Below are 56,126 nucleotides of genomic sequence, written 5' to 3'. Positions count from 1 at the left end.
CCGCACCGTTCGCGGAGGCGACCCGGTCGGTGGCCGGTGCGCTGGCTCGGGTGGTGCCCTACTCCGGGCGCCGTACGCCGCGGGTGCTCAACGCGATGCCGGCCACGACCACCGGCGAGCTGCTCGGCACGCTCGGCCCGCACCTGGACGAGGCCGTCCTGGACCGCCGGCAGCTGATCACCGATCTCTCCGACGACCCCACGATGGCGATGCAGGTCGTCCGCGACGTCTAACGGCTCATCTCGAGCCATTCGCTGGGCGACATCCCGTACGTGGCCCGAAATCGTCGCCCGAAATGGGAGAGGCTCTTGAAACCCCAGCGATGCGCGACGCCGGCGACCGAGACACCCGTGATGGAGGCGCGGGCAAGCTCTTCGTGCGCCCTGCCGAGCCGTTGACGGATGATCCACTGCTCGAGGTGCATACCGGAACGCGCGCACACCTTGTAGAGCTGCCGGACGGAGACGTGGTGGTCCGCCGCGATGCGCGAGGCATCGAGGTCGGCCTCCCCCAGATGCTGGGAGACGTACGCCTTCACGCTCATCAACAACGCGTCCTCGTGCTCCTCACGACCCAGCTCGTCGCCGACCGCACTGGCCAGCAGGGCCCGCGTGAGAGCGACCGTCGATGTCCCCAAGGAGGTCGCGGCGGCGGCGTTGAGATCGTCCGCCACGCGGCGTACACCGGAGAGATGGTGCCAGAACAGCGGCGCCAACGGACTGGTGCCGATGAGCCTGAGGGCGGGCGCGACCATGCCCTCAGGCATACCGAGCAGACGCAGCGGGACCTTGACCGTCAACGTACGGGTGTCGGTCACATGGTGGAGATACGGCTCGGTGACGAGCGTGGCCCAGATACCAGCGGGCGCGACCGAGATGTCGTGACCGAGATGCTGATGCATGCCGCGACCCTCCAGACCGCACGTCACGAGCACCGCGTCCTCCTCGGGGGCCGGGCTCCGTCGTGAACGACGCAGCGTGTGGGCCGAGCAGCGGGTGTCGAAGACGGTCACCCCGCCTACGTCCCACACGTCCATGGCCATGTGGAGGCGCTCGCCGGCGCGGTCGGGAGTCATGAACGTCGCGGACGCGGCGCTGGTGATGGTCTCGGTGATCGCCGAGCGTCGCTCGCGCACCGGCACTGAGGCACTGTCGAAGACGAGCATGACAGCCTTCCGGAGGTGGGGACGTGCTGACGGGAGCCCGAGGTGCCCGACGTGACGACGATATCCCGGAATCCGCGTCCCTGGGTGCACAGCGCATGCCCCTACGCGCCCTCCGTGGCCGCGACCGGCGCGTAGGGCGGCCGCCGGCGCCACGATCGAGGTCAGGCACCGATCGGGTGGTGTCGACGCAACGCATCCGACCCAAGGAGCATCCGATGTCACGACCTCACTTCTCACCCAGGCCGGCCCGTGCAGCGGTGCTGGCACCGATCCTCGTCCTGCTGACTGCTCTCCTGACCGGCGCGACCCAGCCCTCGGTGGCCGGCACGGCTCTCCCGGCGGGAACATCGGCGGCCAAGCCGACCGTCGTCCTCGTCCACGGCGCCTTCGCCGACGCGTCGGGCTGGAACGACGTCGCGGCCAGCCTGGCCGCGAAGGGATACCCCGTGGTGGCGCCGCCCAACCCGCTGCGCGGGCTGACCTCCGACACCGCCTACCTGGAGACGTTCCTCTCCACCATCTCGGGACCGATCGTCCTGGTCGGCCACTCCTACGGCGGCGCCGTGATCACCAACGCAGCCACCGGCGACCCGGACGTCAAGGCGCTCGTCTACGTCGCGGCGTACGCCCTGGACGAGGGCGAGAACGTCGCCGCGGCCAACGAGCTCGGCGGCGGGCACTCCGACCTGCTCGAGCACATCGTCGTACGTCCCTACCCGGGCGCCCCCGAGGGCGACGGAGACGTCTACGTCGACCCCGCGGCGTTCCGCTCGATCTTCGCCCATGACCTTCCGCGCGCGCAGACCGTAGCGATGGCCGCCGGGCAGCGGCCCGCGACCTTCGGAGCGCTGGTCACGCCGTCGGCCGAGCCCGCCTGGCGGACGGTGCCGTCCTGGTACCTCATCGCCGGCGACGACCACCTCATCCCGCCGCTCGCCCAGGCGGCGATGGCCGAGCGCGCCGGCGCTCGCACCCGCACCGTGGACAGCTCGCACGTCGCGATGATGAGCCACCCTCGGGCCACGACCGAGATGATCCTCCAGGCCGCCTACGCCACCAGCCGGTCCGGCCGGCCATGAGCACCGTGATGAACGCGATCATCACCGACGACGGCACCGAGATCCACTACCGCGACTGGGGCAGCGGCAGGCCCGTCGTGCTGTCGCACGGGTGGCCGCTCAACGCCGACAGCTGGGAGTCGCAGCAGCTGTTCCTGGCCGAGCACGGCTACCGGGCGATCGCCCACGACCGGCGCGGCCATGGCCGCTCGACCCAGACGTGGGAGGGCAACGACATGGACACCTACGCCGACGACCTGGACTGCCTGATCTCGACCCTCGATCTGCGCGAGGTGACCCTGGTCGGCTTCTCCACCGGAGGTGGCGAGGTGGTCCGCTACCTGGCCCGGCACGGATCCGCCCGGGTGCGCCAGCTCGTCCTGGTCTCGGCCGTGCCGCCCTTCATGCTCCGTACGCCCGACAATCCCGAGGGCCTACCGGCGGATGGCTTCGACGCGCTGCGCGCCGGCTCGCGGGCCGACCGCTCCCAGCTCTACCGGGACCTCGCCGACGGCCCGTTCTTCGGCAACAACCGCGCGGGCGCGACCGTCTCCCAGGGCGTACGCGACTCGTTCTGGCTCCAGGGGCTTCAGGCGGGCGCGCGGAACGCCTACGAGTGCATCGCGGCGTTCTCGGCGACCGACTTCCGCGACGACCTGACGGGGCTCGACGTACCGACCCTGGTCATCCACGGCGACGACGACCAGGTCGTCCCGCTCGCCGTGGGTGGCGCCCGGTCGGCCGAGCTGGTCGACGGCGCCGAGCTGGTCGTCTACCCCGGCGCCCCGCACGGCATCACCGACACCCACAAGGAGCAGCTCAGCGCCGACCTGCTCCGGTTCCTCGACTCATCACCGACATCGCTCGACAGACAAGGAGCACACCATGCCTGACCGCCCGAACACCGCCCCCGACACCGTCGTCCTCGTGCACGGACTGTGGATGACTCCACGCAGCTGGGAGGGGTGGGTGGCGCACTACGAGGCCAAGGGCCTCACCGTGGTCGCCCCCGCCTACCCCGGCTTCGAGATCGAGGTCGAGGCCCTGCGCGAGAACCCCGACATCATCGCGAACCTGACCGTGACCGAGACGGTCGACCACCTCGCGAAGGTCATCGAGTCGCTCTCCGCGCCGCCGATCATCATGGGTCACTCCTTCGGTGGAACCCTGACGCAACTGCTGCTCGCACGCGGGCTCGGCGCCGCCGGGGTCGTCGTGGACTCGGCACCCACCGAGGGCGTACGGGTCAACCCGATCTCGCAGGCCCGCTCGCTGTTCCCGGCCCTGAAGAACCCCGCCAACCGGCACAAGGCGGTCGCGTTCACACCCGAGGAGTTTCACTACGCCTTCACCAACACGCTCACCGAGGAGGACTCGCTCGCGGCCTGGGAGCGCTACGCGATCGCAGCTCCCGGCAACTGGGTGTGGGAGTACGGCCTGTTCGCCAATTTCAAGCCGGGCCACCAGGACACCTGGGTCGACTACAGCGCCGACCGGGCACCGCTGCTGTTCATCGCCGGGGAGAAGGACCACATCATGCCGCCGTCGGTGAACAGGTCGAACGCCAAGCACTACGCCAAGTCGCCCGCGCTCACCGACTACCACGAGTTCCCGGGCCGCGATCACTGGATCTGTGCCGCTCCAGGGTGGGAGGAGGTGGCCGACCACGCCCTGGACTGGGCACTCCGGAACGCGTCGCCGGTGACGGGCGCCGTCACGAGCTGAGGCCGGCCAGCCTCTCGCGCAGGCGGTCCCGCTCGTCGTCGGTGAGCGGGACCGCGAGCTCCTCGAGGTAGGCCATCACCTCGTCGAGCCCGATCTCGCGGTGCTCGGTCTCCTCGCCCTGGCGACGGATGGTGACGGTGTTGTGGGTCAGGCTGAGGTGTCGGTCCTCGAGGAGCTTGGTGGCGATCATGCGGTGACGGAAGTGCACCGTCGGGTGGGTGCTGGTGTAGTGGTGGCCGAGCGCGACGTCGCTGGGCACGACCAGCGCCTCGTCGTGGGTGTGCATGAGCTCCCAGCCGTCGTCCTTGGCGCGCTCCAGCGCCCAGCCGTGCTCGCCCCACCGCACCCGGTGGCTGATGCCCCGGACCTCGTCCACCGCGCCGTCGACCATCGGGATCGGGCGCCAGACGCTCAGCCCGAACCCGGGATCGGCCAGCAGCCGCTCGCCGTCGAGATCGATGACGACCACCAGATGCGTACGCCCCGCCGCGGTCGGGTCGGCGCCCACCCGCGCCAGCCGCCGCTCGACGGCGAAGCCCAGCCGGTCCAGCACCGCCGCGAACAGCGTGCCGTGCTCGAAGCAGTAGCCACCTCTCCCCCGGCCCACGAACTTCCCCTGCACGTCGGGCAGGTCGACCCCGGGATGCTGGTCGAGCAGCACGTCGATGTTCTCGAAGGTGAAGGTACGCAGGCGGGCGTCGTAGATCTCCTCCAGCGCCTCCCGCGACGGGCCGGGCGGCTCGGGCACCCGATCCGCTCCAGGTACGCCGTCAGGTCGAGCCGGTCGGTCCCCCACAGGTCATCGCTCACGGGAGCATCTCAACGCCGATGGGCGAGACGCGCAACCGATATCAGCTGAGCTGTCGGGTTCGACCGGATTCACGGTCCCGGCTCATTGTCGACCCCTCGGTGCGGGGCCAGGTCCAGGCGTACCGCACGATGAGGGCGAGAAGGGACAGCTCCAGCACGATGCCGAGACCGTAGAAGTAGAACCAGGACGCGCCCACGATGTTGAAGACGGTGACGGGCACGTACACCGAGGCCACGACGAGGTTCGTGATGCGGTTCGCGCGGGCGGGCAGCGTCATCGACAGCACGACCATGAGGATCGGGATGGACACGAGGGTCAGCGCCGCCGTCGAGAAGGTCTGGGAGAGGTCGAACTCGAAGACCCTGCCGTCGAGGATGTCTTCGACGACGCCGGGCGTGAAGAAGTTGAGGATGTCCACGTAGGCGTAGAGGAACACGAAGCTCGTCCATGTTGCGGCGAGCTTGGCTCTCACCGGCATCGGCTGGTCATCCAGCGTCGAGATGGTGGGTCGATGTGCTCTCATCAGGGCTCCTTGTCGTGGTGAGGATCGGTACGTCCACGATCGCCGAGCCCGGCGGCGGGCGCCTCGGCCCGGAGGCCGGAGTTCACCTGGCCGATGGGATGAACTCGCTCTCGTTCTTTCGGCGGGTACGCCGAGGCGCGTTGATCTCCAAGGCTGGAGCCGTGGTCAGTTTCCGGCGCTCCAGCTGGCGCGAACCGCGGACTGCTCTGGCGACGCGGCCGCCCCCGGAAGGTCGCCCTGGTCGGGTGAGGCGTCGAGATCCCGATGTGCGCCTACGACTCCAGACGTGTGCGAGCCGACTGGGGGACACGCCAGGCAGCGCCTCGAACGGTCGGATGCCCAGCCTCGAGGGTCACCCTCCGTGCCGCTCCAGAAGTGCGACCGCCTCGACGTGATGCGTCATCGGGAAGGCCTTGATGCTGGCGAGCGTGAGCGCAATCCTTTGCGGTTGCCTGCTTTCTTGCGCCAAGACGATCCGCTGAGCTGCGGCGATGCCGTCTTGTGTGTCCGCCGGCGCCAGCACACGATTGCGGCCCTCTGCGAACCAAAGCGAGCCCAATCCGAGCCTCGTTGATTTCTTCGTGATCCCAGAAGCAAGGTGTTCTGGTCGCCGGTTCCGCCATGACTGATTCCCCTGTCGTGGGTATGTGCCGGGGAAACTGTCACCGTGCATGGCTGCCGTCGCCCGAACTCCGGTCAGGGCGTGCCGGCTCCAGGCACCGCCACCTTGGTGGCGAGCAGGACCGACATTCGTGACGTGCCCAGGTCGAAGGTGCGGTGGCCAGCAGCACAGGTACAGGGTGCTGCGGTCCGGCTCGCCGAGGGCCACCGCATAGACCCTCAACTCGACGGTGTCGACGACGCCCACGATCTCACCACCCTGCCGCGCCCACGACGCCGTGGCCATTGGCGTCGGACAGCCACAACATCCCTTGCGCGCCCATCGGAGCCCCGCCAGGAGCTTCATGGGACACGTAGGCACATCGGATCCGGAATGGCGATCCTCCTGCGTGGCCGATGTCGAAACCTAAGGACTCCTGGGCGCATGACAACGGCACGAGTCTGGTCGGTCAGCGTCCGACGTCGAGAAGCACCTGCGCAAATCGTGACCTCGGAAGGCTCCGCGCTTCAACACCCGCGCGCGCCGCGCGCGACATCTCGAGCCGCCCGCGGACGTTCGCGGACTTCCACGGGCACGGCGACGTAGTCTCCGCACCCGGTCCGGGGGTCCGACTCTGATCGAGCGTCATTGCGGCCGGACTACTGGGGCGGCGTGCCGCCTGCGCAATCAGGCGGACTCAGGGTCTCATCGATATGACTGCCCACAGCACCGAGGCAGACAGGATCCAGCCGACCACCAGGCAGGTGACCGCACCCCGTTTGATCACGGCGGCCCGCGTGGCGCGTTCCTCGTCGCTGTCGCCGGGACGCAGGGCGGGGACGTACGAGGTCCCCCAGGTGCCGACGACGATCGCAATCACTGCGATCGTGGTCTGGATCGCCAAGGCGACGACGCTGAGCTGCCCGCTCACTGCTGGCCTCCGACTGGTGAGCACAGGTCCTTCTGGTCCTCGGACCAGCTCGCAACCCCATTCGGGATCGAGTAGACGTTGGCCGGCTCGTACTTCTCGGCATACCGGATCTGGTCGGCCTTCATCTGCTTGCGCAGGTAGGAGCGCCACGCCGCCGACTCGGCCTCGATGGCCAACTGCTGCGTCAGCGCCGCCGCGACCTGCTCGTACGCCACCGCGTGGGCGGGCTCGACGGCCTCGACCTTGCCGACGTTCCACCCGGACCTGGTGCGCACCGGGCCGAACAGCTTTCCGGTGCCGGCGGCGAAGGCCTGCTTGCCGTAGTCGGCTTCGAGCTGGTCCTTGGCGACGTCACCGATCAGGCCACCGTTCGCCGCGGTGCTGGTGTCGGCGCTCATCGTCTTCGCGACCGTCGCGAAGTCGGCACCCTGGTCGAGCTCGGCGCGAGCCGAGGCGGCCTCAACCTGGGTCGAGACCACGATGTTGCGTAAGCGGCGGGTCTCGGCGACCGACATCGTGCACTTGCGCTCGGTGAATGCTGCCTTGACCTCGGCGTCGGTCGGTTCGTCGACCTTCGAGGTGATCTTGTCCTGCAACCGGGAGTCGACCAGCCGTCGTCGTAGCTCGTCCTCGACCGCGGCTTTGGAGGTGCCGGCGTTGGCGAGGGCGGTGGTGAACTGCTGACCGGCGTCGGGCGCGCCATCGTAGAGAGCGTTGAGGTAGTCGCTGAGTGCCTTCGAGACCTCGGCCTGCGAGGCGCTCACCCCCTCCTTCGTCGCAGCCAGATCGATCACTCTCGTCATCACGGCCGCCTGTGCGGCCGCCTTCCAGAAGGACCGCAGGTCCTTGCCGCCCGACGGCTTCTCCAAGCCGTAGAGCGCGCCGAGGGTGTCGACCTGCTCGTTCAGGTCCTCGGTCGTGATCTGCTCCCCTCTCACTTCGGCGACGACGCCGTCCGGCAAAGCACGCTCTCGTTGGACCAGCCAGACCGTGCCTACGGCAGCGGCCGCGAGCGCGAGCGCCACCAAGAACACCAGAGCCGGTCGTCGGCGGGCCCGAGCGGTCCAGTCGCCCAGCTGCTCACGGAGCAGGTCGCGTTTACTCCGCTCCGGCTTCTCCTGCTTGATCTCAAGCAGTGTCATACCAGGCTCCCATCCATCGCTTCTCGGGTCTCGGAGGGTTCAGTGATGGTGACGGACTCCGCCTCCGCACGCGGGTCCATCGGTGCCCGCACCGTCGCGACGACCACGACCCACGAGCACAGCATCGCCAGCCCGACGCCCCCGGCAAGCATCAGTCCGAACTCGCGTACGACCGCGAGGCCGGAGGCGAGGAGTACCGCATAGCCGAGCGCCGAGGTGATCGCTGCGAGCACCACCGCTCTGCGTAGAGAGGAGCTGCTGCGTACGCTCTCAGCGAGCATCACCGTGAACTCGCAGCCGACCGCCGCGGTCAGCGCACCCAGGGCCCCGGTGACCGGGTTCAGACCGATGCCGGCCACCGCGACGAGGAAGAACCCGGTGCCTGTGGCGAGCGTCGCCGCTAGGGCACCACGGAGGGCATCCGTGCGGCGGCGCAGTCCGATCAACAGCACCGCGCCGGCGGCGGCGATGCCGAGGATGTTGGCGCGGTAGCGGTCGTCGCTGACGAGCTGCTCGGCCTGCACCATCACGACCGGCAGCCCGGCGACGCGCACCTGGTAGCCCTCCGGCTGCTCCGGGAGCGAGGCACGCAGGTCATCGATCGACCGACCCGCGCTCTCCAGGTCGTGCGTCTTGACGCCGTACACCATCGCGGAGGTCGATCGGTCTGGCGAGATCACCGCGCGGGTGAGGTATCCCGGAAGCAGCCGGTACGCAGCGTCGATCTCCTCTGCGCTCGGATCGGTGCCGAGGAACGCCAGCAGCGCCGGCGGCGAGACGACTGAGCGGAGGTCGTCGCCGTGCTGCTCGATGACCCGGGCGTATGCCGTCTGCATCCAGCCCAGGCCGCTCGGCGACAGCGTGTCGCTGCCGTTGAGCTCGACGGTGACCTCTCCGGACATGTCGAGCGCGTTCTCCACCCGATGCGCGTCGTCGAGCGCCGGCAGCCCGGCGGCGAAGTGGTTGACGTCCGACCGAAGGGGGAGCTGGCCGAGCTGGAACCAGCCGCCGATACCGACCAGACCCAGGACAAGAAGCCCCGCGGCAGCTACCCGAGACGCCCTCCGCGAGGGCCGCCAACGAGCCGTGTCCGTGGTGTTCTCCGCCTCCTGGAGCCAGCCGCGCGCCAGCCATGCGACCGCTCCGGAGAACAGGATGCCCAGGCCGAGCAACAGCCCTAGGTCGGCGATGATCGGCAGCGGCGAGAGCGCAAGCGTGGCGACACTCACCGCCGATGCGCACACGACCGTGACGAACGTACGCGGCCGAGCCGATCTCATCAGATAGGTCGGGTAGTAGCACCCGATTCCGAGCAGGACCGACGAGAAGGCGAGCACGGCGACGGTGACCGGTCGGCCGAGCCAGCCGAGCGCGGAGACGGCGAGGAGGACGGCGACCAGTGTGGTCGCCACCGGCAGCAGTCTGCGGCTGCGGCGGATCCAGCCGGCTGCCCAGAACGCCAGGCACACCGCACCCACCGCGAGCCCGCCGAGCAACGGCATGTCGTGCACGGCCCTGTCCGAGAGCGCGGAGACCAGCACGGAGCTGCCGGATACGGTCGTCCGCAGATCGCCCTTGCCCTTCCCGGAGGAGACCTTGGCGTCCAGATCGGAGGAGCCGACGGCGTCCTGGATCTGGGAGATGAGGTGCGACATCTCGCGGGCGTTCAGCGATGAGTCGGGACGTACCAGGATCGCGAGCGTACGTTCATCCGGCACTACCAGCTTCCACGATCCGCGGGGCAGGCCGCTGTCGTCGAATACCACCTGCTTGACGAACTTCTCGTTGCCGAGCGTCGGCAGTCCGGCCGGCAGGCCCCGCACCAGCAGCGGACCGTAGCGGCTGTCGAACTTCGCCTTCACCTTCTCCGCAGCCGCCTCGGGCGAGCGACCGGCATTCTCCGCGTCGATCTGCGCCTTTGCAACCTCGGCGTCGCGCCGACCGATCAGCTCCAGCAGCAGGTCCTGGGCACGCCCAGCGACCTGGTTGAGGAGCGTTCCTGGGCCATAGAGCGATGCGACACCATCGAGCTTGGCGAGCTCACCCTCCAGCTCGACCTCTGAGCGCAGAGCCTTGGGCGAGAGCAGGCTCGTCGAGCCGCGCGTCTCCAGCAGCACCACGATCGGGTCGCCTCCGAACTCCTTCGCGACGGCGTGATAGTCGGTGAGGCTCTGGTCGTGGGCGGGCAGGAAGCTCTCCAGGTCGGTGCTGACCTCGACTCGGGCGAGCCCGAGCCCTGCCAGCACTGCGATCACGACACCCGCGAGAGCGACGAGGCCGCTGTGTACGCGTCTAGTGGACTGTTCAGCCATCAGCGCTCACGTTTCACCTTGACGTACGGGCGCGGGTCGGGTCCGGGGTCGGCCAGGGAGCCGGGCGCCGGCAGCGGGTTGAACTTGTCGAGCGGGCCGACGTTGGTGTTGAGCGGCAGCCCCTTGACGGTCATCTCGTTGAAGATGGCCATGACGCGGAAGGCGCGGCCGTTGGCGTCTCCGGTCGCAAGGGCCTGGGCGAAGTTGGTGAACCAGGCCGCCAGATCGCGACCGTACGGCTCGAGGTAGCCCAGCGACGGGTTGAGGTCGGAGAGCACGACCGATGCCGGCGGCAGCAGCGTGTCAACCCGGTCCGCCGTCGTCGGCAGCTTCGTCAACGTGGCGGGAGCCCGGGTGAGGGTCTTGTCCAGCGACGGCAGCAGGCCGCGCAGGCTGGTGGTGGTCGCGGGCAATTCCTCGAGCGCCGCGTTCAGGTCGGGCGCAGAGGCGTCGAGGTTCTTGGCGACGGGATCGAGATGTGTCGCCAGCTCCTCGAGCTTCCCGGAGCTCGTACGCGCCGAATCGAGCGCCCCCGGGAACGCCTGCATCGCGGCGCTGACGTCATCCTGCTGTCCGGCGGTGACCTGCGCGATCGTGTTCGAGTCGTCGACCAGCGAGCTGACCTGTGCCCGGCGCTCGGCGAGCGCTGCGAGCACCTGCGTGCTCGACCGAGTCAGCCGCGTCAGGTCCGCGGACTGCGCGTTCAGCGCGTCCAATGCAGTACGCCCATCGCGGCCGACGTCGCCGAGGCCGCTCATCCCGGCGGAGATGTCTGCCTGACGGTCGACGGTGGCCAGGCCGGCCGACTTCAGCACCGACTGCAGCTGCGCACGGGTCGGCTCGTCGAGGGACGCCAGCACCTCGTTCAGCTTCACCGCGGGGGTCGCCGCCGAGAGCGGGAAGACCGTGCCGGCAGGCACCTTCGCGCCTTTGCCGTCCTCGATCGAGACATAGCTCTCCTCCACAAGGCTCTTCGCCTGGATGGAGAAGGTGGCGCCTCGGTGCAGTGGCGCGATGTCCTCGTCGAGCTGGATCAGCAGCTTCGGGTGCTCACCGGCGACGCTGACGTCACGGACCTTGCCAACTTTGACGCCGGCGATCATCACGTCGGCGAAGTAGACCGTGTTGTCGACCTTCTCCACGGTCGCGGTCACCTGGTAGCCGTCGGAGGTCACCAGCGGGAGCTTGCCGCCGGAGTGCACCCACATGAAACTGAAGATGAGCAGACACAGCGCGACGAAGGCACCGACCGCGACGAAACGTACGCGACCGCTGACGCCGCCCTCTGACTCAGGGAGCTTGATCTCGCTCAATGCCGTGGTGGTCATCGCTCAGTCCTTCGGTCCGGTGGTGTCTGGGGTGAGCTCCTTGAGGAGGCCGGTCGGCGCCGTCGTGGTGTTGACCTCGAGGAGACCTCGCAGGATCCCGCCGCTGCCGTCACGCAGGCTGGTCAGAGACCGGGTGTTGACGAAGAACGCCCCCAGGTCCGGCAGATAGGAGACGAGCTCGGCGGTGACTGGGTCCAGCCGCCCTGTCGTCCTCTGCAGCTCAGGCAGCGCTACTTGGAGCTGCCCGACGAACGGACGCAGGTCGGCGACGACAGGTCGGGCCTCGTGGATCGTCGGCTTGGCCGCCTTCAGCGTCGAGTCCAGCGACTTGGAGGTCTCAGAGACCTTCTTCAACGCCTCGGGGAGCGTCGAGGAGGCGCTTTGCAGGTCCTTCAGCGTCGGGTTGAGGGTGTCGGTGAGCTCCGAGACCGACGCTGTGGTCCCTTCCAGCTGCTTGACCACACCGGGCAGCTCGTCGAGCGACTTGTCCAGAGCTCCGGAATTGTCGCCGACCGCGTCGAGGGTCGACTGCAGCTCGGCGGCCAGTGCCACCAGGCGCTGATCGTTGCCGCCGACCGCCTCGGAGATCTGCGTGATCGCCGAGACCAGCCGACGCAGAGCCTCGCGGCGCTGGTCCAGCTCGGCGACCACCGGCTGGAGCTGGCTGACGACCACGTCCGTCTTGTCGACTCCCCTACCGAGGCTGGTGGGAGCGCTCGCCAGTGCGTCGTCGGACTCGCCGAGCAGCGCCGTCAACGCCGAACGGGCGTCGTCGTCGAGGCTGCCCAGCACCTCGTCGACCTGGATCGGGCGCCGGGTGTTGGCCTGCGGAAAGGTGTGACCCGAGGAAACGAGCTCGGCCGGAGGACCGCCCGGATCGATGGTCACGTACATCTCGTTGAGCGCACTCTTCGGGCGCAAGACCAGCGAGGCGTTGTCGTACAGCTCGGTGTCCTTGTCCAGTGACATCGTCAGCTGGGCGTGCCCCTTGCTGTTCACGTTCGCGCCGGTGATCTGGCCGACGATCACACCAGCGACACGTACCTCCTGACCGTTGCCGGGCGCCACGCCGGGGGTCGCGGCGAACTCGGCGTGGACCGTCATCTCGTTCGACCACGGTGGCTTGAAGTTCTGCTGGGACAGAATCCAGCCGCCCGAACCGAGCGCGAGCACGATCGCCGCCACCCAGATTCCGACGTTGCGCCCCAGACCGGGTTCGGTACGGATCCGGTCCCAGTGCTTACGAAGATTCAGTCTCATCAGTTCTTGTCCCCCTTGAGACCTGGCACGATCGTGCTCGGGTCGAGCGGCGCCAGGTCACGTCCAGACTTCCCGCCCGGCCTGTTGAGCGGCGGAACCGTGTCCAGCGGACTCTCCGGCCACAGCCACTCGGTCATCCCCGAGTAGAGCTGCTCCGGACTGACGACCAGACCCCCCGCGGTGCCCGCGCCAACGCCTGGCTGGAAGGCGACGCCGTTGCCGTTCTGGTCGGCGTAGGACGAGGCCCGGTCGAGGTTGACGAATGCGAAGACGGCTTCTTCGTAGGTCGGCCTCTTCGACGAGGTCAGGCTGTAGACCCCGGAGCCCTTGTACGGCTGGTAGAGCCAGCTCGTAACCGGCCCGTTGAGCCGCTTCAGCACCGGTCCGCGCACGTCGTCGACGACCTTGTCGGCCTCGGGAACGACGGGGTCCAGGCCCTGGATCAGTGGCCGGGCATCCTCGACCAGGACGCGGGCATCGCTGATCACGGGTCGTGCCGTCTTCAGCGTGGGCCGCAAGGTCGTCAGTGTCGTGTCGAGATCTCGGGCCGCGGGGCGCAGCGATCCGGACACCTCACGCGTTGTGACGAGCGTCGTGTTCAGATCGGCGAGGCCGGCGCGCGCGTTCGAGAGCGCCGAGGGCAGCGGCTTCAGGGCTGCCTGCACATCGGCGGAGTGATCGCTGAACACCCGCGAGGTCGTGTTCAGGTCGGTGAGGATGCTGTCGAGCTGGCCCTCGTTCTGGGTCAGCACCCGACCGGTCGACTCCATGCTGCTGACCAGCTTCGTGAGGTCGTCGGAGCGCCGGCCCTGGGCGGCGTCGAGCACCCGGCCGCCGGGCTCGAGGGTGTCCGGAGCGTCGGCGAGCAGCCGGCGCAGCGCCGCCTGGTCCGACTTCTTCAGACTGGCGTCCACCCTCTTCAGCGCCTTCTGGGCACCAGCGAGCGCATCAGGTTGCAGCGCGCCCGCGACCTTGTCGAGCTCGACCGCCACCTGCGTACGTGATCTCGGAATCGAGTCGGCCCTGAACGCGCCGGACCCTCCGCCCGGCGCCAGGTCGACGAAGTAGTTGCCGCCCAGGAGCGTCGCGGAGCGGATCGTCGCGGAGGGCTTCGGCCCGAGTGTGCGCAGCACCTTCTCGTCGACCTTCATGGAGACGGTCGCGGTGCCGTCGTCGTTCCGGCGTACGTCGCTGACCTTCCCGACCTTGACGAAGCCGACCTTCACCGGGCTTCCGTTGGGGCGCACCTTGTAGTTCTGGTCGAAGACGGCGGAGATCGTCTTTCCCCCCATCAGCATGGTCCCGATGGCGTCCTTCTTGAAGAGCAGCACCGACGCCACGAGCGCGACGACCAGCATGCACGCCCCGATCCGGGCGCTGCGAGAGCGTATGGACATCACTCGAACTCTTTTCCGAAGAGCGAACTGCTCCGATGGGTCGCAGCCTCACCGGGGTCCGGATAGGCGTCGCGAGAGGAAGTGGGCAGCTGTGTGTTGAGGTCGCCGAGCGCCGACTCCGGGGTCAGGACCGGGTAGAACCGCAGCCAGCGACCTGCCTTGTCACCCTGGCTGAGTGCGCTGGAGATGTTCTTGAAGAAGAGCACGACCTCGTCGGCGTACGGCGCGAGGACGGCCAGCGGGTCGCGGCTGCGAGCCAGTGTCGTACCTAGCTGGGTGACGACGGGTTGGGCGCTCTTCAAGGTGGGAGTCAGGTCGGTGACCGCGGGCGAGGCCGCGGACATGACCCCAGGCACCTTTTCGAGCGTCTTCGGCGACTCCTGCAGGAATGCTCGTACGTTCGGGGTCGAGCGCCCCAGGGCCTTTGCCCCCGGACGCAGCGCCGTGACCGCCGACTCGGTGTGCGCGAGCGGGCCGTTGAGCGCATCCAGCGCCGGCTTGACCTCGCGCATCGCGCTGTCGGCCGAGCGTACGGTCCGGCCCAGTGCCTCGCCGTCGTCGGTGTTGACCGCGCGGAGCGTGGTCCCCAGATCGCGAGTGGCGCCGGCGATCTGGTCCTCCTGCGACTGCAGACTGGTGGAGAGGCTGTCTGCTGCCTGGAGCAGCTGGGTCAGGTCGGCGCCGTCGTTGGTGCCGAGCGCCTGGGAGATGTTGCCGAGGTCGGTGAGCAGGGCCGGTGCGGCATTGGCGGCGACGCTGAGGTCCTCACCGTGCCCGGCCAGGCCACCGCCTGCTTCGAGCAGCGTGGACTTGGTCGCGGCCCGCGTCTTCGCATCGAGCGCGGAGAGGACGTCGTCGAGCTCGACCGACTCCTTCGTCTGCGAGGAGGGGATCACGGCCGTGGCGCCGAGCGCCTTCGCCTTCGTCGTGCCCGGGTGGAAGTCGATGTACTTCTCCCCCAGCGCCGAGCGCTCGCTGATCGTCGCGGTGGCGTTGTCATAGACCGGGCGGCTCTCGTCGAGGACGATCGTGACGATCGGCTTCTGGTCGACCAGGTCGATGCTCTTGACGTAGCCGACGCGGACGTCGCCGATGCGGGCGTCGTTGCCGGTGCGGAGCGCGCCGACCTTCGAGAACGCCAGACGCACCTGCTTCTGGTCGACACCGGGCGCGTACGACGGGAGGCCGTTGCGCGCGGTGAAGGCGAACGCGGCGATCAGCGACGCGATCGCCAGGACGACGAGGCCGACGCGTACCGACTGGCGTCGCTGTGATTCGAGACGTGCGACTGCACCCATGCTCAGTTACCCCCCAAGAGGAAGCCCAGGACACCTTGCTCCTGGGACTGGTTCAGGCCGGTGACCCCACCGTCGTTGCTCGACTTCTGCGAGAGCAGCCCCTCGGCCGCATCACCTACGGGGTCGTCGAGAAGCCCACCCAGCGACCCCTTCGAGCTCTTCGGGTTGGCCTCCGGATCGAGCGGGTTCGGCGGACGCTTCCCCTCCGACGTGGGCAGGTAGCCGGTCGCGCTGTAGGGCGTGACGATCAGGCCGGCACGGAAGTAGTGGCCGAGGCCGTCCCGACCGTTGGTGGCAAGCGCCCAGCCCTTGAAGAACTCCATCACTGCCGTGAAGTCCTTGCTCAGCTTCTTCGTGAGCGGGTCGAGCGACCTGCTGTCCGCGGTCAGGTCGGGGCCGCTCCGGCGCAGCTGAGCGGCCACCGGTTGGGCGGCGTCGATCAGGTCCTGGGCCTGGATGAGCACCGGCGTCGCCGACTTCAGTGCCGGATCGGCGGCATCGGCGAAGCGCATCAGCTCCTCGCTGATCTCGTTGAGGTTCTGCGTGGTCGGCTGGAGCGCCTCCAGCGTCGGGATCGCGGCGTCCGCCGTCCCCTGGAGTCGGGAGAGCGTGATCATCGCCGAGCGCAGGATGCCGGGCAGCTGCTGCAGCATCGAACGGAAGGCCGCCTCGTTCGCTGTGGTCGTACGCAGCGTCTGCTCGGCGGCATCGACCAGCGCGTTCAGCGAGGATCCGTTGTCGTCGGCCAGCCCGGCGGCGACCGGCTCCAGCGAGTCGACGAGACTGGACAGCGTCTTGTTCTGCTCGCGCAGCACCGAGGTGAGCTGTTGGGTGTCCTGCATCGCCGGTGCTAGTGCGGCGATAGCGGCGTCGATGTCGTTGCCGTTACCGTTGGCACCCACGCCGAGCGTGGTGACCAACGCTGCCAGCGACTGGCTGGTCGGCTTGTCGAGCACATTGAGGACCTGGTCGAGGTCGGTGGCGCTGCTGGTCTGCTGCACGGGGATGACACCGCCGTGCTGCAGCTGCTTCGCGTCCGGTGTACCGGGCTCGAGGTCGACGTAGCGCTCACCGAGGATGGAGACAGGCCGACTGGACAGCCGGGCATTGGCGTAGATGGGAATGGCCGTACGGTCGAGCTCGAGCGTGAGCCGGGCGTGGTCGCCCTTTACCCGCATCGCTTTGATCGTGCCGACCTTGACCCCGTCGAGCCGCACCTCGTTGCCGGTGAGCAGCGGGCTGGAGTCAGTGAAGTCTGCGTAGACCGTCGTGGTGCCATCGTCACTCGGACGATCCACCAGCATCAGCACCAGGCCGGTGACAAGCAGGAGGGCGACCATGAGGCCGCCGACCCGCAGCGCCCGCGGCATCGGGGAGTTCCCGCTCATCGGATGGAGCTCCCATCTGCGTCTGTCCAGGCCTCGTCGACGATCGCGCCGGGCTTGGGATAGGGGTCGGACGTGATGCCGGGAGGCAGTACGCCAGGGTTCCCGTTGAAGCTGGTTCCGCCGCCCTGCGCCTCGATCCGGGCGTAGTTGCCGTTCGCGTCGTAGTTGGCGAAGGATGAAGCCCACGTCGAGAAGTAGCCCGTCACCTCGGGGGTGTAGGGCCGCAGAAATGCGACCGGCTCCCGTGCCGACTCCGTCAGGGACGTCAGCGACGGAAGGGTGCTGTTGATGTCAGCGGTCAGGCTCGGGGTCTTGCCCAGGACGGAGGACGTGGCCACGAGCGTCGGCCTCAGGTCCTGGACGAGCGGACGCAGGTCCCTCATCACCGGCTTCAGCTGAGCGGCGACCGGACCGAGCTGACGAGTGGCCGGGTTCAGGTCATCGAGCAGCGGGTTGACGCTGTCCACCGTCGCCGGCACTTGGTCGAGAGTGCCCTTCGCCGTGTTCAACGTCGAAGGCAGCTGCTCCAGGGTCGAGCGCAGCTGCTTGCGCTCGGCAGCGACGGCGTCGGTGAGCTTGGCGAGCCCGGTCACGAGCTCCTTGACGTCGCCGTCGTGCCTGGCGACGACCGCCATCAGCGCGTCGAGCTGGTCGACGAGCGAGCGGATGGCCGGACCATCGGTGCCGATGGCGGCCAGCAGAGAGCCGACCTCCTTCAGAGCCGGACCTGCCGTCTTCAACGTCGCCCGGGTGTCGGGCTCTGCCCCCTCGAGCGTGTCGGCCAGGCGGGTGAGCGTCGACTGCAGCGCCACCCGGGTCGGCTTGTCGAGCGCGGCCAGCACAGCAGAAACTTCAACTGGTGCAGCCTGCGTAGCGCGCAGCATCCCGCCGGCGGGGATCTCGGCGCCCTTGCCGGTGCCATCGGTGATCTCCAACTGGCGCTCGCTCAGCGCAGCACGCCACCCGACGACGGCCTTGGCGCCATCGTGCAATGGGGCGAACTTCCGCTCGAGCGAGAACGTGATCCGAGCCTTGCCGTTCTCGACCTGGATGTCCGTGATCTCTCCCGCGACGAAGCCATCGACACGAACCGGAGCGCCCTTGACCACGTTGGTGGCGTTGTCCAGGACGACACTGGCGTCATAGGAGGCGGTGGAACGCACGGCGCCGATGCCGAGGGCGACCACCGACGCGGCGGTGACGGCCACAGCGATATGCGGGGCGAAAGGGATTGCCTTCATCAGTCCATTCCTAGGGGGCCTGCCGACTCGCCGGCCAGGAACTGGCGGACGAACGGGATATCCGAGTTGAAGGCCTCTTCGGCGGGACCGTAGTGAACGGTCTTTCCCTTCCAGATGACGCCGACATAGTCACTGACCTTGCGCGCGGTGCGAATGTCGTGGGTGACCAGAAGATATGTGCCGCCGTGCTCGGCATGCATCTGCAGGATCAGGTCGTTGAGCAGGCTCGTGCGCACAGGGTCCAGCCCCGAGTCGGGCTCATCGAAGAACACGATCCGGGGGTTCATCACCAGCGCGCGGGCAAAACCGGCGCGTTTGCGCATACCGCCGGAGACCTCGTTAGGGAACTTGTGCAGAGACCGCTCCAGACCGACCTCCACCAGACGCTGCAGCACGATCTCCCGGATCTCGTCCTCGGACTTGTCGGTGTGCTTGCGCAGCGGGAAGGCGGTGTTGTCATAGAGGTTCATCGAACCGAACAGCGCACCATCCTGGAAAAGAACACCCATGTTCTTGCGGATCTCGTAGCGCTCGTCCTCGGAGAGGTTCCAGATGTCCTTACCGAAGACGCGGACCTCGCCTTGATCAGGCTCCAGGAGACCGACAAGATGCTTGATCAGCACGCTTTTTCCCGTGCCCGAGGGCCCGAGCACGGTCGTGATGGCGTTGTCCTCGAACTCGAGGTTGAGCCCCTGGAGCACGTCGAACGATCCGAACGACTTGTGCACGTCGCGGACAATCATCGTATGCGGTTTGTCGTTGTCGCCGGGGTCGGCGACAAGCGTGCTCTCGGTCAAGGAAGACACGGGTCACTCCGATCTATCTGTCGTTTCTGGTCTGGTGAGTTGGTGGGCGGTCCGGCTAGTTCGCGATCGGCGCGTTCGGACTCAGACCCCAGAAGAGTTGGGTCGTGAGCACGCCCAATACATGGATCAGGACCATGTTGATCATCATCGACTTCGCCGTTGCCTTTCCGACCCCGACCGATCCACCGGAGGCGTTGAACCCGAAGTAGCAGCCGACGAAGACGATCGTCGTGCCATAACTCATCACTTTGATCTGCGAATAGAGGAAGTCGAGTGGGTTCTGATAGAGCCAGAAGACATATAGGTATCCGCCCGACGAGACTCCTTGGAGCTGCACGACCGTGACCAGATACATCGTCACGTACATCAGCGCGAGCCCTACGGTGTACAGAAACGGGATCGATATCCAGGCTGCGAGAACCCGGGTCCCCACCAGATAGGCCTTGGACTTGACGCCCATCACCTCGAGGGCATCGATCTCGTCGGAGATCCGCATCGAGCCGAGTTCCGCGACGAGACCGCAGCCAACCTTGGCGGCGAAGATATAGCCCCACATGTACGGTGACATCTCGCGCAGGCCGCAGAAGGCATTGAAGATGCCTGAGTAGAGCGGGGCGCCGATCTGCTTGAGCGTGTAGCTCGCCTCCAGGCCGCAGATAGAGCCCATCACGCCCTGCATCACCCAGATGATGAGGCCGCTGGAGAGGATGAGGATGCCGGCTTGGTGGAAGACCTCGCTGGTGTACTTGCGTACGTCGCCGAAGGACCGCACCGTGTCGCCGGAGAACCGGACGATGTCGCCTGCAGCGGCCAGCCCGCCGACCACGACGCCCAAGAGGCCACCGGTCCCGCTCGCGGGGCGCTTGACGTTCTTGCGCTTCTTGGACGGGCCGCTGGAGCCGCGCGAGCTGCCCGACCGTACCTGTGTCTGTGCCATCGCCGCCGCCTACCGGTAGACCTGGATCTGCGGCGCAAGGCCGAGCAGGATGGTCGTGAAGATGAAGTTGATGGTCCAGATCGCGGCGAAGGAGATGACGACCGCCTGGTTGACCGCTCGACCCACGCCTGAGGCACCGCCCGCGGCCTTGAGGCCCTTGTAGCAGCAGACGACCGCGATCACGAGGCCGAAGATGGTCGTCTTCAGCACCGACCCCATGACGTCGACGGTCGTCGCGTTGGCGAAGAAGTTGTCGCGGAACGCCGCCGGCGAGGATCCGAGCAGCACGGCGGCCAGGTAGCCCCCGAAGACACCGAAGACCAGGGCGAGCAGATCGAGGAGCCCGGTCATCACCGTGACGGCGATGACCCGCGGCAGGACCAACGCCCGGATCGGGTCGAGCCCGAGCACCTCCATCGCGTCGATCTCCTCACGGATACGGCGGGCGCCGAGGTCGGCGGTGATGGCGGTGCCAACCACGCCGGCCACGACCATCGCGTTGATCCAGGGAGCGAACTCGCGCACGCTCGCCATCACGAAGAAGGAGCCGAGGCGCTCGGGGATGCCGAACAGGATGTAGATGTTGCCCGCCTGCAGACCCGGCGCACCGAAGCCGAACGCCGTGCACGCGAACGCCATCGGGATGATGCAGAGCTTGAGCATCTCCCACATCTGGAGGAGGACGTCTCCCCAGTAGCCACGCGGGTTGCGGACGCCGGTCACGATGACGTGCCCGAGCATCTGCACCATCTCGCCGGCTTCCTGGAGCGGCTTCTGCAGGGTGGCTGTCTTGGCAGGACGACGTGGCTTCGGCGCTGTCGGCGCGGCGCCGGGGTCTGCGACGGTCATGCCACCTCCTTGGAGTGCAGGGAAGTCTTGGAGGCTCTGCCGCTGTGACGACCACGGAGCCAGCCGGTGAGCCCACCGACGACGAGGGCGAGGGCCGATGTCGAGGCGATCTGAAGCACGTCGAGCTGCTGGGTCGCGATGTAGACGACCGGCACAACGAGTGCGTACGCCCCAAGAGCCGCCGACGCTCCGTGCCGCAGCGGTGCCTCCGAGCCCGCAGCGCTCCATGCGGCCGCGACGCACGCCGCGACCGCGACCAGCGGTAGCCAGACCGCTCCGACCACGGAGCTGGCAGCTCCGACCAGCGGCTGCACCACTCCGCCGAAGAGGAAGACCGTGAACCCGCGCGACGCTGCGCGCACCACCGCCGCACCGTCGACGCTTGCCAACGACAGCGCCCCCTGTGGTTGCGATACCCGAGTACTGGACATGGATGTGACGACCTTCATTCGATGACTCCCGAGACTTCCCTCTGTTGGATGGGTTCAGACATCGATGACGACGCCCTCCCCGACGGCCCGTGAGACGCACAGGTGCATCAGCGTCTGCGACGCACGTTCGTCCTCTGTGAGGACCTCGTCCCGGTGCTCCACCGTCCCGCTCAGGACAGGAACCTGGCACGTGCCGCAGACGCCCTCTCGACAGGACCACGGAATGTCGACCCCGGCAGCTTCGAGCGCGTCGAGTGCGGACTCATCGGCTCCGACCTCGACGACCTGACCCGTCCCGGAGACCTCGATGACAAAGGGTTGGTCGCCGCCGGTGTCGACGGGCGCGGCGGTGAAGCGCTCCGTGCGTAGCTGTCCGGGGCAGCGCTCAGCGCAGAGACTCTCCACGGCATCGATCAGCGGCGTCGGGCCGCAGCAATAGACGAGGGTGTTCTCGTCGATGTCAGCGAGGATTCCGTCGAGATCGAGCATCCCGTGCTCGTCCTGTGGCCTCAGCACCACCCGCTCGCCGTACCTCCCAGCGAGGTCGTCGGCGAAAGCCATCGTGTCCGCGGACCGCCCGCCGTAGTACAACGACCACGCGCTGCCGGACTGCTCTGCCTGGGCGAGCATCGGCTTGATCGGAGTGATCCCCACCCCGCCGGCAATGAAGAGGTAACGGGGCGCCTCCTCAAGCGGGAACCTGTTCCGCGGTCCGCGGACGACCACCTCGACGCCGGACCACAGCTTGTCGTGGACGTACGCCGACCCGCCCCGGCTCTCGGGCTCGAGGAGCACCGCGATCCGGTACCCCGAGTGGTCGCCCGGGTCGTCCGCGCACAGCGAGTACTGCCGTACCATGCCGTCGGCGAGCACCAGGTCGAGGTGGCTCCCCGGCTCCCAGCCAGGCAACCGTTCACCGGTCGCGGCCGCGAGCTCCAGTTCGACGACTGTCTCGCTGGCCATCCGGCGGCTGGTGACCACCAGCTGCAGGTCATCGCTTTCCATGCGGTTCTCCTCCTTATCGAGGGTCGGCGACAGACCGAGCGCCACCGTCGTCGGTGTAGCCACATCGGTGGCGCCCGGGTCTGGACGACTACGTCAGCTGCCGGCGGGGTTCTGCGACGGGTCCCAACGCACGAGGACGCTCTCGGGGCCGCGTTGGCTGGTGTTGGGCGAGTACTCGAACTCCTGGTCGAGGACGAGCTCGACGTGCGGGAGGCGCTTGACGAGTTCCTCCAGCATGATCGCCATCTCCATCTTCGCGAGGTGGTTGCCCATGCAGGTGTGAGCGCCGTAACCGAACGTGATGTGCTTCTTGGCCGTCTCACGAGCGACGACGAACTCCTCGGAGTCCTCGCCGAACACGTCCTCGTCACGGTTGGCGGAGTTGATCGCGGCGTAGATGAGTGAGCCCTCGGGGATCTGGACGCCGCTGAACTCGAGGTCCTTGACCGCGCGCTGGCGCCAGGTCGGGACGCCGTTGTTGTAACGGAGCATCTCCTCCACGGCGTTCGGGATCAGGCTCGGGTCGGCGACGACGGCGTCCCACTGGTCCCGATTCCTCAGGAGCGACAGCAGGCCACCAGCCATCGAGTTGGTCGTCGTCTCGTGTCCGGCCATCACCACGTTGAGCGTGTAGGAGTTGATGAACAGACCCTGGTTCTCCAACTCGCCCTTGTCCCGCAGGTTCTGGATCGTCTCGCTGATGATGTCGGCACCCGGGTTCTCCGTGCGCTCCTTGACGATGCTTCGGGCCCACTGGCCGAAGGCACCCATCTGGTGCGCGGTCTGGATCTGGACCTCCTCGTCCGGGTTCCCCCAGATGAAGATCGCCCAGGGACCGCGGAAGTTCTTCACCATGCCCATCTGGTCGTCCGGGACGCCCATCATGTGCAGGATGACCGTCGCCGGCACCTCATAGATCATCGCGTCGACGATGTCGGCCTCGCCGCTCTCGACGATCGCATCGAGACGCTCGGTCACCTGGCGACGGATGAACTCCTCGAGCGGTTTGATCCGGGCGGGCGAGAAGGGCGGCTGCGTGACCCCGCGCTGCAACTTGTGGTCCTCACCGTCCGCGTCGACGATCGATGGGCCGTACTCGAACCCGGCGTCCTCGAGGATCTTCATCGCCTCCGGGATCGGCTGGACATTGAGGTGGCCCAGCAGTGCCGCACTGGCGCTGACGGCACCCGATCGGTCACCGAGAAGCTTCTTGCAGTCCTCGTAACGGGTGAGGACGAACGCCCCGAGCTCCTCGTTGTAGAAGACCGGACGCTCCTGACGTGCCTCGCTGAAGAACGCCTCAGGCGTGCCGGTGAAAGGATCGAAGTCGTGCGCGACAGGGCAGCGTCCGGTCGGGGCGGCCTGGCCGACGTGGTCGGTGGTGGTCATGTCTTACCTCTCGTGGGATGCATGGGCGGCGGTTGTTGTGTCGATCCTCTTCGTGATCGGCGTCACGTCGAAGGCCCGTTCGGCACCGCTGGACGTCAACCCGGAGGAAGTCGTCGCGGTGCCGGATACGGGGACAGTCGGCTGGCTCAGGCGAGGAATGGGTGCACGACCGCGAGCGTCGCGGCGGTCTTCTCGACCTGCGGGATGTGGCCCGCCCCCTCAATGATCGAGACCTGGGCCTCCTTGAGCCGGTTCGCGAACTCAGGGGCGTGCGTGGCGGGAACGAGCGCGTCGTGCTCGCCCCAGATCAGGAGCACCGGCACCTCGACGTCTGCGAGCCGGTCGAACAGTCCGCCGTCGGTGGCGAGGTCGACGTACTGTCCCGACGCGTGGAGCGCCTGCCCGATGCCGGCCATGACCTGCTGTGCGACCTCGGGGTCTTCGGGGAACGTGAAGAACTCCGCGGCGGGTTCACCGGCGGGGTCATGGAACAGCAGCGCCGGGAGTTCGGGGAACGGCGTGCTCCACAGATCTGCGATGGGGTGGCCATGAACCCATCCGCCGATGGGATCGAGCAGGATGAGTCGGTCGAAGATCTCCGGAGCTCGCGCAGCGATTTCGGCCGCAAGCATCCCGCCGAAAGACTGGCCCACGACCGGGACTCTCTCCAGCCCGATGCCGCGCAAGCCCTCGACGTACGCCCCGACGACGCTGGCGAGGTCGGGCAGGAGTTCAAGGTCGCCTTCCGACCCGGGCCGCGAGCCCGGCAGCTCGGGGGCAATCACGGTCCACCGCTCGGCAAGGTCGGCGAGGAAGGCATCCCATACGAGACCCCCCGCCGGGTGGAGGTAGACCAGAGGTGGGCCGGAGCCGACCTCCTGGACATGGAGCGTGGCTCCGCTGGCGACGGTGATGACGCGCTTGGCGATGGCGTTCTCGGTCATGGTCATTGTTTCCTTGTCGTGGGAAGTCACCGCAGGCGGAGCATGACCGCGCGCGGCTCGGTGAAGAACTCCCGAGAGAACTGGCCGCCCTCGCGGCCGACGCCACTGGCGCCCTCGCCACCGAAGGGCAGACGGAGGTCGCGCTCGAAGAAGCAGTTGATCCACACGGTGCCGGCGCGCCAACGGGCCGCCATCCGGTGAGCGCGGTCCAGGTTGCTGGTGAAGAGCATCCCGGCCAGCCCGTAGCTGCTGTCGTTGGCTATGGCCAGGGCCTCCTCCTCGGTGTCGAAGGAGAGCACCGTCTCGACCGGCCCGAAGATCTCCTCGCGGACGGCCCGAGCCTGGTTCGTGAGACCGGTGATGACGGTCGGTGGGAAGTAGAGTCCCGCGGCGTGCTCGGGCGTGCGTAGCTGCTCGCCCCCGATCAGGACCTCGCCGCCCTCCTGCTCTGCGAGCCGGACGTAGCCGCTGACCTTCTCGAGGTGTCGTTCCTCGATGAGCGGACCCATGAAGGTCGACGGATCCTTCGGGTCGCCGACGGCGAGCGCGGCCGCCTCCTTGGTGAAGCGCGCGAGGAACTCGTCCAGGATGCCGCGCTGCACGAGCAGCCGCGATCCAGCGAGACAGACCTGACCGTTCCCGGCGAAGATGGCCCGGATCGCCTGAGGTACGGCGACATCGAGGTCGGCGTCGTCGAACACGATGTTGGCCGACTTCCCGCCCATCTCTGCCGATACGGGGATCATGTTGGTCGACGCCGCGGCCATGATCCTCGACCCCGTGGCGCTGGAGCCGGTGAAGGTGATCCGATCGACCCGGGGGTCGCTAGTCAGCGGCCCGGCGACCTCGTCACCGCCGAAGCCCTGGACGACGTTGAGAACGCCCTCCGGGAGACCGGCTTCGAGCGCGAGCTCGGCGAACAGCGCTGCCGTGAGCGGCGTCTGCGGAGCCGGCTTGAGGACCGCGGTGTTCCCGAATGCCAGGGCCGGCGCAATCTTCCAGGTGGCCAGCATCAGAGGGGCATTCCATGGGCTGATCGCCGAGACCACTCCGGCCGGAGGGTAGAGAACGTAGGACAGCAGCTGGCCGTCCGGGTACGCCTCGTTCGGAGTCATCGCCGCGTAGTCGGCGAAGAAGCGCAGGTTCAGGGCCACCCGCGGGATCTCGGCGTGGGCGGCCTGGGTGATCGTCTTGCCGCCGTCCCGCGTCTCTGTCAGCGCGAGCCGCTCCGCGTTGGCGTCCACCGCATCTGCGACGCGGTGCAGCACCTTCCGCCGTTCCGCGGGAGACATCTGCGGCCACGGCCCCTCGTCGAAGGCACGTCGGGCCGCCGTGAGTGCACGCTCACCATCGCTGCTGGTTCCGCGCGCGACGTTCGCCAGGAGAGAGCCGTCGTGCGGGTCCCGGGACTCGAAGGTCTGGCCGTCGGAAGCGTCAACCCATTCGGAGCCGATCAGGTGGCGAACCGTGGCGATGTCGCTCATCGCGCCGCCACCGCCACGTCAGCCTGGGAGACAGCCTCAGTCCGCCCCGCCAGCTCGGCGGCCACTTCGATGATCATGTCCTCTTGACCGCCGATCACGCCGCGGCGACCGAGCTCGAGCAGGATGTCCCGCTCGCGGACACCGTACTTGCGAGCGGCGCGCTTGGTCGGATGGAAGAACGTCGAGTAGACGCCGGCGTAGCCGAGGACCAGAGCCGTCTCGTCGATGATCTGCGGCTCCTTCATCAGCGGGGCCATCACCTGCTCTGCGGTGTCGATCAGACCGAAGAGGTCGACGCCGGTGTCGTAGCCGGCCCGCTCGAACGCAGCCGCCAGCACCTCGGTCTGCGCATTGCCTGCGCTCGCCCCGAGGCCGCGCAGCGATCCATCGATGTGAGAGGCGCCTTCCTCGGCCGCGGCGAGCGCGTTCGCGATGCCGACACCGAGGTTGTTGTGGGCGTGGAATCCGATTTCGGCGTCGACGGCGGCGCGCACCGCACGGACCCTCTCGGCCGCGTCTCGGGGGACCATCGCGCCGGCGGAGTCGACGACATAGACGACCTGCGCACCGTAGGAGTCGAGCTTCGCCGCCTGCACCGCCAGTGCGTCGGCCGGGAGCTTGTGGCTCATCATCAGGAAGGACATGACCTTCAGACCGTTCTCACGAGCCCAGCGGATCGGCTGCTCGGCACAGTCGGCCTCGGTGCAGTGCACCGCCACCCTCACCGTCTTCGCGCCGGCGTCCTGAGCCCCCTTGAGCTCGTTCAAGGTGGCGATACCCGGTACGTAGAGCACGGCGATGTCCGCCTGCGAAGAGGCGTCCACTGCTGCGGCAACGTACTCGGGATCGGAGGCGGCGGCGAAGCCGTACTGGATGGAGGAGGCGCCCAGGCCGATGCCGTGGGCGACCTCGATGGTCGTCACGCCCGCACGATCGAGGCCGCGGGTGACGTCGGCGACCTGTGCAGCGGTGAACTGGTGCGACACACTGCTCATGCCGTCACGCAGACTGGTGTCGACGAGGGTGATAGAGGGCTTGGTGCTCATGCCGGGATCTCCTTGGTGACTGCGGCGCCGGCCATCTCTTCGGCGACCTGGACTGCGGCGGCGGTGATGATGTCGAGGTTCCCCGCGTAGGTCGGCAGGAAGTCGCCCGCCCCCTCGACCTCGACCATGACGGTGACGAGGTCGCCGTCCACGTCGAGGAACTTGAGCTGGTAGCCGGGCACGTACTCCTGCACACGGGCCACGACGTCACGAACGGCTGCATCGATCAGCCCGGCATCCGGCTTGCGGACGCGCGCGTAAACGGTGTCGCGCATCGACATCGGCGGCTCGACGGGATTGATGACCGAGATCGCCTTGGCGGTGTCGGCTCCCGCGACGGCCGCGAGCGCCCGACCGGTCTTCTCGCTGAACTCGCTGAGGTTCTGCCGCGTACCCGGGCCGGCGCTGGCGCTGGCGATGGCGGCGACGATCTCGCCGTACGACGCGTCCGCGGCCTGGTTGATCGCCCACAGGATCGGGATGGTGGCCTGACCGGCGCAACTGACCATGTTCACGTTGAGCGCATCGACGTGCTCGCCGAGGTTCACGGCTGGCACGACGTAGGGTCCGACGCTCGCCGGCGTCAGGTCGATCGCCCGGATGCCCGCTTCTGCGTAACGCGGAGCGGTTGCGGCGTGGACCTTGGCAGACGTCGCCTCGAACACGAAGTCGGGCAGGCGCTCTTGCGCGAGCAGCCAGTCGGCGCCTCCGGCCGAGGCCTCCAGACCCATGTCCGCGGCGCGGCGCAGGCCCTCGCTCTCGGGATCGACCCCGATCATGTAGATGGGCTCGACCGACGTCGAGCGCTGGAGCTTGTAGAGCAGGTCGGTCCCGATGTTGCCGGACCCGACGATTGCGGCGGTGAGCTTCTCAGCCATGGGTGTCCCTATCTGGCTTCGGTTCGTGGTGGATGGGGAGTACGTCGACGTGTCGCCTGGGGCGACTGGACGACGGCCTAACGCGGACGCTAGGCGGGAGGAGCGTCGGATACGCTGCTCGATCGCGATGACCGAACGCCGGCGCACGGGCGGTGGTCTCGTGTCCACAATCGCTGGACGGACGAGTCATACGGGGGCAGGCATCGAGGTGCCCAGTGCAACCAGCTCTTGCCGGTCACAGACCTTGACCCGGGCCCGACCGCTCGCCGCACCCTCGGCCCTCTCGTGCTCGTCTATCATTTGCCACCCATGCCATGACACGGCTGCGGGCTGACGGGCTTCGAGCCAGCCCAGATCCACCGGGCCCTCGGAGACAGAGTCCTCCGCGGCCAGGTCTTCCAGGACGAGCCGCACGGTGTCGACCGCGCACTTCTTGTTGGTGCCGATGATTCCGCTGGGTCCACGCTTGATCCAGCCTGCCACGTACTCATGCAGACCGCCGCGGACCCGTCCGTCATCGTTCGCGATGGTGCCGGTCTCCTCGTCGAAAGGCAGACCTGCCACCGGGACGCCGCGATAGCCGACGGCCCGCACCACGAGGCCGACCTCGCTGATCTCGCGCTCGCCCGAGTCGACCGCACGACGGCGGCCGCCTTCGTCAGCCTCGACCACGTTGCGCCCGAGCATCATCGACTCGACCCGTCCGTGGCCGGAGAAGGCGACGGGCGAGGACCGGAACTGGAATGTGATCCGCCGCTCCTCGGGTCCCGGTTGGGTGTCTGACTCGGCGTACTTGTCCATGGCGGCCAGCGCGCGCTGGGTCAGCACCGGGAGGGTCTCCCGGTCGCCGATGTCGAGGTCGGCGGGATCGATGACCACGCGTGCCCCGGTCATTTCGGCGAGCTCCTCGATCTCCGGTGGCGTAAACGCTGCGTCCGCGGCGCCACGTCTGCCCAGGATCACCACCTCCCGGATGCTTTTCTCGCTCAACCGGTCCAGAGCGTGCGGAGCGATGTCGGTGGCACGGAGTCGTTCCACGGGCGTCATCAGGATCCGGGCAACATCGAGCGCGACATTGCCGTTGCCGATCACCACCGCACGTTCGACGTCAAGGTCGGCTTCGAGCTGCGCGTGGTCGGGGTGCCCGTTGTACCAGCCGACGAAGTCTCTGGCCGAGACGACTCCGTGAAGTGCCTCGCCGATCACTCCGAGGCGCCGATCCCCCTGCGCACCAACGCTGTAGAGCACTGCGTCGTAGCGGCTGACGAGGTCCTCGCGGGTGTAGTGAGCACCGAGCTCCGCGTTGCCGATGAACCGGAAGCGCGGGTGCGCGGCAGTCTTCTCGAACTTAGCCGAGACCAGCTTGATCTTCGGGTGGTCCGGGGCTACGCCGGCGCGAACAAGACCGGTGGGCGTTGGCAACCGGTCATACATGTCGACGTGTATCTCCAGGTCGGGATGGGCCAGAAGTGCTTGGGCCGCGAAGAACCCTGCCGGACCTGCCCCGACCACGGCGACCGTCCGCTGCCCGCTCACGCCGACACACCCTCGCGCTCGCGGAAGAACGCGGCGTTGATCTCGATGAAGTGCTCCCAGTGTTCTGGCACCTCGGTATCGGGGAAGATGGCGTTGACCGGACAGGTCGACACACAGGCACCGCAGTCGATGCACTCTGCTGGATCGATGTAGAGCTGCTCGGCGTCGCTGGCGCCGTCTGACGGCTGAATGCAGTCGACGGGGCAGACCTCGACGCACGACCGGTCGGTCGTGCCGACGCATGGTTCAGTGATGACGTAAGACATAGCTGCCTCCCAGGTGGGTCACCGGTCTCAACCGGTGACGCTCTTTCCGAAGATCTGTCGTGCGATGACCCATTTCTGGACCTCGTTGGCTCCCTCGTAGATCTCGCCGATCTTGCTGTCGCGGTAGATGGCCTCGATCGATGCCTCCTGGTCGGTCGCCCCCTGGTGGCTGGTGAAGCCGAGCCCACCGAAGGCCTGAACGGCATCACGTGCCATGTCGACCGAGAGTCGGGTCCCGAACAGCTTGGCCATCGCGGCCTCCGGCTCGGGGAAGGGGTTGCCTGCGTCCAGACGCAGCGCCGCCTTGAGGTAGAGGTCGCGTGCGACCGAGATCTCGGTCGCGCGATCGGCCATCAGGAACTGCCAGTGTTGCTGTGCCGCCAGCGGCTTGCCGAACGCAAGACGCTCAGCCAGATGGGCCGCGGTGCGGTCGAAGGCCGCCTGGGCCATCCCTACGCCCGCCGCCGCGATGCCGATGCGGCCGTAGGTCAACGTCTGCAGCGCCACGCGGAGGCCTCCGCCGACCTCGCCGAGCACGGCATCGTCGCCCAGCTCGACGCCGCTCATGACGACGTCAGCGGTGACCTGCCCTCGGTTGCCCATCTTCCGGTCGGGCGTCCCGATCGAGACCCCCGGAGTATCGGTCGGCACGATGAAGGTCGTCAGGTTGTCGCCCGTCCGGGCCAGCACGACCACGACCCCGGCCACGACCGAGTTGGTGATCCACCGTTTGCGACCGTTCAGCAGCCAGCCTCCGGGCGTACGCTCGGCCACGGTAGCCACGGCCGCGGGCGAGAGGTCACTGGATGCGGCCGGCTCGCTGGTCGCGAACGACCCAACGATCTCGCCTTCGACGATAGGACGCAGCCAGCGCTGGCGCTGTGCGCCGTTGCCCTGGTTGAGAGCATTGCCGGCGAGGATGCAATGGACGTCGAAGATCGCCGCGACGCTGTTCGAGTGGTACGCCAGCTCCTCGACGGCGATAGCAGTGGCGGTGGCCGGGTGGTCGAGCCCATCGCCACCGACGTCCTGGGAGAACGGGATCCGGTAGAGCCCCGCCTCACCGAGCGCGTCGAAGATGTCGCGCGGGAAGCCGTCCACCCGCTCGTCGCCCATCGCGATCCGCCAGGCAACCGGCGCCACGAGACGGTCCGAGATGTCCTGGATCCGAGCCCGGACCTCACGCGATCCCTCGGGAGTGAGGAGATCGTTGTACAGGCTCTCGGCTTGGCGCTTGACGCGCCCCGACGCGGACGGAATGAGAACGTCCTGCTTCTGGGTGCTGTCGACGGTCATCGTCATTTTCGCTCCTGGACGGGTGGTGATGGATTCGGCACGGACGACTCCATCCCAGATGGGGTCGTTCGGGGCGCCTGATACGGGTTCGCGGGAAGATCGGCGATGGCGTCACGGAAACTGTTCAGATTCCGAGAACGTCGATGTGATCGTGCTGACTCAGCCCGACCGCTCGGCGATCGTCACGTCGCCGGCTGCCCAGTGCGTGAGCGGCACCTCGCGCAGGACGACGCGCACGGTCTCCGGACGTGCACCGAGGGCGCGCACCGCTGCCTCGTGAAGCTCGTGAATCAGGCTTCGCAACTGGTCCGGACTGCGCCCCTCCGCGACGGTGACATCGATGAAAGGCATCTCAGCCTCCCGCGATGGTTACGGACCCGAGGTGCGTGAACTGCGCTGCGACCCGCGCTCCCGGCTCGATCGGATAGGCGTCGGTCATCCCGCCGGTCAGCACGGTCCAGCCTGCCTCGATGGCGTGCCCACGCTCACCGAGAGTGTTCGCCGCGAAGGCCAAAGCCTCCCCGGGATGCCCGTAGACGGCGGCCCCGGTGGCGGTGTCGACCACATGGCCGTCGATCTCGACGAGACACGCCTCGAGCATCAGGTCGATGTCCGAGGGACTGCGGCGGATCGCACTCAGCACGTAGCCTCCCGAGCTGTTGTTGTCCGCCACGGCGTCGGCAAGCGAGAACTTGAACCCGGCATAGCGGCTGTCGATCACCTCGATGCCCGCGGTCACTGATTCGACCGCCTGAAGGGCTCGCTCGGGGGTGACCCCGGGGCCCTCCAGCCGCTCGCCCATGACGAACGCGATCTCGGGCTCGGCACGGGGATGGATGAACCGCTCGCGGGGAAGGGCTTCGCCTGTGGGAAGCAACATCGCGTCGGTCAGCCACGCCACAGACGGGGTGTCGACGTTCATCTGGCGCTGTTTCGCTCGCGAGGTGAGTCCCAGCTTGACGCCGACCAGGCGTTCGCCACGCGAGAGACGCCGCTCGAGGGCGATGTCCTGGGCCGCGTACGCGGTGGCGAGATCCAGACCGGGCCACTCCGCCGAGATCGACGACCGCGCAGTCGCGGAGTCCTCAGCTGCGAGCAGAAGACCTGCCACCATCTCAGCGCTCCAGTCGATGGCCGTGGCGCTCATGCGGCCACCCCCTCGACCTCACCGAGCAGCGCAGTGACCGTGCCGAGCTCGGCGATGGTCGCCACGACCGTGTCGCCCGGCCCTACCGGCACAGCGCGTGTCATCGATCCAGGCAGAATCAGGTGATCGGGCTCGAGATCGACGCCGAGCGCGCCGACGGTGTTGGCCAGCCACACGAGCGCGTTCAGCGGCGAGCCGAGGACGGCCCCTCCTGCGCCGGTGGCCACCAAGGACCCGTTGACGTGGAGCAGGCAGCCGAGGGTACGCAGGTCGAGGTCACGCAGGGAGCGTGGCCTGCTGCCCAGGATCACGCCGCCGCTCGAGGCGTTGTCGGCGATTGTGTCGACGATCGAGATGTTCCAGTCCTCGATGCGCGAGTCGACGATCTCCAACGCGGGCACGACGTAGTCGACCGCCGCGATGGCGTCGGCCGCCGTCACCCCGGGCCCCCGCAGCGGCCGTCCTAGGACGAATGCGATCTCGGGCTCGATCCTGGGCTGGATGTAGGTGGAGGCAGGAATCGGTTGGTGCTCCAGATGGAACATCGACCCGGTCAGGTGACCGAAGTCAGGCTGACCGACCCCCATCTGTGCCTGGATGGCCCGCGAGGCAAGGCCTACCTTGTGGCCTCGGACGGGATCGCCGTTGCGCTCCCAGGTCTCGACCTGTGCCTGCTGGATGCGATAGGCGTCTCCCAACGTGGCGGTCGGATACTCCTCCACCACAGGTCTGATGGGCGTGCCGGAGGCGTACGCCGCCAACAGTTGGTCGGCGACGGCGCGGTGGTCAGCGGGGGTCATGACAGTCCTCATCTCTCGTTCTGGTCAGCCGGCGAGCGAAGCTAGGCCGACACTCGGGTCGTCGCGGACGACCGTGACCGGGTTGTTGCGTGGGCGGGCGAGCTTGCGGGTGATCTCGGCGGCGGTGGCGCACACGGCCTTGCGCAGCTCGATCTTGTTGGGGGCGAAACGGCTCACCGGGACACTCATGCTGATCGCGGCCACGACGGTGCCTAGGTCGTCACGTACAGGCGCGGCGACGCAATGGACCTCGGTCACGGCCTCCCCTGCATCGAAAGCGACCCCGGTCGAGCGAACGTGGTCCAGCTCGCGAACGAGCGCAGCCGGGTTGGTGATCGTGGCCGGAGTGAGCCGGCGCAGCGGCTTGCTGAGGACGAACCGATCGATCTCCTCGGGCTCGCACGAAGCCAAGAGCACTTTGCCGATGGCTGTGCAGTGCATGTCGACGTGAGATCCGACGCGAGCCCCCATCACGTTGATGACGTGGGTTCCCGAGATCTTGTCGACGTACAGCGTCATGTACCGATCCATCACCGCGAGGTGGACCGTTTCGCCGAACGTTTCGTTGAGGCTCTGGAGCGAGTCCGCGGCCGCAGACCTCACGTCGGTGCTCGCGCGTAGGGTCTGGCCCATCTCCACCACCCGCCACCCGATCCGGTAGCGGCCACGGCCACGGCACTGGAGCAGCCCGGTGTCGACGAGACTCGCCAGCAGCGAGTGTGCGCTGGACCGCGGGGCTCCGATGGCATTCGCCACTTCCGAGACGCCCCATTCGGGCTGCTCACAGGTGAACAGGTCCAGAACGGGTCCGATCTTCTGGATGGTCTGCAACATGATTCGTGTCCTCTCAAAGGTTCCAGCCGCCCTGCCAAGCCCTCGACCAGGAGTTGACGAAGTGACGACCGTCACGTAAGAGTCACGTTGCTATCGGGACCGCCTGCGCACCATCCGTAGTTCCCGCAAACCACTACGGATTTTGTGATCCCGTACATACCGAGCACGACATGCCCTCGTTGTTCCGGATGCCAGGAAAGCCGCCCCTCCGCGTAGGGGTGCACTGAAACGGTGGCGCGGCTACCGTGATGATCTAGGGACCGGAGGCTTCCAAGATGGCGACAGGTGCGGGGCCTGCCACTGCTCGCACACCCCGCGCGAGCATGGGGCTCGAACGAATGACGAGTTTCGTCGGGCGTCGAACCGAACTCGCCCGAGGCACGGACCTTCTCTCAGGGGCCGCGTTGGTCACCCTGACAGGTCCCGGCGGGGTGGGAAAGAGCCGCCTCGCCTACCGCCTGCTCGAGGCCCACCCGGTGTACACCAGATCGGGCGTCACCGTGGAACTGGCGAATCTGCGCGACGCAGAGCTTGTCGCTCGAACGGTTGCCACCGCTTTCGGCATCTCCGACACAGGCTCCAAGACCCCACTCGACCTGCTGGCCGAGCACCTCCAGGACCGCGCCGCCCTGCTCTACCTCGACAACTGCGAGCACCTTCTCGATGCGGTGGCGGAGTTCGTCATCGACCTTCTCGCCCGGGTACCCCGAATCCGGGTGCTCGCCAGCAGTCGCCAGCCGCTGGGGGTGCCGGGCGAGCGCGTGCTCCCCGTGCAGCCACTGTCGGTCCCGTCTTCCGATCCGAGGCTGATCCAACCAGCAGACACCTACGATGCGATGGTGCTGTTCGAGCACCGTGCACGCGCCGTCGTCCCGGACTTCGCCCTGAATGACGACAACCGAGACGACGTGGCCCAGATCTGTCGGCACCTCGACGGAATACCGCTAGCGATTGAGCTCGCAGCCGTGCGACTGCGTGCTCTGGGCGTGAGCGAACTCGCCTCCCGACTCGGCGACGCATTCGACCTGCTGACCTCCGGCGGGCGGCTCGCTCCTGAGCGACACCAGACCCTTCGGGCGACCATCGACTGGAGCTACGACCTCTGCACCGAGGCAGAGCAGACGATGTGGGCACGCGCGTCCGTCTTTGCCGGCGGCTTCGGTCTCCTCGCAGCCGAGACAGTCTGCGCCGGCGGACCCCTCGCATCCGAGGACGTCCTCGACGCACTCGCGGGGCTCGTCGAGAAGTCAGTGCTGAGCCGCGAGGAAGTCGGCGGCCGCGCTCGCTTCAGGATGCTCGAGACCGTTCGCGAGTACGGTCAGGCCCGACTTGCCGTTTCCGGGGAGGAGAGTGCGCTGCGAGAACGCCACCGATCGTGGGTCCTCGACCTCCTCGACCAGGCCCGTCGGTCGTGGTTCGGTCCGGAGCAGGAGGCGTGGTCCCAGCGACTTCGACTGGAGTATCCCAACCTGCGAACGGCGTTCGAGTTCTCGCTAGGACGCGCCGAACACGCGCCCGCGACCGCGTCGGCCATCGGACGGGCCTGGTACCTCTGGGTATGCGTGCTGCTGGCGGAGGGCCGCGTGTGGCTGACCCGCGCGACCCAGGTATCCGGGGCGATGCCGTCAGCTAAGGCCGAGGTTCTCGCAGCACTTGGCTACGTTGCGGCGCTGCAAGGTGACGCAGCCGAAGCCGAAGAGCTCGCGATCGAGTGCCGGCGCGTGGCCGACGACCTCGACGATGCGCGTCTCCTCGCCTATTCCGAGCACATCGCCGGTCTTTCCGCCCTGTTCACCGACCCCGTCCGCGCCACGTCGCTGCTCTCCGGCGCTGTGCGGCGCTATGCAGACGCCGGCGCTGAACCCGAGCTCCGGATCGGAGCGGAGATCCAACTGGGTCTCGCTCACATCTTCACGGCCGAACTGGACGCTGCCCGCGTGCTCTTCGAGGGGAGCGAGCGCTTCTGCATCAGCCGCGGCGAGGACTGGGAACGCTCATACGCCCAATACGGTCGCGGGTTTGTTGAGCTGGCCGACGACCGTCCGGCCGAGGCCATCGCGCTGACGCTGAATGCCATCCGGACCAAGTACTCCTTCCGCGATGTGCTCGGCCTGTCCCTGACCTTCGATCTTCTCTCGTGGGCACGCGCGGCCGAAGGATCGTGGGTCGCCGCTGCGAAAGCAATGGGGGCGGCCCATACCTCGTGGGCATCCTTCGGCCACCAGCTCTTCCACTCCAAACATTGGCTGGACCGGCGGCGCGCCTCGGAAACCCAGATCCGAGACGCCATAGGTGACGCGGGTTTCGAGGCAGCCTTCGAGACCGGCCGAAGCCTCCCCATTGCCGACTTCGTCCAGCAGGTCCTTGCCGCGGCGCCCAACGGCCGGCACCCTCCAGACGCAGAACTGACCCGGCGCGAGCTCCAGATTGCCGGACTGGTCGCGCACGGTCGGACGAACCGCGAGATCGCCACAGAGCTCCACATCTCGCAGCGCACCGTCGAGGCCCACCTCGAGAACGCCTTCAGCAAGCTCGGCTTCAACCGCAGGGCACAGCTGGCCGCCTGGATCAGCGCGCGCCCCTCCTGACGTGGACGGACGTCGCCAGTTTCCGGCGACGCGGACGGTCTCTGTCTCTACCCCGCTGACTTCCGGGATACCGGGACGAGCGCGAAGTATGCGACGCACCGCAGCTGTAATGGCGGTCACAAGCACGGCACGGTACGGAGGGCAGCGGCCATGGCAGAACTTCGAGTCGACGACCACGACACGGTCATCGACCTCAGGAATGGCGAGACGATGCTTGCCGCCTTCAACCGCGCCGGCTACACCGCTCGGGTCGGTTGTAGGCGGGGCGGCTGCGGCATCTGCAAGGTCACCCTCGCCGAGGGACAGGCGACCTACAGCGCCACGGTGGCGGACACCGTCGTGACGCCTGAGGAGAGAAGCGCCGGAACCGTCTTGCTCTGTCGCGCCGTTCCGGACGGGGACGCGACGATCGCGATTCCCCCGGGGTTCAAGTTCGGGTGCATCTCCAAGACCCTGGCCGCGCTTGCCCGACCGAAGAACTGAGAAACAGAAAGGGAGCGCGACAATGGCGATCGCACGCATGGGCTACGTCCACGCCCGGGTGACCGACCTGGCCGAAGCCCGGAAGCATTATGTCGAGACGATGGGTCTTTACCCCACGCTCGAGGCCGACCAGAAGATCTTCCTCAAGGGATGGGACGAGTGGGACCACCACTCGGTCGTCCTCGAGGAGGGTGGGGTCGGCGTCATCAAGTACGGCTTCAAGGTCGAGTTCCTGGAGGACCTCGAGCTGTATGAAAAGCGCGCCGAGCAGTTCGGCGTGAAGACCGAGCGGATGTCCCGAGGCGAGAACCAGGAGGTCGGCGACGGCGTCCGCATCTTCATGACCAACGGTCACATTATCGAGCTGTATCACGAGATGACCGCCATCGGACTCGAGACCGGGACTCACAACCCGGAGGTCTTCCCGCGACACCTCGTCGGCGTCGGGGCACCGGGACTGGACCACTCCCTGATGCTCGGAAGCGACGTCGGCACCGCGGAGCGGTTCTTCATCGAGGTGTTCGACTTCTACCCCAGCGAGCGCATGGTCGCCTCTCTCGACGACGGCGCACCGCTGATGGCGACGTGGCTCACCGCCGGCAAGAAGGTCCATGACATCGCGATCATCGAGGGCCCCGACGCCAAGCTGCACCACTTCGCTTTCCAGCTGCGCGACTGGAGTTCGATCCAGCACGCGGCGGACCTCTTCAGCATGGACCGCGTCTCGGTGGACATCGGACCGACCCGACACGGTCTCACCCGTGGGGAGACGATCTACTTCTTCGACCCGTCAGGCAACCGCAATGAGGTCTTCGCCGGTGGCTACTACCCCTACCGTGACCGGCCCACCATCACGTGGACCGCGGATAACCTGGACCGGGCCCTGGATTACTACCAGCGCGAAGCCCATGAGTCCTTCATGAACGTCCACACGTGACAGACGGCGCCGAAGGGCCTGCGCATCAAGCGGTGGCCCTTCGGCGCGCCCGGAGCCTGCAAAACGACCGCCCGCGCTGTACCTGCTCACGCAACGTGCCTGGACACGACAGCTAGTTCACGACGCAGTCCTAGACGCCACATCCGGAACTGCGGAGTACGTCATCGTGACTCCTTCGATCCGGCTCAGCGCAGGTAGGCGCGCTGACGCACCAGCCGCGTGACGGCCCACCTGCGACCCAGACCGCCGGTGTCGTCAGGGGCGGACAAGGCCCTCGCGGACGGCCACCAACGCCGCCTGGGTTCGAGAGGTCAGGTGCAGTTTCCCGAGGACGTTGCTCACGTGAGTCCGAGCCGTGCGCTCACTGATCGTCAGGTCGGCGGCAATCTCACGATTCGACAGCCCACGTGCCAACAGAACGAGCACCTCACGTTCGCGGGCGCTAAGCAGACCCAGACCGGCCACAGGCGCAATGAGCCGTTGCGTCAGTTGCCGAGCGACCGCTGGGTCCAAGAAAACCTCGTCCTTTGTGGACGCACGAATTGCGGATTCGACCTCGGCCGGGTCCGCGTCTTTCAGCACATACCCGGAAGCGCCATTCGCGAGAGCTGTGTGCACTCGCTCTATCTCGCTGTAGCTCGTGAGTATGACGATCTTGAGGCCAGGGTGCCGCCGCCTGATCTCCGCAGTCGCCTCCGCTCCATCCATCCCGGGCATCACGATGTCGAGGAGAACCACATCGGGCAACTCGCCATGCACAGACGCGGACCCTAGGATCGCGGTCGCCTCTGCAGCTGACTCCGCCTCAGCGACGACCACGATGTCGTGGGTCTCGCCAAAGAAGCTCCGAAGACCGCGCCGGACAACTGCGTGGTCGTCGACGATCATCACCTTGATCGGATCCGGGTGCTCAGCCAGGTCATCCTCGCTCATGGTCGACCTCCTTGGAGAGGGCATGGCGCCTGCAGCACTGCTGATACGCGCGTCCCAGGCTCACCGTCCCGAGGCGACAGCTCAATGCTGCCTCCCCACCTGCCAGCGCGTTCTCGCATGGATGTGATCCCGAAGCCCCGTCGGGCCTCCGTAGCGACAAAACCGTGACCGTCGTCAGTGACATCGATCTGGACTCGACTTCCGTGCAAGATGCTCACCTGGACGGTCACCTGCTGAGGTCGGCCATGCTTGACCGCATTGTGAAGGGCCTCGCAGGCGATCTGGAAAACATCCTCGACGAACTCGACCGGCGCGTCGAGTGGATCGGCCGAAACCTCGATGTCGACACCTGAACGCCGACCGACCCCGGACACAACCTCCTGTAGCGCCGCGGGCAGTCCTCGTTCTGCGGGTAGCGACGACTGGAGTGCGAGGACGATGCCACGTAGATCCCGTTGCACGGTTTGGCTCAATTCAACGATCTCATCAGCGATCGATTCGACCTTGGTCCGATGAGGCTCGGCCAGTCGCGCACTCACCTTGCTCAACGCGCGGGCCTGGATGCCGACGGAGAAGACCTGCTGTACCACTGAATCGTGCAGGTCGAACGCGAGTCGACGACGCTCCTCTTGGCGCACGAGGACACGGTCGCGCTGTATCAGCGCGGTGTAGTCGATCGCTAGTGCAGCCTGTTGAGCCATCGAACCGAAGAATTCCAACAGGGCGGTAGCGCTCCCCACGCCCGGGGACAAGTACACGTTGAGCACACCGACAACGTCTTCTCCGACCTTGAGCGGAGTGGCAACGAAGTCGTCCCATTCAATCTGGGAGATGTACTTGTGCATCGGCTGCCAGCGCTCGTCGTTGAGCATAGCCGTCCGTCGATGCGGATAGACGATCTGCCGACCAGTCGTCGTCGCTTGGGTCGTGACAAGTTGGGCACCCCTGTCGTCCGAGGCGTGCAGCTTGTCGAAGAAGGTCACGTCCTCCGGAAAGCCCGCTGCTCCCATGATCTGGAGGCGATCACCCCCGGGCACCCTCACCATCACCTGGGTCGCGGCAACGCCATCGACCTGCTGTATCTCCATGGCGAGTGCCTGGAGCACCGACTGCGGCTCGTCGCGGGTTGCGGTCCGGGCCGCTGCACGCGAGATGGCAACCAGTCGGTGCTGCTGACGTCGCTGCTCGTCCAGAATTGTCGTGACGTCACGGAACACGACCAGGCACCGGTCCATCCGCAGTGGTCCAGCCTGGTAAGCCAGTTGACGACTTTGACCGTCCGGACGCACCCACGTAACTACCAGGCCGCCGTCATCCTCTGTTCGGCCCGGCTTGTCCGGCTCACTGATCGCAAGGGGGACAACGACTCCAGCAACCTCCGAGGGCCTCGCGTATCCGAGGAGCGCGGCCGCACGTGCGCTGGCTTCGATGACGCGTTGCCGGCGATCGAGGATCACAGCACCGCCGGGGATGTCATCGAGCTCACTCAACAGCTTCTCCCTTCGCCGCTGCTGACCTCGATCCAGTATCGCGCACAAGCAACGCTGCATCGCCTCTCCCGTTCGCCGCATGGCGGTCCGCGACGGATGACGTAGCGCCTGTGACCGTCTCGACTGCCGTCGTCGCGACCTTCGCGCGTTCCGAGGAACTCTGGGCACCTCTAGCGTCAAGCATGCACTGATCATGCTCCTCCTTCGCTGAAGGCGAGCGCATCAGACACAGGCACTCAGCACCCCAGCCATCGAAAGTCAGGAAACTGTGACCACGAATCCGGAGACCGAACGCACCACCCGAAACCTCGCACGCCTGAAGGTCCTCGACGGCCGAGCGCTCGCCGCTCTCGTGCTCGAGGACTTGGCCACGCGGGTCGAAGTGCTCGCAGAGCTCGGGTACCGGCCGGGGCTGGGCACGGTCCTGGTTGGATCGGATCCCGGAAGCCGCTCGTACGTCGCAGGCAAGCACCGCGATTGCACCCGAGTCGGCATCAGCTCGTTCCGACTCGAGCTTCCCGGCGATGCGAGTGAGGCCGACGTTCTGCACGCCGTCCAAGCGCTCAACGATGACGACGGGTGTACGGGATTCATCGTGCAGCTGCCCCTGCCGCAAGGCATCGACCGTGGCCGAGTGCTCTCCGCGGTATTGCCGGGCAAGGACGCGGACGGTCTGCACCCGTACAACCTGGGACAGCTGACCGCCTCGACGCCGGGTCCACTTCCGTGTACGCCCCGCGGGATCGTCGAGCTTCTTCGTCACTACGATGTCGACCTGTATGGCGCTCACGTCGTCGTCGTGGGCGCTGGTCTTACCGTCGGTCGCCCGTTGACGATGATGCTGACGCGGGAGAGCGAGAACGCGACGGTCACGCTGTGCCACCGGGCGACGGTGGATCTCGAAGAACACCTGCGCAGGGCCGATGTCATCATCGCGGCAGCCGGAACGGCCGGCCTGATCCGGGCCCATCATGTTCGGCCGGGTGCGACGGTTGTCGACGTCGGCATCACTAGGACCGACGAGGGGCTCCTCGGAGATGTGGACCCGGATGTGGCCAAAGTCGCCGGGAAGCTCAGCCGGACCCCGGGTGGCGTCGGCCCCATGACCCGCGCGATGCTCATGACGAATGTGGTCGAGGCTGCGGAGCGCCGCCTCGGGCTCGCCAAGGGTTGAGGATGCTCGGCGGAGCCACCGTGACCGATCACAAGGCCCCCGAACAATCTCGTGATCAGCCACATCGCACTTCCACCCCCTTGGTGATTCGGGCGCACGTCATCAGACGCCGGCCATTCCGATCGAGTCTTTTCGACGTGCGGTTCTGCACAGTGGCGCCCCGCCCCAATGGGACGGGGCGCCACTTCACACCCGTTGCGTCAGCTTGAAAAAACGACGGTGGTTCGGCCATTGAGAAGGACCCGGCCGGCCGAGTGGTCAGCGACGGCCCGCGCGAGCACTCGGCGTTCGATGTCTCGCCCCTTGCGAACCATCGCCTCAGCGGTGTCCCGGTGTGAGACCGGCTCGACGTCTTGCACGAGGATCGGCCCCTCGTCGAGGTCGCCCGTCACGTAGTGTGCCGTTGCCCCGATGAGCTTGACTCCCCTCTCGTGAGCCTGGTGGTAGGGCTTGGCTCCCTTGAACCCCGGGAGGAAGGAGTGGTGGATGTTGATGCAGCGGCCGGCAAGCTTGTTCGCAAGGTCGTCTGAAAGGATCTGCATGTACCGGGCCAGCACGACGAGCTCGACATCGAGCTCGTCGACCAGCGAGAGAATCTGCGCCTCCTGCTCCGCCTTCGTCTCCTTCGTCACTGGAAGATGGACGAATGGGACGTCACTGAGGTCCACGCGCGCGTAGACCGACGATGGATGGTTCGAAACGACTGCGACCACGTCCACAGGTAGGTCCCCGGTTCGCCATCGGTACAGCAGATCCACGAGGCAATGGTCCTGCTTGGAGGCCATGATCAGCACTCGCATCTTTCTGCTCGTGCATCGCACCTCCCACGTGGCGCGCAACGGCGTCATCACAGAGAGCAGGCTGGTCTTGATCTCATCCTCTGACACACGGGCCCGGGTGGGTCTGAACTCGATTCGAGCGAAGAAGCGAGCCGTGAGGTGGTCGTCGAACTGCTGCGCATCCACGATCGTGCAGCCGAGCTCGAACAGCCGGGTCGAAACAGCGCTCACAATCCCCGGCTCGTCGTCACAGGCGAAGGTCAGGACGAACGTTTCCGCTTCGATGGCCCGTGGATCCGCCATGTCCACTTTCGACGAGGTCTTCGGCCCCGCCATCACCGGGCCGCCCTCAGATCCGACTTACGGCGATCGGTCTTGTACGGCGCCGGCGCCACCACGGCGCGGATCGCCTTCTGGGGGCCGCCCGGGTTTCCCCAGTGCACGATCAGCCGCTCCCCGATCTCCGCGTGGGCGACATCGATCGTCGCGAGGGACAACATCTCGCGGAAGTAGTAGCTGTAGCCACGTGATGTGGCTACGCCGACGACCGCCTCCGGGTCCGTCGCATCGCTGCCGCTGGTGACCTTGTCAGCCCACATGAAACCCCGCTGGTCGCGAGGCATGTCCATGTACGCGTAGTTCTCGCCTGGGCGGAACAACGAGTTGAAGACGTCTTGGACGTCATCGGCGTTCCATACGAGCGTTCGCATGACTCGTCGTGGAGCAAGCTTCTCCTGCGCCAGGGCGTCGCGTCCGAGGAACTCGTGATCCAGGTTGACGGTCCGTCCCCAACCCAGCTCGATGGGCGAGCGGTAGTAGTCAGAGATCTGGCTCCCCTCGTAGCTGCCCGCAATATAGGCCGGCTGGGCGAACGACGGCATCGATGCGGTGAACTCCTCGAGATAGTTGGTCGTCTCGGGCTCGAAGATGGCGGGGATGTAGTCGGTCGCGATCGTGGGGTAGCACGCTTCCAGATGGTTGATCAAGGCGACTCGGCCGCCGAGCCTGCGCAGGCCGAACTCCTGCCCAGCGTCGACGACGAGGTCGTAGATCTCCGACCCGATCTCCTTCGGGCCCTGAAGCTCGAAACCGATCTCCCCCGCCATTCCCTGCCGCAACGCCCAGATCTTGTGCCCTCCGATCGTGAGCGGGTGCACCCGCATGTATCGGGTATCGCGCAGTTCGGTGTCTCCAGTCAGCTTCTCGAGCAGTTCGACCGATCTGGGACCTGAGACCTGGAAGATGAACCAGTCCTCGCGTTCGATCTTCACGTCGCGGTCGGTCATCTCCAGTTGATGCTTGACCCAGAACCCGCCGCGGCCGTGAAGGACGTAGTCGTCGTCGCCGAACCGGGTCAGGACGCCTTCGTGGATGACCTTCCCGTCCTGATTGGTGTGGATGAGGTGCTTGGACTGACCGTGCTCGAAGCCCTTCATGGTGTTGACCGAGATCCCCGAAAGGAACGGAAGGACGTCCGGGCCGGTGAGCCGGTGCTGCCAGAGGAATGACCAGTCCCCGATGTAGCACGCCTCCTTCCACGACATGCTCTCGTCCAGCCAGTCGGTGTATTCAGGCTGACCAAACCGGCTCCATGCGTATACCTCGGGCGCCTTGCGCATCCGTTCGACCGTGTACGACATCTCTCGTCCGTTCTCTCCACAGATGGTGATCCCGACCCCCAAGATCGGAGGGGGTGACACCAGTCACACTAGGTAGGCCGCGAGCTCGAGAGAACGCGCAGATGGCCGGTTCGCCATCGGTTGCACGTCGCAGTCGGACTACGTCATCTGACCTAGTCCAGGCGCCCGATCAAGTCCTTCGAAGAGGTGCCTTCAATGCCCTTCATCTTGGGCGTCGGGCCTACCTCCGAGCGATACGTCATTTGCTCGATCGCTGTGCCGTCAAATGCGGGTCGTCGGTTCGCTGTGGTGTCGCAAGTGTTAGCGAGGTCACAGCGCCGACTCCGCAGGCGCCGCGGCATGCATCGATCGAAGGAGTTCAGATGAGTTACACGCCGCCGGCCGACCGGCTGCACAAGTCCCACGTTGTCGCCCTACTGTTGTGCTGCCTCGTGATGGCCATTGACGGGTATGACGTCGTCGCGTACGGCACCGTACTGGGCTCCCTAATGGGCGACTGGGGGATCTCGCCGGTCACGGCGGGATACCTCGGCTCGATAGCCCTGGTGGGGCTGCTCATCGGTGGGTTGTTCGTCTCGCCGATGGCCGATCGAACCGGTCGAAAGCCTCTCCTGATAGGAGCGCTTGGCACAGCCAGCGTGGCCTCGTTCACCTGTGCTTTCGCCGAAAGCGTCGTCGTGCTCGGGACGTTGCGATTCGTGGTCGGAGTCGCTCTGGGGGCGCTGGTTCCGAACATGCTTGCGCTTGTCGGAGAGTTCAGTCCCGCGAAATACCGTGCGATGTTCGTCTCGTCGGTCTCGGCGTTCTACTGCATCGGCGGAGTCTCGGCCGCACTCGTGGCCATCAATGTGGTCCCTACCTTGTCCTGGCGTGCCGTCTTCGCCCTCGGACTGGCCCCTGCTTTCTTGGTGCCGGCACTGCTCAAATGGCTCCCGGAGTCGCCCGTCCACCTGTCACGCCGCGCAGGTGTTGCACACGACAATCACGTTGGCCTCCAACCTCTCAAGTCCCGTGTGAGGGGCATCCTCGCCGACGGCAACGCGACAAGAACCGCCCTGATCTGGGTGTTCTTCGCGATGTGCATGCTGCTCACCTTTGGCCTGAACACCTGGCTCCCCAAGCTCATGCAGACTGCTGGCTATCCCCTCAGCTCCGCACTCACGACGCTCGTCGTCCTAAATGCTGGCGGATTCGTGGGAGGCATCGGCGGCGGTTGGATCGCGGGGAAGGTCGGCTACCGGTCGACTCTGCTGGGCCTGTTCGGCATCGCCGTCGCAGCTCTGACTGTGCTTTCGTTCGAACCTGCAACTGCGCTGATCAACGTGTGCCTGTTCTGCGCTGGCGGCGCCAGTATCGGCACGTTGGCCATCGTGCACGCGTTCGCGGTCGAGTACTACCCGACTCGGGTGCGCTCCGCAGGTGTCGGGTTCGCGTCGGGCATCGGCCGCGTGGGGGCCATCGCCGGTCCCGCCCTCGGCGGGCTGCTGCTGGCCAGGGAACTCTCGTTCCAGCAGAACTTTCTGTTCGTCGCTCTTCCCGCTGTTGTCGGAGGAATAGCCGTTGCCATCGTGACACGCGGCTCCTTTAACGACAGCCGGCCCGAGCACACGGACACTTGGACCGACGTCGAGAACCAGAGGATCTAGCCACCGCATTAGCGCAGTGAACCAATGCCAGTGCGGCCATCGGCCGGGCAGCCAGATTCACTGCGGGTAGTCGCCTGCCTGGCCGGCTTGCCTCTCCTTCGTCAACGCGAAGGACAGGCAAGCCGCGCGATACTCGTAGACACAGTCCTCGACAGTGCGCGGAGTTCCAGCGGCGGGACCAATCACTCGAGCCCGGGCCTTGACCACGTCGAACGCGGACTGGCGACGTCTCTGGTCGAGACGCCACGGGCCGCGGAATTACGGGTGTGAGCGTGAGGCGGCTGTGCCGCCTTCGGCGCGGATGAGCTCAGCAGTCTCGGTGGCACGGTCGAGATTCTGGTCGGCGACAGCGACCTTCGCGCCCTCTCGAGCGCACAGAATGGACACGGTTCGTCCATTACCTACGGGGTCGGTCGCAGGGTCGAATGTCCTTTGGCCTCCGCCGATGATGAGGATCCGCTTGCCCTGAAGGCGGTCACGAGCGACTGCTGCGAAGGAGCGCACCTAAAGCAACCTAGTCCTCGACCTGACGCTCGGCCGTCATCATCGAGGCCCGCATCGTCGCCTAGCGGTCGGCTCGGTATCAAGCCAGGGCACCAAAGATCCGCAGCTAGCTGTGGTGATCGTCGCTTCAGGCTAGGCGCGCAGCGACGGCGTCGAGGATCAGGTCCAAGGTGAACTGGTATTCGGCGTCGCTGTCGAAACGAGCGAGGTCAGCGGCGGCTTCTGTGACACGGGCAAGGCCGGAGTCCTCCAGCGCCGCTTGCCGCTGCGCGATCCCGTCGGCGTCGGTCGTGCCGTAGGTCGGTCCGGCATGGACCTCGCGCAGCAGGGTGCCGATCAACGTGGCGATCAGGCTGCGCAGGATCTGAACGGCCTGGTGTTGCTCGAAACCAGCGGATCGGAGCACGGCCAGGACGGCTTCGACGGGCGCGAGCCCCTCGAACGAGCCGAGCTGGCGGGTGAGGACGAGCGGCGCTGCCTGCGGGTGCGCGAGCGCGCGGTCGCGGAATGCCTGGGCGATGGCGAGCAGGTCGACCCGCAGATCGCCGGTCGCGATGGGCAGTCGCATCGAGCCCAGCAGGTGCTCGGCGACGGCGTCGAGCAGATCGTCCTTGTCGGCGATGTGGTTGTACAGGCTCTTCGCATCGACTCCGAGGATGCGGGCGACCGAGCGCATCGAGACCGAGTCGATCCCCTCCACATCGATCACCTTGAGCGCAGCGGTGACGATCGCAGCTCTCGTGAGCTGAGAGGCACCCTTCGGGGGGCGCCCACGCCGGGTCTCTCTGCGCGGTTCAGGTGTCGTCTTCATGGGGTCATGATGCCCCCTGTTGAATAAATCCACAACGTGGGTATGATCGACGTCACGTGAATACCCACGACGTGGGTAAATATGAGGAGTGACGATGCACTTTCCGTGGGAACCCAGCGAGGTGGTCGACCTGCCGACAGTCGGGACGGGTGTCGACACGGTGACAGACCTGTCCCGCTCCGCGGAGCCACCGGGCGCCCGGCTTCGCATCGCTCGCGCACAGGGAGAGGCGTTTCGCCGCGAGTTCGCCACGACCGGTACGCCGCACTCGATCACGACCTGCGACCTGATCACGCTGCCCTACCCGACTCGCTTCGGACTGTTCCGGGCAACGAGAGCGATCGCACCGTTCCTGTCGATCACCAACCGGATGCTGGTGATCCGGTGGCACGAGTCCGACGGCCGCCGACGGGTGCTGCTGTTCGAGCCCAGCGATCACGAGCACGGCCGCTACACGCCGTACTTCGACAAGCTGACCCGGAAGACACCGGACGTCGTGGAACGACAGATGGTCCACGAGCACGGCACGGTCCTCGGCCATCTCGCCCGGCTGGGCATCAGGCCCGAGGAGGTCGACTACCTGCTGTTCGACCACCTCCACACCCAGGATCTGCGCCGCTGGGTCGGCACCACCGCCTATCAACGCGACCTCGACGCGAGGCCCGACGCGGCGTTCCCGAACGCCAAGGTGATCGTTCAGCGCGACGAGCTGGCCGGGATGGCCGAGCTGCATCCGCTGCAGAAGCCGTGGTACCAACCGACGACCTACCGCGACGTACCGCCCGAGGCGTTCCTGCCCATCGACGGCTCCGTCATCCTCGGCCCTGGTGTCGGCGTGGTGAAGACGCCGGGCCATGTGTTCGGCAACCAGAGCCTGATCGTGAACACCTCGACCGGGATCTGGGTCTCGAGCGAGAACGTCATCGCCGTCGAAGCCCTGACCCCGGAGCACTCCAAGCTGCCCGGCCTGGCCAGGTGGAGCAAGGAGTGGCAGCAGGAGGTCGTCCTGAACGCCAACACGATCGAGACGACAGCCGATCAGTACAACTCGATCATCCTGGAGAAGGCGCTGGTGGACCGCGCCCAGTCCGACTCCCGGTTCCTGCAGTTCTTCCCCTCCAGTGAGCTCACCGGCGCCTGGACCAACCCCGGCACCCGGCCGACGTTCACCCACGGACACATCACCCATGGTGTCCAGCCCGTCTGAGCAAGCCCAGCAAGAAGGAGACGAAGATGTCATCAACCCCTGCCCGATTCACCCTGCCTCCCGAGGAGGTGCTCAGGGCCCGCGAGAAGCTGGTGCTCGACCACTTCCACGACGAGGTGGTCCAGGACTGGGACGCGACCCTGTCCACGTTCCCGCATCCGCACTACGAGCTGATCGCCCAGATGACCGTTCACGACGGTGACGGCGAGGTGCGGGGCTACTACAACGACACCCGGGTCGCGTTCCCCGACCAGGATCACGAGATCATCGCGTTCCGGCACAGCCTCGACGCGGTCATCGTCGAGTTCTGGCTCCTCGGCACTCACCTGGGCCCCCTCGGCGGTGTGATCCCGGCGACCGGGTCGAAGCATCGCACCCGCATGACGGCGTACTTCATCTTCGACGAGCACGAGAACCTCGCGGTCGAACGCATCTACTTCGACCAGCTCACCATCCTCAAGCAGCTCATCGCGGGCGTGGACAAGAAGACACCGGGCGGGCTGCTCAAGCTCGGCCGCATCCTCAAGGGCGTCCTGTCCATGGCCGGCGGCGGACCCGACCCCCGACTGCTGAACACGACACCGCCGGCGTTCCTCGCCGACCAGCCGACCGGTCACCGGTCAGGCAACTGACCCGGACCACTGGATCAAAGGAGAACACCCATGCGCGCACTCATCGGAGGCAAAGGCCCCGACTGGCTGCTCGACCACATCGAGCCGCCCTCACAGCTCGGCGCCCTGCGGATCCAGGTCCACGCCGCAGGCATGAACCGAGCCGACCTCTACGCCCTCGAGGGGTCCTACACCGCCAACGGACAGGAAGCCGGACCGTTCACGGCCGGCATGGAGATCGCCGGTGTCGTGGAGACCGGGAGCCTGCTGGCACCGCACCTGCCGGCCGGCACCCGGGTCATGGGCATCACCGTCGGCGGCTTCGCCGACTACGCCCTCGGACACCCGCGGCTCCTTGTCCCGATCCCGGACGGGCTCAGCTTCGAGGAGGCCGCCACCCTTCCGGTCGGGCTCAACACCGAGCACGACGCGCTGGTCACCCAGGCAGGCTTCTCCCCCGGCGACACGGTGCTGTTCGTCGGCGGCACGAGCTCGATCGGGCTGATCGGCATCCAGATGGCCAAGGCGCTGGGCTCCGGCACGGTCATCGCCACCACCACGAGCGAGGAGAAGAAGTCGGCACTCCTCGACGCGGGCGCCGACCTCGCCGTGAACACCGCGACAGAGGACCTGACCGCGATCGTGCTGGAGGCCACCGGCGGACAGGGCGTCGACATCACCCTCGACCACGTCGGCGGCACCCTCTTCGCCCAGCTCCCGAGCGCGACCGCGATCGGCGGCCGCATCGTGAGCATCGGCCGCCTCGCCGGCGCGGCCACCGAGCTCGACCTAGACACCGTCGCCTTCCGGCGTCAGCGGCTCATCGGCACCACCTTCAGCATCCGCACCCGCGCCGAGCTCGGCGAGGTCGTCGCCGCACTGGCCGAGGAGGTCCTGCCGGCGGTGGCCGACGGCCGGATCGCCCCGCGACTCGGTGCGGTCTATCCCGCCGAGCGGGCCGCGGAGGCCGCCGACCAGCTGCGTACCAACGGTGCGACGGGGAAGATCGTGCTCTCATTCGCCGATGCCCACACGGGCCCCGCGCCGACACCGAACACCGTCGCCGGCATGTTCGGATCGATCGCGCAGATCGGCTACGTCGTACGCGACATCGAGGCCTCCATGCAGGGCTTCATCGCCGCCGGCATCGGTCCCTGGTTCTTCCTCAAGGGGGTCAAGCCGGGCGACTTCACCTACCGCGGACAACCCTCGGACATGGTGATGGACGTCGCCGTCGCCAACAGCGGCGACATCCAGATCGAGCTCATCACACCGGTCAACGACGCCCCCTCGATGTACGCCGACTTCCTGGCCTCCGGCCACGAGGGCGTACAGCACCTCGCCTACTGGAGCGACGACTTCCAGGGTCTCTACGACCGCGCCCTGGCCGCCGGATTCACCGTCAGACAGGAGGGTCGCATCGGCGGCGAGGACGGCCGCTTCGCCTACCTCGAGACCGAGCACCACCCCGGCACCGTGGTGGAGATCTCCGACGTCGGCGGATCCAAGAAGCTCATCTTCGACCTGATCAAGCTCGCCGCCACCAACTGGGACGGCTCCAACCCGGTCCAGGAGATCGACGCCGGTCTGATCGGCGGCGACCCCGCCGCCGCGGCGGCACTCATGGAGGCCTTCGGATGAAGGTCCACCACCTCAACTGCGGAACCATGCGCCCCTGGGGCGCGCCTGACGGCCTGGTCTGCCACGTCCTCCTCATCGAGACCGACACCGACCTCGTCCTGGTCGATGCCGGACTCGGACTGGCCGACGCGGCCGACCCGGGCAAACGGTTCGGTGAGGCACGGTTCTTCGTACGACCCGCCTTCGACCCCGCCGAAGCCGCCATCAACCAGCTCCCGGCACTCGGGTTCGACCCTCAGGACGTACGCCACGTCGTGCTCACCCACTTCGACGCCGACCACACCGGGGGTCTCGCCGACTTTCCCTGGGCGAAGGTGCACCTCACCTCGGCCGAGAACCAGGCGGCCCTGAATCCCCGCGGGGCCGTCGAGCGTGGCCGCTACCTACCCTCGCACCGATCGCACGGACCGCGCATCGTGGAGCACACGCCTGCCCGAGGTGAGGCCTGGCGCGGCTTCCCAGGCGCCCAGGAGCTCACCGACATCGCTCGCGGCATCGTGCTGATCAACCTGCCCGGCCACTCCCGTGGTCACGCCGCCGTCGCGGTCGACGCAGGCGACCGCTGGATCCTCCACGTCGGTGACAGCTTCTACCACCTCGGCCAGATCGACGGCACCGGCCATGCCCCCAGGAGCCTCTCCGCCATGGAGCGCCTCATCGCCGCGGACCGGTCCCAGGTTCGGGGCAACCATCGGCGGCTCACCGAGCTGTGGCAGGCCGGCGAGCCCGACCTGATGCTCGTCAACGCCCACGACCCAACCCTTCTTCGCCAAGCACAGGAGACCGACAACCCATGAAGATCGCCATCCTCGGAGCCACCGGCAACGTCGGCTCCCACACCCTGAAGGAAGCCGTCACCGCCGGCCACGAGGTCATCGCCTACGCGCGCCGGCCCGAGGCCGTCGAGCGCCTCGCCGGGGTCACCGTCGTCCCGGGCGAGCTCGACGACACCGCAGCCCTCACGGCCGCCATCACCGGAGCCGAGACCCTCATCATCAGCATCACCGGCCCTGTCAGGGACAAGACCTTCACCCAACGCACCCTGCCCGGCATCCTCACCTCCGCCCGCGAAAGCGGCACCGGACGAGTCGTCCTCGTCTCCGCGTTCGGCGCCGGTGACACCGCGGACAAGGCCTCTCCCTTTGCCCGCCTCCTCTACCGCACCATCCTCAAAGGGTTCTTCGACGACAAGGCCGCAGCCGAGAAGCTCCTGCCCACCTCCGGCCCGACCTGGACGGTTGCCTACCCGGTCAACCTCAAGGACGCCCCGGCACTCGACACGACCACGATCAAGGCCATGGACCAGGTCGGCAAGGTGCCAGGCCTACCCACCCTCCCCTTCAGCAACGCAGCGAAGGCACTGGTCGAGATCGCCACCAGCGACGCGTACGCCAACCAGCGGGTGCTCATCACGACGCCCAACGGCTGGAAGCCCGCCTCATGAGCCATTCGATCGGCCACGCGGCGATCAACGGCAGCCCGTCCCCGGAGATCGACGGCGAAACCCCGAATCGCATCACTGCTGTTCAGAGCCGATTTTCGCCAGCAATGCGACGCATTCGACGTGGCGCGGTCATTGGGGGAAGAGACCGGAGACACCAAACGTGATTGAGATTCTTTGCGGGGGCGCCTGAGATCGTAGGTCCAAAGTGGGCCCTGCCCTGCGACGATGTGACTCGGATCGCTTGCAGGCATCGGTACCCTCCTGCAGGACTTTGCGGATCAAAGTGAGCCCATTCCGAGCCCTCGTGTCAGCAGGTTCCGGCGTATGCAATCCAGCGCTGACCAGGGCTCTCGACTAGGCTGGGCACCCTGTCTAAAGGCAGCCGACCAAACTCCAGTGCGGGCACCCTCTCCTCGCCCGACTCGCGGCACCACAGTTGAGAGCTCATCACCTCGGAATGGCCCCCCACTCACGGAGGGTTCAAGTCCCAGTCGCGCACGCACATGATTGTGCCCCGAACTGGGGAAACTCGGTCGGGGCCACAATCCATTTCAGCCTGGTTGGGCACCAGTTGGGCACAACACGCTCATGTATCCCCCTGTTTAGCTGTCCGCGTATCTGAAGCGGGCTGCTGTCAGCCCAACTCGAGACTCCTCCTCAACTGGCGGCCGCGGCGCACCGACCGGCAGCGTGAACGTCGCCACCACCGAACTTCAACGAAGCAGGACGGCGAGGCTTGGCTCTTCGATGAGCAACGGTCGTGCCTGCCAACCGGGCCAGACTCGTACTCGAGACGATGCCCGAGCGACATCAGCCTCTGCCCACGCTCGCCGCCTGGACCATCGCCAGCGGACCCAACGGCCTGTCCTTCCCCGCGGAACGCCGGAACGAGAACACACCAAAGGGCGGCAAACACATTGCCCACGGCAGCTCCTGCGGCCGTGGGCAACGTTCAAGCAAGATGGGTCCGTAAAGCGTGCGGGATGGGGCTGGCTCGAAGCTCGCCGCGTTGCTGGCCGGGATGGTCTCGATTTTCACGACCTCGGCCATACGGCACCTGCCATCGCGACGCTTTTACCAGCACAGCACGCGTGATTGAGACCGCGAAATCGCTCGGCGATTGTCAGAGTTCGCCAGGGCCGCCAGGTAGTGGTTCATCGCGGGCCGAGTCGTTTGACGATGAGCAGTTCTGCCGACCAGCATCATTCACTCGCAACTTTGTTGGCGCGGGGCCCTTCGGTTGACAGCTGCTGACACCTATGGCCTGGCTACGGCAGCAGCCAACGCCTCGTGAATGTCGAGCAGTGAATCGGGTTCTGGATCGAACCCGAACGGCAAGAGCCATACTCGATCCGTGGCAGCCTGAGCCTGGGAAGCCTCAAGAGCTGCCTCCTCCACCGCCCTGCGCCTTTCATCACTCATGGCGTCCGCTGCGACGATGCAGCGTCGAATTGATGCTTCCAGGCCTGCCGTCCGTAGACGCACCGATTCGCCCTCGCGCATCGGATCCGCGGCGACCTTCTCTGCGGCTGCCTTTTCGCGAAGGAGGCCATCCTGCTCCTCGGCTCCGTCGAAGAGGCTGCTGAGCGTATCGGCCAGTGCGATGGCTCCTAGAAGTTGCTGCCTCTCCCGGTCGGCGATCAGATGGATTCGCTGTTCGGCGAACTTTAGGAAATCGACGACGAGATGCAGTTGCTGAATGGCCTGTGCCTGGCCGGTCGCCTCCACCGTAGGAGCGATCACCGCCTCCAGGCTCTTGATCGCGGCTCGCATGGTGTTGCGGGTGTAGTCCATGGATCAGATCACCTCTTTCAACTGGCTGACCAATTGCTGTGTGAGGAGGGGAACCACGCCTTCCAGGCGGGTGAGCAGGATGTCCTGATGCGAACGCCCCAGGCGGGCCACGCGATAGGGGGTGGCGAGTGTGCGAACCAACGCGGAGTACGTCGCGAGCATCGCGAACCACCGCACCCTTTCCTGGTCGACGCGAAGCCCAGATGCCTGTTCGTAGGCCGCGAAGAATTCCTCCCGCGGCTGCACGCCGCTGGCCAGGAAGGTCTTGCCGTCCTCCGCCATCCCGCCGAAGAGCGGGTGAGTGCAGTACGCGAGGTCCTCGTGACGGTCGCCCACATGCCCGAGCTCCCAGTCGAGCCAGGCGGTGATCTCGCCGGTCTCCTCGTCGAAGAGAAAGTTCCCACTGCGATAGTCACCGTGAACGATTCCGACCTTGTCGGTCACCGGCAGGTTCCGCTCCATCCACGATGCAGCCACCTCCATCGCCGGATGATCTTGTCCACGGTCGAGCTCCCACACCGAACGCTCCATGTTGAGTCGTTCCTGCGCTGATTGCGTCGTACCCGCTTCCGGGACCGAGACGGCATCCGTCGCCAGGGGCGCGACCTCAACATTGTGCAGCGCAGCGAGGTGCTCGACGAACTGCGGAGCCAGGCGGTCGCGGAGGTCCGGACCGAAGGTGGTCCCCAGCCCGGAGACCCTGTCGTCGTCACTCACCGACGGTTTGGTGACGCCTGTGGCAAACGAATAGATCAGGGCCGGCCCAGGGAGTTCCTCCCCAAGCGAATCCGCCCACAGCGCCCGCGGCACAGGAAGCACCGAAGCCGCCGCCGCACAGATCTCGAACTCGGTCTGCTTGTACGTTGTGTTCAACGTCTCCGGTGGGTCGATGCTGAGCAGCAGATCTTCCCGCACTCTTCCTCGACCTGGTGCTTCCCAATCAAGGGTGAAAGCCGCTTGGATCTTTGACGCTCCCCCGGTCAGCCAGCGAACGTCCGAGACGGCGAACTCGCCGTCCACGCGTGCCTTCAGGAATCCGACAAGGCTGTCATGGATGTCGTCGAGCCCCAGGGGGGACCACGGTGGACCCGTACGACGACCGTAGCGAAGGTCGAGAGCCCGCTGGCTGACCGCGTCGGTGGGGAACCGCCGCTTGACAGCCTCGACGAGGTCTACCGGAGGGTGGTCGTTGTCGACCAGCGATGGAATCACTGCGTTCATGCCCGTACTCCTCCGTCGAAGAATCGGTTGGCCATGCGGCCATGTCGAGATCTCCTTGCCGCGAGGAACTCGATTCCCCAGACGTCAGCCATGAGTCCGTACCCGACGGCGCCGTCATGCTCATAACGCATCAACGCCTGGTTGGTCAGGTAGGAAGGACTGAACGAATACCAAGGCGTCGCAGCAACGGCAGACCCGACGAAGGCATGCGTGTGCCCCCGCTCGTCGGTAACGCTGATCCGATTGGACGCCGGCAGGAGGTTCACGTGCTCGGCTTCCATCGACGCTTCGGTGATGCCGAATGTCTCTCCGTGGTCGTATACATAGCCGAACCTGAGCGGCGAACAGGAGACCTTGTCGTCGTCGATGCCCAAGCCCGTGACCAAGTGAACGCCGAAGTTCTCGTCGAACGGAATGTGCAGGTAGGTGAGGGCTGACTCACCAAGCTCCGTACGTGTTCCCCAGCTTCGATCGAAACCGCCCATCGAGTTGATCTCGTACGTCTTACCTCGCAGGGTCAGGACGCCCGTCACCCTTCCCACGAAGTCGAGGTGGCCACCGGCCCACGCATCACCGAGACCGAGGTCCTGGTGATCCGCGGACACCGCCAGAAGGGGGTTCTCTGCGGGATCGTTCGGGTCCCAAGCCGGCATGCAGCCCTTGAAGTCGAGATCGAACCGGCAGGCCCCGTTGAGACTCTCGTACACGAAGCGGTAGTTGTTCGGCGGCTCATACACATCGACTGAAAGCCCGTTCGCCAGGTCGAACTTAACCATCGAGGTGGGACATGGAGTGTGCATGTGCGGGTCCGTGAAGTCCGCGGTGAAGGGATCTGGGTTGATGCCCTGAACCACGTTGATCGACGAGATCGTCGCACCCACATGCGGCCGCGCGAGAACGTAGACGTTTCCGTAGATACGTTCCTCGGGAATTGCGAACCAGAAACCGATGCTTTCCGCCCATCGAGTGAGCGAAGGATCGCTCTTGTGGAAGTCAGCATCTTCAGGCGTAATCATGAAGTCATCCTCCGTACGATTGAGTTCGAGAGCCGATGCCCTCGTTCAGCTGTTGTTGTCGGGAACCACGACGACCTTGACGGCCTCGCCCCGGTGTTGCGCTTCGATCGCCTCATTGAGCTCGGAGAAGGGGAACCTCTTGATCAGCTTGTCGAACGGAAACTCACCCGCCCGGTGATGCTCCAGCAACCTAGGGATGAACGTCTGCGGGTCGCTGTCGCCTTCGACGATGCCCTTGATCGTCAGCCCGGTCTGCATGGTGGCGACAATGTTGAGGGGCAGGTTCACAGAGAAGTCCGACGGAACCCCGACCAACCCCAAGACCGCGTTGCTCGCGACGGAGTCAATGCCCTGCTGAATAACGTCGACGCGCCCGGTG

53 protein-coding genes (2 of these 53 running past the window's edge) are annotated in these 56,126 nt (G+C 66.7%); 14 read left to right on the top strand and 39 right to left on the bottom strand.

Annotated features, from left to right (window positions below):
• Positions 1-233: the 3' portion of a hypothetical protein gene (locus ACW14X_RS28865; protein WP_457164209.1), read on the top strand. The gene continues 190 nt to the left of window position 1, outside the view; only the last 233 of its 423 coding nucleotides appear in the window; its start codon lies off the left edge, out of view; its stop codon occupies positions 231-233.
• Here ACW14X_RS28865 and ACW14X_RS28860 read toward each other — a convergent pair.
• Positions 230-1,165, bottom strand: a complete 936-nt coding sequence (locus ACW14X_RS28860) for a helix-turn-helix domain-containing protein (RefSeq protein WP_457164208.1) — start codon at positions 1,163-1,165, stop codon at positions 230-232. The two genes, ACW14X_RS28865 and ACW14X_RS28860, sit on opposite strands and share 4 nt — an antisense overlap.
• Positions 1,166-1,380: 215 nt before the next feature.
• Between ACW14X_RS28860 and ACW14X_RS28855 the strand changes: the two genes are divergently transcribed.
• Genes ACW14X_RS28855 through ACW14X_RS28845 form a run of 3 tightly spaced genes read left to right on the top strand, consistent with a single transcriptional unit; the run spans position 1,381 to position 3,948 of the window.
• Complete coding sequence (locus ACW14X_RS28855; protein ID WP_400463444.1) at positions 1,381-2,244, top strand: alpha/beta fold hydrolase; 864 nt, start codon at positions 1,381-1,383, stop codon at positions 2,242-2,244.
• Positions 2,241-3,116: an alpha/beta fold hydrolase gene (locus ACW14X_RS28850; RefSeq protein WP_457164207.1), complete on the top strand. Its 876-nt coding sequence runs from the start codon at positions 2,241-2,243 to the stop codon at positions 3,114-3,116. Before ACW14X_RS28855 ends, ACW14X_RS28850 begins: the two co-directional genes overlap by 4 nt.
• Positions 3,109-3,948, top strand: coding sequence for an alpha/beta hydrolase (locus ACW14X_RS28845; protein ID WP_457164206.1), 840 nt, complete (start codon positions 3,109-3,111; stop codon positions 3,946-3,948). The genes ACW14X_RS28850 and ACW14X_RS28845 overlap by 8 nt, the downstream gene beginning before the upstream one ends.
• On the opposite strand, the gene ACW14X_RS28840 is transcribed toward ACW14X_RS28845, so the two are convergent.
• The 29 genes from ACW14X_RS28840 to ACW14X_RS28700 form a co-directional block, all read right to left on the bottom strand.
• Positions 3,938-4,696 (bottom strand): arylamine N-acetyltransferase family protein, encoded by a 759-nt coding sequence (locus ACW14X_RS28840; RefSeq protein WP_457164205.1) that lies wholly within the window; start codon positions 4,694-4,696, stop codon positions 3,938-3,940. The genes ACW14X_RS28845 and ACW14X_RS28840 overlap by 11 nt on opposite strands.
• Positions 4,697-4,799: 103 nt before the next feature.
• Positions 4,800-5,282 carry a DUF6326 family protein gene (locus ACW14X_RS28835; protein WP_457164204.1) on the bottom strand — a complete coding sequence of 161 codons (483 nt, stop codon included), beginning with the start codon at positions 5,280-5,282 and terminating at the stop codon, positions 4,800-4,802.
• Positions 5,283-5,634: 352 nt separating this feature from the next.
• The gene (locus ACW14X_RS28830; RefSeq protein WP_457164203.1) at positions 5,635-6,150 is read right to left on the bottom strand and encodes a hypothetical protein; all 516 of its coding nucleotides are present in this window, start codon (positions 6,148-6,150) and stop codon (positions 5,635-5,637) included.
• Positions 6,151-6,580: 430 nt separating this feature from the next.
• Positions 6,581-6,814, bottom strand: coding sequence for a hypothetical protein (locus ACW14X_RS28825; RefSeq protein ID WP_457164202.1), 234 nt, complete (start codon positions 6,812-6,814; stop codon positions 6,581-6,583).
• A complete protein-coding gene (locus ACW14X_RS28820; protein ID WP_457164201.1) occupies positions 6,811-7,956 on the bottom strand; it encodes a peptidyl-prolyl cis-trans isomerase in 1,146 nt (381 codons plus the stop codon). Before ACW14X_RS28820 ends, ACW14X_RS28825 begins: the two co-directional genes overlap by 4 nt.
• On the bottom strand, positions 7,953-10,268 hold the full coding sequence (locus tag ACW14X_RS28815) for a hypothetical protein (RefSeq protein ID WP_457164200.1): 2,316 nt from the start codon (positions 10,266-10,268) through the stop codon (positions 7,953-7,955). Before ACW14X_RS28815 ends, ACW14X_RS28820 begins: the two co-directional genes overlap by 4 nt.
• Positions 10,268-11,596, bottom strand: a complete 1,329-nt coding sequence (locus ACW14X_RS28810) for an MlaD family protein (RefSeq protein WP_457164199.1) — start codon at positions 11,594-11,596, stop codon at positions 10,268-10,270. Before ACW14X_RS28810 ends, ACW14X_RS28815 begins: the two co-directional genes overlap by 1 nt.
• 3 nt (positions 11,597-11,599) lie before the next feature.
• Positions 11,600-12,856, bottom strand: coding sequence for an MlaD family protein (locus ACW14X_RS28805; RefSeq protein WP_457164198.1), 1,257 nt, complete (start codon positions 12,854-12,856; stop codon positions 11,600-11,602).
• On the bottom strand, positions 12,856-14,253 hold the full coding sequence (locus tag ACW14X_RS28800) for an MlaD family protein (RefSeq protein WP_457164197.1): 1,398 nt from the start codon (positions 14,251-14,253) through the stop codon (positions 12,856-12,858). Before ACW14X_RS28800 ends, ACW14X_RS28805 begins: the two co-directional genes overlap by 1 nt.
• Entirely contained in the window at positions 14,253-15,551 is a 1,299-nt protein-coding gene (locus tag ACW14X_RS28795) for an MlaD family protein (RefSeq protein WP_457164196.1), read from the bottom strand. The genes ACW14X_RS28800 and ACW14X_RS28795 overlap by 1 nt, the downstream gene beginning before the upstream one ends.
• A gap of 2 nt (positions 15,552-15,553) precedes the next feature.
• Entirely contained in the window at positions 15,554-16,939 is a 1,386-nt protein-coding gene (locus tag ACW14X_RS28790; RefSeq protein ID WP_457164195.1) for an MlaD family protein, read from the bottom strand.
• Positions 16,936-18,180, bottom strand: a complete 1,245-nt coding sequence (locus tag ACW14X_RS28785; RefSeq protein WP_457164194.1) for an MlaD family protein — start codon at positions 18,178-18,180, stop codon at positions 16,936-16,938. Before ACW14X_RS28785 ends, ACW14X_RS28790 begins: the two co-directional genes overlap by 4 nt.
• The gene (locus tag ACW14X_RS28780) at positions 18,180-18,986 is read right to left on the bottom strand and encodes an ABC transporter ATP-binding protein (RefSeq protein WP_457164193.1); all 807 of its coding nucleotides are present in this window, start codon (positions 18,984-18,986) and stop codon (positions 18,180-18,182) included. The genes ACW14X_RS28785 and ACW14X_RS28780 overlap by 1 nt, the downstream gene beginning before the upstream one ends.
• 55 nt (positions 18,987-19,041) lie before the next feature.
• Complete coding sequence (locus ACW14X_RS28775) at positions 19,042-19,923, bottom strand: ABC transporter permease (protein WP_457164192.1); 882 nt, start codon at positions 19,921-19,923, stop codon at positions 19,042-19,044.
• Positions 19,924-19,932: 9 nt separating this feature from the next.
• The gene (locus tag ACW14X_RS28770; protein WP_457164191.1) at positions 19,933-20,772 is read right to left on the bottom strand and encodes an MlaE family ABC transporter permease; all 840 of its coding nucleotides are present in this window, start codon (positions 20,770-20,772) and stop codon (positions 19,933-19,935) included.
• A complete protein-coding gene (locus ACW14X_RS28765; RefSeq protein ID WP_457164190.1) occupies positions 20,769-21,161 on the bottom strand; it encodes a hypothetical protein in 393 nt (130 codons plus the stop codon). Before ACW14X_RS28765 ends, ACW14X_RS28770 begins: the two co-directional genes overlap by 4 nt.
• A gap of 96 nt (positions 21,162-21,257) precedes the next feature.
• On the bottom strand, positions 21,258-22,253 hold the full coding sequence (locus ACW14X_RS28760; RefSeq protein WP_457164189.1) for a PDR/VanB family oxidoreductase: 996 nt from the start codon (positions 22,251-22,253) through the stop codon (positions 21,258-21,260).
• Positions 22,254-22,301: 48 nt separating this feature from the next.
• On the bottom strand, positions 22,302-23,597 hold the full coding sequence (locus ACW14X_RS28755; RefSeq protein WP_457164188.1) for a cytochrome P450: 1,296 nt from the start codon (positions 23,595-23,597) through the stop codon (positions 22,302-22,304).
• 146 nt (positions 23,598-23,743) lie between these two features.
• Positions 23,744-24,541 (bottom strand): alpha/beta fold hydrolase, encoded by a 798-nt coding sequence (locus tag ACW14X_RS28750; protein ID WP_457164187.1) that lies wholly within the window; start codon positions 24,539-24,541, stop codon positions 23,744-23,746.
• Between the two features lie 26 nt (positions 24,542-24,567).
• The gene (locus ACW14X_RS28745) at positions 24,568-26,025 is read right to left on the bottom strand and encodes an aldehyde dehydrogenase (RefSeq protein ID WP_457164186.1); all 1,458 of its coding nucleotides are present in this window, start codon (positions 26,023-26,025) and stop codon (positions 24,568-24,570) included.
• Complete coding sequence (gene dmpG, locus ACW14X_RS28740) at positions 26,022-27,071, bottom strand: 4-hydroxy-2-oxovalerate aldolase (RefSeq protein WP_457164185.1); 1,050 nt, start codon at positions 27,069-27,071, stop codon at positions 26,022-26,024. Before dmpG ends, ACW14X_RS28745 begins: the two co-directional genes overlap by 4 nt.
• A complete protein-coding gene (locus ACW14X_RS28735; protein WP_457164184.1) occupies positions 27,068-27,949 on the bottom strand; it encodes an acetaldehyde dehydrogenase (acetylating) in 882 nt (293 codons plus the stop codon). Before ACW14X_RS28735 ends, dmpG begins: the two co-directional genes overlap by 4 nt.
• 186 nt (positions 27,950-28,135) lie before the next feature.
• Entirely contained in the window at positions 28,136-29,485 is a 1,350-nt protein-coding gene (locus ACW14X_RS28730) for an FAD-dependent oxidoreductase (protein WP_457164183.1), read from the bottom strand.
• Positions 29,482-29,751, bottom strand: coding sequence for a 4Fe-4S dicluster domain-containing protein (locus tag ACW14X_RS28725; protein ID WP_457164182.1), 270 nt, complete (start codon positions 29,749-29,751; stop codon positions 29,482-29,484). The genes ACW14X_RS28730 and ACW14X_RS28725 overlap by 4 nt, the downstream gene beginning before the upstream one ends.
• Before the next feature lie 27 nt (positions 29,752-29,778).
• On the bottom strand, positions 29,779-31,053 hold the full coding sequence (locus ACW14X_RS28720; protein WP_457164181.1) for an acyl-CoA dehydrogenase family protein: 1,275 nt from the start codon (positions 31,051-31,053) through the stop codon (positions 29,779-29,781).
• A 153-nt stretch (positions 31,054-31,206) separates the two neighbouring features.
• The gene (locus ACW14X_RS28715) at positions 31,207-31,398 is read right to left on the bottom strand and encodes a tautomerase family protein (RefSeq protein WP_457164180.1); all 192 of its coding nucleotides are present in this window, start codon (positions 31,396-31,398) and stop codon (positions 31,207-31,209) included.
• A gap of 1 nt (position 31,399) precedes the next feature.
• On the bottom strand, positions 31,400-32,194 hold the full coding sequence (locus ACW14X_RS28710; protein ID WP_457164179.1) for a 2-keto-4-pentenoate hydratase: 795 nt from the start codon (positions 32,192-32,194) through the stop codon (positions 31,400-31,402).
• Positions 32,191-32,994, bottom strand: coding sequence for a 2-keto-4-pentenoate hydratase (locus tag ACW14X_RS28705; protein ID WP_457164178.1), 804 nt, complete (start codon positions 32,992-32,994; stop codon positions 32,191-32,193). The genes ACW14X_RS28710 and ACW14X_RS28705 overlap by 4 nt, the downstream gene beginning before the upstream one ends.
• A gap of 24 nt (positions 32,995-33,018) precedes the next feature.
• Complete coding sequence (locus ACW14X_RS28700; RefSeq protein WP_457164177.1) at positions 33,019-33,828, bottom strand: IclR family transcriptional regulator; 810 nt, start codon at positions 33,826-33,828, stop codon at positions 33,019-33,021.
• A 404-nt stretch (positions 33,829-34,232) separates the two neighbouring features.
• Here ACW14X_RS28700 and ACW14X_RS28695 point away from each other — a divergent pair, with 404 nt between their 5' ends.
• The 3 genes from ACW14X_RS28695 to ACW14X_RS28685 all read left to right on the top strand — a co-directional run bounded on the left by ACW14X_RS28695 (position 34,233) and on the right by ACW14X_RS28685 (position 37,836).
• Positions 34,233-36,416: an ATP-binding protein gene (locus tag ACW14X_RS28695; RefSeq protein WP_457164176.1), complete on the top strand. Its 2,184-nt coding sequence runs from the start codon at positions 34,233-34,235 to the stop codon at positions 36,414-36,416.
• Positions 36,417-36,566: 150 nt separating this feature from the next.
• A complete protein-coding gene (locus tag ACW14X_RS28690; RefSeq protein WP_457164175.1) occupies positions 36,567-36,899 on the top strand; it encodes a 2Fe-2S iron-sulfur cluster-binding protein in 333 nt (110 codons plus the stop codon).
• Between the two features lie 22 nt (positions 36,900-36,921).
• Positions 36,922-37,836, top strand: a complete 915-nt coding sequence (locus ACW14X_RS28685; protein ID WP_457164174.1) for a catechol 2,3-dioxygenase — start codon at positions 36,922-36,924, stop codon at positions 37,834-37,836.
• A 255-nt stretch (positions 37,837-38,091) separates the two neighbouring features.
• Here the strand turns inward: ACW14X_RS28685 and ACW14X_RS28680 are convergent, their stop codons facing one another.
• Both ACW14X_RS28680 and ACW14X_RS28675 read right to left on the bottom strand, forming a co-directional pair.
• Positions 38,092-38,769, bottom strand: a complete 678-nt coding sequence (locus tag ACW14X_RS28680; protein ID WP_457164173.1) for a response regulator — start codon at positions 38,767-38,769, stop codon at positions 38,092-38,094.
• Entirely contained in the window at positions 38,766-40,259 is a 1,494-nt protein-coding gene (locus ACW14X_RS28675; protein WP_457164172.1) for a histidine kinase, read from the bottom strand. Before ACW14X_RS28675 ends, ACW14X_RS28680 begins: the two co-directional genes overlap by 4 nt.
• A 268-nt stretch (positions 40,260-40,527) precedes the next feature.
• On the opposite strand from ACW14X_RS28675, the gene ACW14X_RS28670 reads away from it, so the two are divergent.
• Positions 40,528-41,433 carry a bifunctional methylenetetrahydrofolate dehydrogenase/methenyltetrahydrofolate cyclohydrolase gene (locus tag ACW14X_RS28670; protein WP_457164171.1) on the top strand — a complete coding sequence of 302 codons (906 nt, stop codon included), beginning with the start codon at positions 40,528-40,530 and terminating at the stop codon, positions 41,431-41,433.
• Positions 41,434-41,633: 200 nt separating this feature from the next.
• On the opposite strand, the gene purU is transcribed toward ACW14X_RS28670, so the two are convergent.
• Entirely contained in the window at positions 41,634-42,548 is a 915-nt protein-coding gene (gene purU, locus ACW14X_RS28665; RefSeq protein ID WP_457164170.1) for a formyltetrahydrofolate deformylase, read from the bottom strand.
• Positions 42,548-43,852 carry a hypothetical protein gene (locus tag ACW14X_RS28660; RefSeq protein ID WP_457164169.1) on the bottom strand — a complete coding sequence of 435 codons (1,305 nt, stop codon included), beginning with the start codon at positions 43,850-43,852 and terminating at the stop codon, positions 42,548-42,550. Before ACW14X_RS28660 ends, purU begins: the two co-directional genes overlap by 1 nt.
• A 362-nt stretch (positions 43,853-44,214) precedes the next feature.
• On the opposite strand from ACW14X_RS28660, the gene ACW14X_RS28655 reads away from it, so the two are divergent.
• Positions 44,215-45,498: an MFS transporter gene (locus tag ACW14X_RS28655; protein ID WP_457164168.1), complete on the top strand. Its 1,284-nt coding sequence runs from the start codon at positions 44,215-44,217 to the stop codon at positions 45,496-45,498.
• Positions 45,499-46,129: 631 nt separating this feature from the next.
• Here ACW14X_RS28655 and ACW14X_RS28650 read toward each other — a convergent pair.
• The gene (locus tag ACW14X_RS28650; protein WP_457164167.1) at positions 46,130-46,813 is read right to left on the bottom strand and encodes a TetR/AcrR family transcriptional regulator; all 684 of its coding nucleotides are present in this window, start codon (positions 46,811-46,813) and stop codon (positions 46,130-46,132) included.
• Positions 46,814-46,907: 94 nt separating this feature from the next.
• On the opposite strand from ACW14X_RS28650, the gene ACW14X_RS28645 reads away from it, so the two are divergent.
• Genes ACW14X_RS28645 through ACW14X_RS28625 form a run of 5 tightly spaced genes read left to right on the top strand, consistent with a single transcriptional unit; the run spans position 46,908 to position 51,716 of the window.
• Entirely contained in the window at positions 46,908-48,020 is a 1,113-nt protein-coding gene (locus ACW14X_RS28645; RefSeq protein WP_457164166.1) for a hypothetical protein, read from the top strand.
• 26 nt (positions 48,021-48,046) lie between these two features.
• Entirely contained in the window at positions 48,047-48,652 is a 606-nt protein-coding gene (locus ACW14X_RS28640; RefSeq protein ID WP_457164165.1) for an ester cyclase, read from the top strand.
• Between the two features lie 30 nt (positions 48,653-48,682).
• On the top strand, positions 48,683-50,272 hold the full coding sequence (locus tag ACW14X_RS28635) for a zinc-binding dehydrogenase (protein WP_457164164.1): 1,590 nt from the start codon (positions 48,683-48,685) through the stop codon (positions 50,270-50,272).
• Complete coding sequence (locus ACW14X_RS28630; protein WP_457164163.1) at positions 50,269-51,069, top strand: MBL fold metallo-hydrolase; 801 nt, start codon at positions 50,269-50,271, stop codon at positions 51,067-51,069. Before ACW14X_RS28635 ends, ACW14X_RS28630 begins: the two co-directional genes overlap by 4 nt.
• Complete coding sequence (locus tag ACW14X_RS28625) at positions 51,066-51,716, top strand: NAD(P)-dependent oxidoreductase (RefSeq protein ID WP_457164162.1); 651 nt, start codon at positions 51,066-51,068, stop codon at positions 51,714-51,716. Before ACW14X_RS28630 ends, ACW14X_RS28625 begins: the two co-directional genes overlap by 4 nt.
• Before the next feature lie 1,257 nt (positions 51,717-52,973).
• Here ACW14X_RS28625 and ACW14X_RS28620 read toward each other — a convergent pair.
• The 4 genes in view from ACW14X_RS28620 to ACW14X_RS28605 are tightly spaced (at most 45 nt apart) and all read right to left on the bottom strand, a layout consistent with a single transcriptional unit that may run on beyond the window.
• Positions 52,974-53,510, bottom strand: a complete 537-nt coding sequence (locus ACW14X_RS28620) for a hypothetical protein (protein ID WP_457164161.1) — start codon at positions 53,508-53,510, stop codon at positions 52,974-52,976.
• Positions 53,511-53,513: 3 nt separating this feature from the next.
• The gene (locus ACW14X_RS28615; protein WP_457164160.1) at positions 53,514-54,731 is read right to left on the bottom strand and encodes a phosphotransferase family protein; all 1,218 of its coding nucleotides are present in this window, start codon (positions 54,729-54,731) and stop codon (positions 53,514-53,516) included.
• Complete coding sequence (locus tag ACW14X_RS28610; protein WP_457164159.1) at positions 54,728-55,747, bottom strand: DUF7064 domain-containing protein; 1,020 nt, start codon at positions 55,745-55,747, stop codon at positions 54,728-54,730. The genes ACW14X_RS28615 and ACW14X_RS28610 overlap by 4 nt, the downstream gene beginning before the upstream one ends.
• 45 nt (positions 55,748-55,792) lie before the next feature.
• Positions 55,793-56,126, bottom strand: partial view of an NAD(P)-dependent alcohol dehydrogenase gene (locus ACW14X_RS28605; RefSeq protein ID WP_457164158.1) — the end only. Its footprint extends 779 nt past the window's final position; the window shows 334 of its 1,113 coding nt (coding positions 780-1,113); its start codon lies beyond the right edge, outside the window; the stop codon is at positions 55,793-55,795.

The organism is Nocardioides sp. YJ-D4, from assembly GCF_054031495.1.
This window is presented reverse-complemented; position numbering and strand designations above follow the sequence as displayed.

What these genes read in the sequence shown, in the direction of transcription:
- ACW14X_RS28850 (WP_457164207.1), top strand. Translation starts at nt 2,241, where the DNA reads ATGAGCACCGTGATGAACGCGATCATCACCGACGACGGCACCGAGATC.
- ACW14X_RS28750 (WP_457164187.1), bottom strand. Translation starts at nt 24,541, where the DNA reads ATGACCGAGAACGCCATCGCCAAGCGCGTCATCACCGTCGCCAGCGGA.
- ACW14X_RS28805 (WP_457164198.1), bottom strand. Translation starts at nt 12,856, where the DNA reads ATGAGACTGAATCTTCGTAAGCACTGGGACCGGATCCGTACCGAACCC.
- ACW14X_RS28685 (WP_457164174.1), top strand. Translation starts at nt 36,922, where the DNA reads ATGGCGATCGCACGCATGGGCTACGTCCACGCCCGGGTGACCGACCTG.
- ACW14X_RS28635 (WP_457164164.1), top strand. Translation starts at nt 48,683, where the DNA reads ATGCGCGCACTCATCGGAGGCAAAGGCCCCGACTGGCTGCTCGACCAC.
- ACW14X_RS28610 (WP_457164159.1), bottom strand. Translation starts at nt 55,747, where the DNA reads ATGATTACGCCTGAAGATGCTGACTTCCACAAGAGCGATCCTTCGCTC.
- ACW14X_RS28815 (WP_457164200.1), bottom strand. Translation starts at nt 10,268, where the DNA reads ATGGCTGAACAGTCCACTAGACGCGTACACAGCGGCCTCGTCGCTCTC.
- ACW14X_RS28785 (WP_457164194.1), bottom strand. Translation starts at nt 18,180, where the DNA reads ATGAAGGCAATCCCTTTCGCCCCGCATATCGCTGTGGCCGTCACCGCC.
- ACW14X_RS28795 (WP_457164196.1), bottom strand. Translation starts at nt 15,551, where the DNA reads ATGGGTGCAGTCGCACGTCTCGAATCACAGCGACGCCAGTCGGTACGC.
- ACW14X_RS28820 (WP_457164201.1), bottom strand. Translation starts at nt 7,956, where the DNA reads ATGACACTGCTTGAGATCAAGCAGGAGAAGCCGGAGCGGAGTAAACGC.
- ACW14X_RS28630 (WP_457164163.1), top strand. Translation starts at nt 50,269, where the DNA reads ATGAAGGTCCACCACCTCAACTGCGGAACCATGCGCCCCTGGGGCGCG.
- ACW14X_RS28625 (WP_457164162.1), top strand. Translation starts at nt 51,066, where the DNA reads ATGAAGATCGCCATCCTCGGAGCCACCGGCAACGTCGGCTCCCACACC.
- ACW14X_RS28710 (WP_457164179.1), bottom strand. Translation starts at nt 32,194, where the DNA reads ATGAGCGCCACGGCCATCGACTGGAGCGCTGAGATGGTGGCAGGTCTT.
- ACW14X_RS28690 (WP_457164175.1), top strand. Translation starts at nt 36,567, where the DNA reads ATGGCAGAACTTCGAGTCGACGACCACGACACGGTCATCGACCTCAGG.
- dmpG (WP_457164185.1), bottom strand. Translation starts at nt 27,071, where the DNA reads ATGAGCACCAAGCCCTCTATCACCCTCGTCGACACCAGTCTGCGTGAC.
- ACW14X_RS28770 (WP_457164191.1), bottom strand. Translation starts at nt 20,772, where the DNA reads ATGACCGTCGCAGACCCCGGCGCCGCGCCGACAGCGCCGAAGCCACGT.
- ACW14X_RS28720 (WP_457164181.1), bottom strand. Translation starts at nt 31,053, where the DNA reads ATGACGATGACCGTCGACAGCACCCAGAAGCAGGACGTTCTCATTCCG.
- ACW14X_RS28615 (WP_457164160.1), bottom strand. Translation starts at nt 54,731, where the DNA reads ATGAACGCAGTGATTCCATCGCTGGTCGACAACGACCACCCTCCGGTA.
- ACW14X_RS28640 (WP_457164165.1), top strand. Translation starts at nt 48,047, where the DNA reads ATGTCATCAACCCCTGCCCGATTCACCCTGCCTCCCGAGGAGGTGCTC.
- ACW14X_RS28810 (WP_457164199.1), bottom strand. Translation starts at nt 11,596, where the DNA reads ATGACCACCACGGCATTGAGCGAGATCAAGCTCCCTGAGTCAGAGGGC.
- ACW14X_RS28725 (WP_457164182.1), bottom strand. Translation starts at nt 29,751, where the DNA reads ATGTCTTACGTCATCACTGAACCATGCGTCGGCACGACCGACCGGTCG.
- ACW14X_RS28645 (WP_457164166.1), top strand. Translation starts at nt 46,908, where the DNA reads ATGCACTTTCCGTGGGAACCCAGCGAGGTGGTCGACCTGCCGACAGTC.
- ACW14X_RS28790 (WP_457164195.1), bottom strand. Translation starts at nt 16,939, where the DNA reads ATGAGCGGGAACTCCCCGATGCCGCGGGCGCTGCGGGTCGGCGGCCTC.
- ACW14X_RS28620 (WP_457164161.1), bottom strand. Translation starts at nt 53,510, where the DNA reads ATGGACTACACCCGCAACACCATGCGAGCCGCGATCAAGAGCCTGGAG.
- ACW14X_RS28655 (WP_457164168.1), top strand. Translation starts at nt 44,215, where the DNA reads ATGAGTTACACGCCGCCGGCCGACCGGCTGCACAAGTCCCACGTTGTC.
- ACW14X_RS28775 (WP_457164192.1), bottom strand. Translation starts at nt 19,923, where the DNA reads ATGGCACAGACACAGGTACGGTCGGGCAGCTCGCGCGGCTCCAGCGGC.
- ACW14X_RS28845 (WP_457164206.1), top strand. Translation starts at nt 3,109, where the DNA reads ATGCCTGACCGCCCGAACACCGCCCCCGACACCGTCGTCCTCGTGCAC.
- ACW14X_RS28855 (WP_400463444.1), top strand. Translation starts at nt 1,381, where the DNA reads ATGTCACGACCTCACTTCTCACCCAGGCCGGCCCGTGCAGCGGTGCTG.
- ACW14X_RS28800 (WP_457164197.1), bottom strand. Translation starts at nt 14,253, where the DNA reads ATGTCCATACGCTCTCGCAGCGCCCGGATCGGGGCGTGCATGCTGGTC.
- ACW14X_RS28660 (WP_457164169.1), bottom strand. Translation starts at nt 43,852, where the DNA reads ATGTCGTACACGGTCGAACGGATGCGCAAGGCGCCCGAGGTATACGCA.
- ACW14X_RS28745 (WP_457164186.1), bottom strand. Translation starts at nt 26,025, where the DNA reads ATGAGCGACATCGCCACGGTTCGCCACCTGATCGGCTCCGAATGGGTT.
- ACW14X_RS28700 (WP_457164177.1), bottom strand. Translation starts at nt 33,828, where the DNA reads ATGTTGCAGACCATCCAGAAGATCGGACCCGTTCTGGACCTGTTCACC.
- ACW14X_RS28650 (WP_457164167.1), bottom strand. Translation starts at nt 46,813, where the DNA reads ATGAAGACGACACCTGAACCGCGCAGAGAGACCCGGCGTGGGCGCCCC.
- ACW14X_RS28715 (WP_457164180.1), bottom strand. Translation starts at nt 31,398, where the DNA reads ATGCCTTTCATCGATGTCACCGTCGCGGAGGGGCGCAGTCCGGACCAG.
- ACW14X_RS28705 (WP_457164178.1), bottom strand. Translation starts at nt 32,994, where the DNA reads ATGACCCCCGCTGACCACCGCGCCGTCGCCGACCAACTGTTGGCGGCG.
- purU (WP_457164170.1), bottom strand. Translation starts at nt 42,548, where the DNA reads ATGGCGGGGCCGAAGACCTCGTCGAAAGTGGACATGGCGGATCCACGG.
- ACW14X_RS28680 (WP_457164173.1), bottom strand. Translation starts at nt 38,769, where the DNA reads ATGAGCGAGGATGACCTGGCTGAGCACCCGGATCCGATCAAGGTGATG.
- ACW14X_RS28860 (WP_457164208.1), bottom strand. Translation starts at nt 1,165, where the DNA reads ATGCTCGTCTTCGACAGTGCCTCAGTGCCGGTGCGCGAGCGACGCTCG.
- ACW14X_RS28755 (WP_457164188.1), bottom strand. Translation starts at nt 23,597, where the DNA reads ATGACCACCACCGACCACGTCGGCCAGGCCGCCCCGACCGGACGCTGC.
- ACW14X_RS28835 (WP_457164204.1), bottom strand. Translation starts at nt 5,282, where the DNA reads ATGAGAGCACATCGACCCACCATCTCGACGCTGGATGACCAGCCGATG.
- ACW14X_RS28735 (WP_457164184.1), bottom strand. Translation starts at nt 27,949, where the DNA reads ATGGCTGAGAAGCTCACCGCCGCAATCGTCGGGTCCGGCAACATCGGG.